This is a genomic window from Nonomuraea sp. NPDC049152 (assembly GCF_040648355.1).
In the GTDB taxonomy this organism is placed as follows: domain Bacteria; phylum Actinomycetota; class Actinomycetes; order Streptosporangiales; family Streptosporangiaceae; genus Nonomuraea.
In genome coordinates this window covers 219550-275474 of sequence record NZ_JBEZDO010000010.1, presented here as the reverse complement: position 1 = coordinate 275474, position 55925 = coordinate 219550, and the positions used below count along the sequence as shown (strand labels likewise).

Below are 55925 nucleotides of genomic sequence, written 5' to 3'. Positions count from 1 at the left end.
GCCGTCTGGAGGAGCTAGGTGAGCCGGCCGACCTGGTCGGCCACGACTGGGGCTGCATCCTCACCGCCCGGGTTGCGTCTCTGCGTCCCGACTTGGTGCGCACCTGGGCCGGAGGCAACGGTCCGATCAGCGCTCGGTACGTGTGGCATCCGCTGGCGGAGATCTGGCAGGACCCGGTGGAAGGTGACCGTTTCATGGCCGAGCTGGAGAAGGACAGCCTCGCCGACGATCTGGCCGCCGGCTTCGAGCTCCCCACCGACCTGGCCATGCAGACGGTGCGCCGCATGGATGCGCTGATGAAGGACAGCATCCTCAAGCTCTACCGCTCCGCGCTGCGGATGGGCAGCGAATGGGAACCCGATCTGGCGAAGATGACCGCACCGAGCCTGGTGTTCTGGGGCTCACACGACGCCGCCTGCCAAGTCGAGTTCGCCGACGAGCTGGCCCGGGCCATCCGCGCGGAAAGGGTGATCAAACTCGACTGCAACCACTGGACGGTGCTGCAGCGGCCCGCGCAGGTCGCCACCGCCCTCGAAGAGCACTGGCGGCGTCACGCCGGCAGCTGATCAGGGGCCTACCACCACACGAACGCCAGCCACGGACAGCCGCCCCGGCCACGCCCACCGCCAGAACGGCAGCCGCACTCTCACTCCGTTGGCCAGCTGCGCGACCACCCGGCCGGGCGTGGCGGCCGGCGACAACACCGTCAGCCGGCGACGGGTGTGCCGGGTCGAGTCGAAGTCGGGGGCCTCGTCCACGCCGCGCGGTGGGTCAGCAGGAGTGGATTGCTGAACGCCGGATGAGGCAGCGGCCGAGCTGCTGTCAGTCGGCCGCCGAGGTCCGGGGCAGGCTCGCTCCGAGCGCCAGCAGATCACGCCCGGTGCGCAGCACTGTGCCGTCGGGGCGGACAAGGATCGCGTGTGCGCGGCCCTTCCTCAGCCATCCGTGGAGTTCGCTGCCCGGCAGGGCAGTGATGAGAACTGCTCCGCGCTCGATTTCGGCTCGTTGCGTGGTGGACGGCTCGGTTGACGTGACGATCGCGAACCGGCCCGCGGCCACGTCGTCGAAACGCCGGCCATCGTCGAGAATCGTGTTCGGGCACAGCCTGCCCGCGAGGGTGCGGCGCAGGCGGGGCCGCACCACCAGGTCTGACCGGCGCAGCGCAGGTGTCTGGCTGTCCGAAGCCTGTTGCTTGAGGCCGGGCACGAGGTGCAGCCGCGGAACCACGACCTGGCGGATGACGTTGCCCAGTTCGCCGCCCGCCGTCATCGCGGTGCCGAGCAGTCTCGCCAGCCCGATCAGGGTGCGGGCGTGTGGCTTTCGTTCGATCTGGTAGGTGTCGAGCACGGTCTCGGGCAGGGTCCCGCCGAGCACGCCGGCGAGTTTCCAGGCGAGGTTCATCGCATCGCGGAGCCCGGCTCCCATGCCCTGGCCAACGAACGGCGGGGTGAGGTGGGCCGCGTCGCCCAAAAGGAACACCCGGCCCTCGCGCCACCGGTCGGCGACCTGCGCGCGAGAGACGTAGCCCGCCGCGCGGACGATTTCCAGCTTCTCGACAGGAATCCCCCTGGTCCACGGCGAGATCAACGGATACAAGCGGGTCATCTCGCAGTAGTCGTCAGCGGCTTCGTCGGGCGCCAACCGGAATTCCCAGCGGTGCCGGGTCTTTCCGAGGCGCATGTAGGTCGAGGGGCGTACCGGGTCGCAGACCTGGTGGGCACCGTTCCATTGGCCGAGGTCGGCCTCGGTCTCCACATCGACGACGACCCAGTGCTGCGTGAACTTCAGGTCCCGCATGACGGCGCCGATCGAGGCCCTGGTCACGCTATTGGCGCCGTCGCAGCCCAGGACGTACGCCGCGCGGACCGACTCCTGGCTGCCCGTTGCACGGTTGGTGAAGTCGACCCGGGCCCCGCTGCCGTCCTGGGCCAGCGCGGTGATCTCGATGCCACCGCGAAGGGTGACGGCCTCGTACTGCTTCAGATTCCGGCGGAGGATCGCCTCCAGCTCCGGCTGGTCGAACATCACCCCCTGGGGGTAACCGTGCCTACCGAGACCGTCGCGATGGAACTCCGCCAGTACCCGCAAGGTCGCATCGACGAGTCGCAGGCCGCGGTGCGGCCAGGCGATCGCGGCGAACTCGTCCCTGACGCCGAGGCGCGCCAGGATCCGGTAGACCTCGTCGTCGAGGGCGACTGCGCGGGGCCCCGGATGGATGGACTCCCATCGCTCGAGCACCAGGCACTCGACGCCGTACTGGCCGAGCAGGGTCGCGGCGGTCAGTCCGGTGGGGCCCGCGCCGATGATGACGACCGCCGGAGCGGAATGCGACTCAGGGTGTTCGCTCATGACGTGCGCTGGAGGTAGCTGGCGCCGTAGACGCGCTCGACGTTGATCTCGAGGATGACGCGGTTCATCGCGGCCAGCTCCGCATCGCTCATCGGCTCGACGCTCTGGCCGCCGATGCGGGACGCGACACGTGCGGTGTCCGGCCCGATGCCGGCGGTCCGGATGGTGGCGGTGCCTTCCAGCGTCACTGATGGGTACGGCGCAGCCGCCCCGATCACGCACAGGGAGGCGCGCCCGGTGCGCTGCACGTCCCTGGCCTTGGCGCGGCCTGGTTCGGTGGAGATGAGCAGACGGTCGCCGTCCAGGGCGAAGTAGACGACCGATTGCCGCACCCCGCCGTCGGGTCGGGTGGTCGCCAGCACGCCCGCCGGATGCCGGGCGAGGAAGTCGCGGACAACAGGGTCGATCATGAGGTCACCAGCCGGTAGTCGATGGGGTATCGGTCGAGCGCGGCGGCCAGCTCCGCATCCGGGGCGATCAGGACGACCGGCCGCCCGTCTTCCAGCACGACCTCGGCCGTGCCGCGGGGGTCGAGGTCGGCGATGACGCGGCGGACGGAGTCGGCGACCAGTTCGGGTTTGTAGAGCTTGCCGACCGTCGTGGTGGGCAGCGATGCGACGATGTGCACGGCTTTGGGGGCGGCGGCCGGCTCGATGGCGTGCGCCCGGGCCCAGGCCAGCAGATCATGCTCGGTGACGGAGCCGGTGACGGTCACGTAGGCGACGGGGACCTCGCCGGAGTGCGGGTCGGGGCGGCCGACCGCCGCGGCGCCGGTCACGTCGGGGTGGGCCAGCAGGGACTCTTCGATCCAGCGGGGGTCGATGTTGTGACCGCCGCGGATGATGAGGTCCTTGGCTCGCCCGGTCAGGTAGACGTAGCCGTCGGCGTCCACGTGGCCGACGTCGCCGGTGATCAGCCAGCCGTCGAAGATCTTGCCGGTGGGATCGGGGCCGTCCGGGCCGAGGTAGCCGGGGAAGACCGCCGGCCCTTTGATGGCCAGCACCCCGGTCCGGCCGGGCGGGCAGTGGCCGGTCGGCCGGTCGTCGGCATCCACCGTGACGGCCTTGATCTGCTGGTACGGCAAGCGCAACCCCACCGAACCCGGACGCGGCGCGAGGGCGGGAGTGCTGGCGCTGGCGCAGGCCGCCTCGGTGAGGCCATACCCCTCCAGCATCGGCACCTTGGCCGCCTCCTCGAACGCGGCGCGCACCCGGCTGGGCAGGGGCGCGGCGCCGACGACCCCGGCCCGGAGGCTGGAGATGTCCACCTCCTCAGGGATCGGTGGCAGGTTCGCGTACACGGTCGGCACAGCGGAGAAGGCGGTGACGCGGTAGCGCTCGATGATGCGCCAGAAGTCGGCCATGAGCGTCTTGTCGCGGTAGCCGAGCGGGCCGAGGCTGGCCACGCTCGCGCCGTGCATGAACGGCGCCAGGCCGGTGACGTGCAGGGCGTTGACGTGGAACAGCGGCAGCCCGGCCAGCGCCACCCCGCCGCCCAAATAGGCGCCCGAGCAGCCGAGCGCCCACGCCATGTAGACCTCCATGGCGTGCGTGTGCGGGGCGATCTTCGGTGTGCCGGTGGTGCCGCCGGTGTGGAAGTAGGCGGCCAGATCCTGCGGCCCGGGCCGATGGTGAGCGATCAGCAGGTCGCCTGGCTGCTCGGCCGTGAGCCGTTCGAAGTCGGCGACGCCACGAGGGACGTAGCCGGCGTCGATGGCGGCGTTGTCGCCCACCACCACCAGCGCGCGCAGGTGCGGCAGTTCCCTGGCCACGCGTAGCGCCTTCTCCCACAGTTCCCGGTTCATGCCCGATCCCGTCACGACGAGGATCTCGGCCTGGGTGAGGGTGAAGATGTCGATGATGTGATTGTCGGACAGCATCGGGTTGACCGGGTTGGCGATGCCGACGGCCTGGGCACCCAGCAGTGCGGCGTAGGTGTGACCGCTGTTCGGGAGCAGCAGCCCTACCGTCCCGCCCGGCTCCAACCCCAGGCTGGTGTAGAGGTTGGCAGCCTGGTGCACGCGGGCCAGCAGTTCGCCGTAGCTCCAGGTCACTTCCGGTCCCTCGCCCAGCAGGTGCAAGGCGGGCGCCTGCGGTGTGGTGGTAGCCGTACGGTGCAGCAGCTCGTAGGTGGAGGCGGGTAGGTCGCGCTCGGCCAGCGGCACCGCCTCCACCAGAGGGAGGTCCTGCGGCGCCAGGACCAGGGGGCGCTCGCCCTGAGTGTGGTGCGTCATCGCGCGTACCTCACCACCGTGCGCTGGGTGCCCAGGTCGATCCCGGCGTCGTCGGTGGCCACGGCGGCCTCGATGACATCGCCGTCCTGCAGGTACTTGGGGTTGCCGGCCTGGCGGTCCAAGAAGAGTTTCCACTTGAGCGCCGGCGGCAGCAGCGAGGCGAGGACCTCGATCGGCTTGGGCGGCGCGCTGAGCGCGGTGCCGGCGGGAGTGCCGGTCAACAGCAGGTCACCGGCGTCCAGGCGCTGAAAGCGGTTCAGTGCCTGCAGTGCCTGGACGGGCTGGTAGATCATGTCGGCGACCGTCGTGTTCTGCCGGAGCTCGCCGTTGACCGACAGGCGCAGCCTCAGGTCAGCGAACCGCTTGAACTCGCCGGGTTCCAGAAGCACCAGGGTGGGGCCGACCGGGGTGAAGGCGGGGTAGGACTTGGACTCGTAGAACTGGGTCTTGAGCAGCTGCAGGTCGCGGGCGGAGATGTCGTTGGTGACGACCAGGCCCGCGACGTAGTCGGTGAGGTTGTCGGCGGTGACCGTGGTGCCGACGGGCATCTGCCGGCCGAAGACGAGCCCGATCTCCACCTCGTAATCCAGCAGCCGCACGTGGGCGGGCCGGATGACCTCGTCGTAGGGGCCGCTGATCGAGCCGGAGGACTTGCGGAAGAAGGTCAGCGGGACGGTGGCGGGGTTCATGCCCACGTCCTTGACATGCGAGGCGAAGTTCGTCATTTGAGCGACAACCCGGCAGGGCGCCGTGACCGGTGACAGCAGGGTGAGGCTGTCGAGGGCCACCGTGTCGGAGTCGGCGGCGGCCGCGGCGATGGCCTGCCGGTCGGCCAGCAGCTGTCCGGTGGTGGTGGCCTGGGTGTCCACCTTGGCGGCGCCGGCAGGGGTGGCAACCCACCAGGCGTCGGCGGTGCGGAGGATGGAGGTGCTCATGAGCTGGCTACTTTCAGCAGACCGCGCAGGCGGTGCAGGTCGAATTCGTTGTCCTCGCGCAGCGCGCGGACGATCCCGCGTAGCTCGCGCAGCGGTTCTCGGCCGGGTGCCAGGCCGAGGAAGTCCTTGGTCGCCGGAGGCCCCCATTGGGCCAGCCCGGAGGCGGTCATGGGCGCCCAGCCGGGTTCGAGCGTGCAGTCGAACAGGTCGCCGTCACTGAAGTGCTCGACCAGGAAGCCGTCAGAGTCGCGCCAGTAGTCGAAGATCTGGCTGCCCTGGATGTGCCGGCCGATGCCCCAGGAACGCCGGTAGCCCAGCTCGAGCAGGTGCTGGCCGCCGGCGGCCAGCGCGTCGAGATCGGCGACTTGATAGGCGGAGTGCACGTAGCGGTTGACCGGGCCGAGGGTCATCGCGAGCGTGTGATGGTCGGTTGGCGCCATGCCGCGGTCGCAGCGGATGAAGCTCATCACCGGCCCGCGTTCGCGCTGCCCCGGGTAGTAGAGGAAGTCGCTGACGATCAGGCCCAGGTGCTGTAGATACCAGTTCAGCGTCTCGATGTACCGAGTGGTCTGCATGACCACGTGCCCGAGCCGTTGCACCTTGGCCGGTGCGCGCGGCGGCCGCTGCACGGCGTTCGTCCGCGCTGCGGCATGCCCGAAGTTGAACGTGAGCGGCACCTGGGCGGGCAGCGCGGCCAGATCGTGCGTGCCCGACACCACCCGCACCCGGTTGCCGCTCGGATCGGGCAGGTCGACGGTGAGCCCGCCCAGGCTCTCCGGCAGCGGCGCGGCCTTCCGTCCGGTGGCCTGCGCCAGCCGGAGCAGGTCGCTTGAGTCGGCCGCCTTGAAAGCCGCACCGATGAACCTCGACCGGGTCCCCTTGCGGATGAGCACGCACGGGCTACCGGCGTCGGTGCCGCGCAGGTGAAGTTCGTCCGCAGTGTGCAGCGCCGTGGTGAATCCGAAGGCGTGCGCGAACGATTCCGCGCGCTGCAGATCCGGCTTGCAGAACTCCAGCCAGGCTAGATCGTGCACCTTGATGATCGGGTTGGCCGCCCTGCCCGGGTGCTCGCCCTTCAAGGAGCCCTGCTCACTGTGCAGGCCGGCGTGCGGGTCATGGTGGTCCATCATGGGCAACCTCCTTCCACAACGCTGACACTATCGTCATTTGTGAGCCTATCGTCAACACTTGCTGATGATTTCGTCACTCCTGACGTGCACCGCCATGGACGAGACCCTCCACCGCCCTGGCGCCCTGCTCGACGAGCTGACCCTCGACCTTGGACGGCCCGGCCGAGACCTTCCGCACAATTTCCGGCTCACCGGACGCCTGCACGATCTGCCCCCGCGGCGCCCGCCCGAAGCTGCGCGCCACCCTCGACATACTCAAGCCGGGCGACACCTCGGCGATCTACAAGCCAGACCGGATTGCCCGGTCAATGAAGGAACTCCTCATCCTGCTGGAGGATGAACCGCACGCCCGGGACATCGACCTGGAGGTCCTCACCGGGATTTGCGCTGCACCGGCCGAACGGGCAGACCATCGCCGACAATGCTGTTCATGGTCGCCGCGATGGCCGTGGAGATGGACGCGCGGGTGACCCAGGCGACATGTCCGTCGGGACGGATGAGTACGGCGTCCGCGCCGAGATCGGAGCCCGTCGCCGAGCAGAGCGGTCATCGTGGCCGGGGTGCCGGGGAACTCGATGCCTGCGAGCCCGCGCACGGTGCTGCGGCCGCCGTCGCAGCCGACGAGGTAGTCCGCCCGGACGCGCGACCCGTCCGCGAGCTCCACCGTGACACCCGTTTCGTCCTGGGTGAACCCCGCCACCTCGGCACCGCGTCGCAGCCGTACCCCGACCTCCGCCGCGCGCTCCTCCAGCAGCCGTTCCACCTCGGACTGCAAGATGACGAGAACGTACGGATGCCGCGTCGTCACATCGGATACGTCGAGCCGGAGGGCGGAGAAGTGCACGCCCTGCCTCCGCCGTCCACGCGCGAGAAACCGGTCGAGGAGGCCTCGCTGATCGAGCGTCTCCATCGTGCGGATGTGTAGACCACCGGCCCGCGATTCCACCGTTCGAGGCTTCGGGTGACGCTCGAGCACGAGCACATCGACCCCGGCGAGCCGCAGCTCGCAGGCGAGCATCAGCCCCGTCGGCCCCGCCCCGGCGATCACTACCTGCGTGTCGGTCATGGTCAACTCCTTGGTCATCGTACGCACATCGGGGGGACACGTTCGGCGATCGCCACCGGATGGCGACTGTTTAGCGTCTTGTGTGGTGCCACCGGCCTGCGGCGATACCTGTCCATCGCGGGTTGGGAACCGGCGAGACCCTTGTGACCTCGAGTCGCCGGCGCCGACCCGCTTGTGACGGACATGCGCGATTGCGACGTACTTCGCTGCGGCTTGCCGACTCCTACTACCGGCTGATCTGCCGCGGAACCGCCACCGCGAGAAGTTTGTCTGGGTTGCGAATGGCGTAGAAAGCTCGCCGCCGCCAGCTCCGGCACACCGAAACCAGCCGTCCAGATGGTCAGTGCGCTCGGACGCACCGCACCGTCGGCAGAACCGTCGGCAAGGACGACCGCATCGGGCCGAACCTCGGTCACCACGCCGGCCTCGAGCACGGCGACACCGTGCCGGGTCAGCCACTTGGCGACGTATCGGCGCCCCGGCGCACTCAGGTAGGGCGCCAGGGTCCGGCCACACACCAGCGTGACCGTGCGTCCTTGTTCGGCCAGTTCGGCGGCCGTCTCGATGCCGGTCAATCCGCCGCCGACCACGGTGACCGGAGCATCGAGGGGCAACTCGTCCAGCCTGGCGCGCAGCCGCTGCGCGGACTCGAATTCCGCGATGGGCAAAGCGAATTCGACCGCGCCAGGCACCGATGAGGGTGTCGCTGCGGTGCTGCCGACCGCGTAGATGACGTAGTCGTAGTCCAGCGCGGTGCCCGACGCCAGCTGCACGGTGCGGGCGGCGGTGTCGATGCGCGTGGCGCTGTCGACGACCAGCTGGATGCCCTCGCCGAGCAGCGTGCCGTAGTCAATCGTGGCGTCGCCGGTACGGGCCACGAACTGGTGCAGCCGGATGCGTTCGACGAACTCCGGGCGCGGATTGACGGCCGAGAGTGATGTCGACGTCGGCGCGCATCCGCAGACGGTTGGCCGCGAGCGTTCCCGCGTAACCGCCACCGATGACCACGACCTTGTGGGGTGTGTTGTGTTCGATCATGCCCTCAGGACACCGCGGATCGCTGAGACGTGACATGACGCGACGTGACACGCGTCACTCCAGTCAAGAGCGCGGGAACACGTGTCCTCGGCCGAACCGCGCCGGCTACGCCGAGACCCTCGCCCGCCTGACCGCCGTCACCCGGCCCAGAGCATCCCGTCGCCACGCTGACCCCCGAGCACTACGTCGCGGTGATGGACCGCTGGAAGACTGCGGCCGCCGCCACCTGGAACCGGCACCTGTCGGCGCTGACCTCCTTCACCACCTGGGCCCGGCGCCAGGAACTCCTGGCCACACCTGGGCGACCTGCAGGCGATCGGACGGCCTGCGACCACGCAGCGTACGGGATGGACCTGCGGGATGACCCGATTCGGGGCCTTCATCCGGCCAGCAGATCTGCGCTTTGTCACCAAAACGGGTTGGCGGGCAGCGCATACTGCGGGGGGTCACGCGACCAGGCGCAGCCAGGCCGCCGCGAGTGCGGCGTGACCGGCCGGCGTCGGGTGCACGCCGTCCGCAGCCCAGTACTCCGGCCCGGCCGTCGCGGCGAGCTCGGCGAACATGCCGTCGGCGGCGAGCAGGTGCGCGCCGTACTTGCGGGCGAGCTCGCGCACGACCTGGATCTTCGGGTCCAGGTCAGCGCGCCACTCCTTCCGGACCTCTTCGCCGAGGTGCACATCACCGACCTCGACAAGGCCGCGAATCGGCAGAAGGAACGGCTCGATGAGGATCAGGTCGGCGCCGGCCTCGGCGAGGGGCGCGAGCAGGCGGTCGTAACCTGCCGCGAAGTCCTCCGCGGGGATCACGTAGCCCTCCGGGTCGTACGTGTGCCAGCCCATGTCATTGCCGCCGACGAGGATCGACACCACGTCCGGGCGCGCGTCGAGCACGTCCGCGTGCCATCGGGCTTCGAGATCCATCACCTTGTCGCCCGCGATCCCGGAGTTCAGCCAGGTCACGGCCCGGTCCGGGTACCGGAGGCCCCACTCGCCCGCGATGCGCAGCGGGTAGCCGAACCCGAGGCCCTGTTCGCTCTCCAGCCGCTGGCAGTCGGTGATCGAATCGCCGGTGAACATCACGGTGGTTCCCGGTCGGAGGGTGATCGTCATGTGTGCTCCTGGAACTCGGGTGAGGAAAGGAAAGGTTCACATCGATTACGTGGCGGCAACGTCGACACTCAGGCGGCTCGTGATCCCGCTTGTCATCTCGGGCGGGGCTTGGGAAGCCGACACCGGCTGCCGCCGACGTCGCGAAAGAGGCAGCATCATGATTCCTCTTCGCGCTCTTGGGGCACCCACAGAAGCGATAAGAGAACGGGGTAGCTGCTTTGGACTCAGATTGACGGACTGCCGAACCACTGGCCGGCGGCCCGCTCGAACGCTTCGCGATCAGGGTCGCGATCACCTGCCCAGGCGACCACGCCGTCAGGTCGGACAAGCGCGGCACCCAATCCGAGGTCGTTTCTCGCCGGCCCGGCTGCATACCGAACCCGACTCTCCCAGCCCATCGCTGAACCGTGCAGGCGTCGGTCGATACTGAAATCGAGCGCGACGCCTCGTCCATCCTGCATCAGGTCGCCGAGGCGAGTGCCGTCCTCAAGACGAAGGTCCGGGGCGTTGCGGCCGACCAGCGGCCGCTCGCTACCAAGATCGTGGCGGATCGACGATCCCGATACCTTGTCGAACACGTAGGTCGTTCCGTCACGGGTTCCGAGCAGGTCGCGGATCACTCCTTGGATCGCCTGGGCATGCGGATCCGGCTTCATGGCAGCCGCCTGGGCGCGCGTCCAGTCGAGCACCCATGCGCCGATCGGATGGCGCTCGCGGGTGTAGGTGTCGACAAGCCCATCCGGCGCGTACCCGTGCACGGTCGCCGCGAGCTTCCATCCCAGGTTCATGGCGTCGCCGATGCCGAGGTTGAGTCCCTGCGCCCCGAGAGGCGAGTGGATGTGAGCGGCGTCGCCCGCGAGCAGGACACGTCCCTGCCGGTAGGTCGTCGTCTGCATCGCCCGATCGGTGAAGCTCGAGGCGAGATGGACGTCGCTCAGCGTGACGTCGGTGCCGGATACACGGCGCAGAACCGCCTGGAGGTGCTCGCGAGTCGGCCGCTGCGAGCGACCGAACGCGCCGCCGTCGAACTCCAGCATGCCGAGGTGCCCTTTCGCGGGCATCCGCAGGTACATGCCCGTCGGCGTCAGATTGAACCCAGGGCTCAGCTTCTCGGGATCGGCGATGGTGGCGAGCACGACGTAGCCGGTGAACTGCGGCTCGGTGCCGAGGAAGCCGAAGCCCGCGAGCTTGCGCACCGCGCTGCGTCCGCCATCGCAGCCGACGACCCAGCGTGCCGCGTACTCGTGCTCGCCGGCTCGCGCGACCACGCTCTCATCGTTCTGCGCGATGGCCGAGACCGTGACGCCGCGCCTGACCTCCACGCCGAGCATGGATGCCCGCTCGGCCAGCACCGTCTCGACCGCTTCGAGGTTCGTCATCACGCCCTCCATTGCCGGGCTGGGAAGCCGGAACGGCAGGGCGGCGACGTCGACCTTGGCCGGATCGAGCATCATGCCGGCGAAGTGGCCCACGCCACGAGGGGGTGCCGGCTCGTCCGCGTCGGGGTTCGCGCCGGGATCGTCGTTGACGCCCGACGCCTTCAGCAGCGGGTACAGCATCCCACGGCGGTAGAACGCCTCGACCGACACGGCGGACAGGCCCCGCATCCCGAGCGGGTCCGCCTTCCACGGGGAGCGGGGCTCCGGCTCCCGCTCGAGCACCAGGACAGAGCAGCCCGCGAGGCCAAGCTCGCAGGCAAGGAACAGACCAACCGGGCCGGCACCCACGATCACTACGTCATGCACGAAAACTTCCCCTTCCGAAGCTCGCTCTTCAGGCATGCAAAGACTGAAGCGGGCCGCTCACACGGGGCACACACGGCGCTGACATGGGGGCACATGGCGCTGACACTCCCGTCCAGCGGTGCCCTTGAGCACGGGGAAAGCCAGAGCCCTGCCGTGATTTGGGGACTCGAAGGTGCGTGCGCGAGGATCGGGAGATGGACGGGGATGCGCGGCTTCGCGTCACGCTGCTCGGCGCCTTTCAGGCGTCTCGCGGTGACGTCGCCCTGCCCGTTCCGGGTGCGCGGTTGCGGGGTCTGGTCGTACGGCTGGCGCTCGCCGGCGGGCGCGCGGTCGACCAGAGCGTCCTGGTCGACGCGATCTGGGCCGAGGACCCGCCGGCCGGCCCCGCCCACGCCCTGCAGGCCCTCGTCTCGCGGCTGCGCCGGACTCTCGGCTCGGCCGGCGACGTCGCGCAGGTCGCGGGCGGCTACCGGCTGGACGTGGACGCGGCCGACGTGGACGCGCTGCGGTTCGAGCAGCTCGCCGCCGTCGGCCGTGACCGCCTGCGCGCCGGCGACCCGCAGGCCGCGGCGGCCGTGCTCGGCGAGGCCGTGGCGCTGTGGGGCGACCGTCCCGGCGCCGAGCCCACGCTCGTCGCCGCGGTGGCGCCCGCCGCCGCGACCCGGCTGGCCCACGCCTCGGTCGAGGCCGTCGCCGAGCTGTCCCTGGGCCGTGCCGACGCGGCCGCCGCCCGCCTGGCGGCCCTGCTCGCCGAGCACCCCGTCCACGAGCGGGCGGCCGCGCTGCTCATGGACGCGCTCGCCGCCCAGGGGCGCCAGGCCGAGGCCCTGGCCCTGTACGAGCGGATCCGCGAAACCCTGGCCGACGTCCTCGGCACCGACCCGGGCGCCGCCCTGCACGAGCGCCACCTGCGCCTGCTGCGCGCCGAGCGGCCCGCCCCGGCCGCCGACGCCACGCAGACCAGGCCGAGTAACCTGCCCGCGCCGCTGACCAGCTTCATCGGGCGCGACGACGACCTCGCCCGGATCGACACGCTGCTCGCCGCCGGGCGCCTGGTCACCGTGCTCGGTCCCGGCGGCGCCGGCAAGACGCGCCTCGCCGTCGAGGCCGCCCGCCGCCACCGCCACGAGTACCGCGACGGCGCCTGGATGATCGACCTCGCCTCGGTCACCGAGCCGGCCAAGGTCGGCGCGGCCGTGCTCGCCGGGATCGGGCTGCGCGGCGGCGCGATGTTCGAGGCCCGGATGCGGGTCGAGGGCGACGAGCTGGACGTACTCGTCGACCAGCTCGGCGGCCGGGAGAGCCTGCTGCTGGTCGACAACTGCGAGCACCTGATCGACGCCGTGGCCCACCTGGTCTCCGCACTGCTGTCCCGCTGCTCCGGGCTGCGCGTGCTGGCCACCAGCCGCGAACCCCTCGCGGTCGACGGCGAGGCGTTGGTGCCGCTCGGCCCGCTCGCGCTGCCCGGGCTGGACGACGGCGTCGAGCAGGCCCGGCGGGCGGCGTCGGTACGCCTGTTCACCGAGCGGGCCGCGGCCGTGCGCCCGGGCTTCGACGTGGACGAGACGACGCTGCCCGAGGTCCGGCGGGTGGTCCGCAGCCTGGACGGGATGCCGCTGGCGCTGGAGCTGGCCGCGGCCCGGCTACGGACGCTGTCGCTGCCCGAGCTGGCCGACGGCCTGTCCGACCGGTTCCGGCTGCTGTCCACCGGCAGCCGCACCGCGCTGCCCCGGCACCGCACGCTGCGCGCGGTCATCGCCTGGAGCTGGGAGCTGCTGAGCGAGCACGAGCGCACGGTCGCCGAACGCGTCTCGATCCTGCCCGGCGGCGTCACGCCGACCTCGGCCACCGCGGTCTGCGCCGGCACCGCCGTACCGGCCGCCGAGCTCCCCGAGCTGCTCGCGAGCCTGGTCGACCGGTCGCTGCTGCAGCTCGCGCCCGACCCGGGCCGCTACCGCGTGCTGGAGACGCTGCGCGAGTACGGCATCGACCGCCTGGCCGAGACGGGCGACCTCGGCACCGTCCGCGACCTGGCCGCCGGCTACTTCGCCGAGCTGATGGCCCGGTACGACCCGCAGCTGCGCGGGCCCGGCCAGCTGGAGGCCATGCGAGTCATCAGCGCCGAGTACGACAACGCGCTGGCCGCCCTGCGCCGGCGGTGCGACACCGGCGACGCCCCCGGCGCGGTCGCACTCGCGCTGAACCTGACCTGGTACTGGCACATGTTCGGCCGGCACGCCGACGCGGCCTACTGGCTGCGCGAGGCACTGGCGGTGCCCGGCGGCGAGCCGACGCCCGACCGCGACTGCGCTCAGGTGATCTCCTTGATCGACCGGGTCGACACCTGGCCGGGGAGGATCGCCGAGAAGGCCGCGGACGACCAGGCGCAGATGCGCGAGCTGGCCGACCGGCTGCTCGCCTACCCGCAGCTGCCGGGCCCCTACGGCGCGCTCACCGCGCCCACGCTCCTGTTTCTACAGGAGGAGGAGACCGCGTTCGCGATCATCGAGCGCCTGGCCGACGGCGACGTCGTCTGGTTGTCCGGACTGGCCCGCATGTTCCGGGCCCAGTTCGCCGAGAACGCGGGCGAGCTCGACACCATGCGTCCCGACGTGGAGGCGGCCCTGGCCTGCTTCCGGCAGGCCGGCGACCGCTGGGGCCAGGCCACCGCGCTGCCGATGCGCGCCCAGCTGCGGCAGTACGACGACGACCTCGACGGCGCGCTGGCCGACCTGCGCGAGGCCCGGTCGCTGGCCGGCGAGTTCGGCTCGCTCAACCTCAGCGACGAGGTGTTCCTCGACCTGCGCTGGATCGACCTGCACCTGCGGCGCGGCGACACCGACCTGACGATCGCAGTGATCGACTCGGCCCGGGAGCGGGCGCTGCGCGCGAACTCGCCGGAGATGCCGGCCCTGGTCGACGCGTGGGAGGCCGTCTTCCGGGTGCGGCTCGGCGACCTGGACCGGGCGCGGGAACTGCTCGACGACGCCGAACGGGGTCTGCACGGCGACACCACGTTCCCCGGTGACCACGCGCGGACGCTGGTCGGCAGCGTACGGGCCTCGCTCTGTCTGGAGACGGGCGACCTGGCCGGTGCCGAAAAGGCGCTGGAGGAGGCGTACGCGGCGGCGCTGGAGGCTCGGGACCTGCCGATCCTGTCGCTGGTGGCGGTGAACGCGGCCGCGCTCGCCGAGGCGTACGGGCGGCATCACGAGTCGGCCGTCCTGCTCGGCGCCGCCTCCCGGCTGCGCGGCGCTCACGACCGCACTGATCGGCAGGTTCGCGAGCTCACCCGCCGAGGGCGGGCCGCGCTGGGCGAGGAAGCCTTCGCCGCGGCGTACGGGAAGGGTTGGGAGCTGGACGGGAAGACGGCCGTGACCGAAGTCGACCCGGCCCGGCTACGCCGGGAACTCAGGACGGCTCACCCAGATCCCGAGTGATCCAGCCGGGCGTGTCGGAGCGCCCGAGCTCCGCTTCAACGATCTTGAAGAGGAGGTCCCAGCTCTTCGCCTCGGTGTTGGTGTGGAAGGCGATGGTGTGCTCGCCGTCGAGGGTGCCCAGCGCGCAGAACATGTGGCATCAGAGGAGACGCCCGCCAGGTGGGAGGGCCTGCCCAGCTGGCTGCTCGGCCAGATCGCCAACCACGCGCACCGCCTGGTGGGCGACGGGTTCTCGTCCGTCGGCGCCCGCGGCTACCACTACCGCCTGCTGGCGACGCTGGAGGAGTTCGGCCCGGCCAGTCAGGCCGCGCTGGGCCGCCGCAGTGGCATCCACGTCAGCGACATGGTCGCGACGGTCAACGAGCTCGCCGATCGCGGACTGGTCGAGCGCGCCCCGGACCCCTCCGACCGGCGGCGCAACATCATCTCGCTGACCTCAGCGGGCAAGCGTCAGCTGCGGCGACTGGAGAAGCGGCTGGCCGAATGCCAGGACGAACTGCTGGCTCCGCTGTCACCCGAGGAGCGACAGGCGTTGACCGAGCTGCTGTCCAGGCTGTTGGATCACCACAACCGGCGAACCGTCACCCCCGAAGAGCCGTGGCGCTGACCGGGCTCCGGGGCCGCCGTCGCGGGGCGGAACTGATGCGGTTCTTCTTCTTGGACGATGCGGACAGAGCGCCCGCCGCTTGCCCTCCACCGGCACAACCGGCTCGAGTTCGCCGTCCAGCTGACCAGCGCACGGTTTTGCGGGTGCTTCCTGCCTGATCCACGGCAGACCCCTGCGCAGGTCGCCGCATACCTGGCCGAGCAGTTGGGGATCGACGACGCGTCGTGTCTGAAGCCGTACGGGAAGCGGGACGGCACAGATCGCACGCACGCCGGGGAGATTCAGCACATCGAGGGCTGGCGGGACTTCGCTGAGGTGGCTGATGAGCTGCGCGAGTGGGTGGACGCGCGTGCGTGGACGACCGGGGACGGGCCGAAGGGATTGTTCGAAGCGGCGGCCGGGTGGTGGGAGAGCGGCGGGTGCTGCTGCCTGGGGTGACGACGCCGGCCCGGCTGATGGCGTCGGTGCGGGAGGCGGCACAGGCCGGCTGCTAGCGTGTGCCCGTGCCGAAAACAGACAAGGTGCGCCGTCGCTGAGAGCGGCGGCGCAAAACCCCAGTTCTCGCCGTCGCTCCTGACCCCTTGGCCAGGAGCGCCTTCGTGGCGCTCGGATTTCCCTTGTTCCGGAGCGCACCCATGTTCGCCTTGTCTTCTCGTCAACGTCGGCGTGTCCTTTTCGCTGCCCTCGTCTCTGATGCGGTGTTCCCACTCGCCATCACCGGTGCTACAGCAGCTGTCCCTGATGTGACCGCGCAGCTGCCCGGTGCGTCGGCGCTGGGTCCGTGGATCGTCCTCGCGTACAACGGGCTGTTCGCCGCAGCCCTCCTGCTCGCGGGGGTGACAGCGGATCGCATGGCCCGTACCCGCTTTTTCGCCGTCGGCAATGTCGTTGTCGCGGCCACCGGGCTCTTGTCCGTCCTCGCTCCCAACCTGTTGTCTCTGGTGGCACTTCGCGCGGTCGCCGGCGTCGGGGCGGCGATGGGCGCCGCCGGTGGATCGTCGATGGTCTTGGCCGTGTACCCGCCGGAGGAGCGGCGTCGGGTGTACGGCTACGCGGGCGCCGTGCTGGGCAGCAGCCTGGCGCTGGGACCGATCGTCGCCCAGGCCCTCATGGCCATCGGAGGTTGGCCACTCGTCTTCGTCGCGCCGGGGGCTGTCGCCGCCATCGCGGCCTTGGCCACGCTCGGGCTTCCGGGCCTTCGCAGCCCCGACGTGTCCGATGACTTCGACCTTGCCGGCGCTGTCCTCTTCGGGGTGACCGTCGCCGCCGTGGTGACCGCTCTCGGGATGGGCTTCGGGACCGGGGTCCCGTGGTGGGGGCCTGGTGGACTGATCCTCGTCGCTGCAGCCAGCGCCACCGGCCTCATCCGCGTGGAACGGCGCGCAGCTGGCACGGCAGCTGGTCACAACCGCCCTGTTCGCCTGCGCAGTCACCGCCGTCATCCTCCAGGTGACCAACCATCCTGCCGCCCTTCTCGTCGCGGCCGGGGTTATCGGGCTCTGTCTTGGGCTGACCGAAGGCGTCCCGGACGGGCAAGCGCTCCACTACGTGCCCTCCCAGCGCGGAGGGGCGGGCGCCGCGCTGTTCAGCACGACGCGGATGAGCCTTGAAACTGTCACTCTGGCCGCTGCCACCGGGGTGATGGCAGCTCTCGGTCCCTCATCCGGAATGGCGGTCGCTGGAGCCATGTGCCTCGCCGCCGCCCTCATCGTCCAGCAAGCCGTCCCCTCCCGCGATGCATAGACGACCATCCCACGCAGTCAGCGGCGGGATCACCCTCTACCGCTGGTTCTCCTTCCAACCCCCCGAGGCCCTGGCGAGCGCGAGGAGATCCACCGTCGGCGCATCAGCGTGCCGTAGAACCGTCGACTTGCGAACCCAGGTGCGACAGCCGTACCGCCGGTGCCTCCATGGCAGGAGGACATGCGCCGATCGGTGCGTCATCTGGGCGGGATGCCCGACGGTTGGCGCATGATCTCGGGAGCGGTAACCGGGAGGATGGCCGACATGGATCCCGGACTGGAAGCGTTCATCCCGTTTCTCCCGCAAACCGACCTGACCGACCCGGTCACCGACGCACGCAAGAACGTCGCCGAGCGTGCCGCCGCGAGGCCGGCATCGGACACGACGGGAGTGGAGATCGAGGACCGGACGGTGCCCGCCGATCCTGATGTAGCGGTGCGGATCTATCGCCCGCACCAGGCACAAGGCGCCGTCGTCTGGCTGCACGGCGGCGGAATGGTCTTCGGCGACCTGGACACCGAACACCCGCGGGCCGCTCGGATCGCCGACGGCTCCGGCGCGGTGGTGATCTCGGTGGATTACCGCCTGGCGCCGCCGATCCGCTTCCAATTGCTCAGCGAGCCTGGGATCGACGACCGGCAGCAGACGTGGTCGCAGCGGCACTTCACCGATACGCCCCACGGCATCTTCCTGCAAGACTCCTGTACAGCCGCGGTGATCAACGCGATGATGGCACGCATGCTGCTCAGCTGGCTGAGCGCCTTGGATGTGGCCCGCATCGCGCGCGATCGCGGGCGGATGGCGCTGGTGGCGCGGGTCGGTGGGCACTTCGCCTCCACCGACCTGCCGGCCCGCCACGGCATGGGCCACGTCACCGTCGAGCGCGCGAGCGAGCCGCCGCAGCAGAGCACCGGCGGCACATACTGTGCCGTCATCCCCGCCGCGCCCACCTCCAGGTCCGCGGTCGCCGCCCCATGACGATCCGCACGACGCCGACCGGGTGGCAGGGGACGACCACGCTGCAGCCGGGCTGGCTCGCCTTCACCGGCGCCGTCGGGGTCACCGAGCCGCACGCGCACGCCGCCCTCCAGGTCCTCATCGTGGCCGCCGGGACGGTGGAGCTGGCCGACGCCCACCGCACCCGCCGCCAGGTGCAGGCGGCGATCATCCCGCCCCGGGCCAGTCACACCGTGTGCGGCAGCCCCGGCGCGCGGGTCGGCATGCTCTATCTCGATCCGGGCAGCGGCGCGGGCCGCCACCTGCTCACCGCTCTGACCGGGCCGCACCGCGACCGGGTGGACGGCTGGGTGGCCGCCGCCCACGCCCTGCTGCCCGCCGCTCGCGGCACGGCGGGCACGGTCTTGGACCCGGCCGCCATGGACCCGGCCGCGCTCTTGCGCCGCTGGACCGCCCCCGCCGCAGGCCCGCACCATCCGGCGCTGCGGCAGGCCCTGGAGTTCCTGCCGGCGTTGCTGGCCGGACCGGTCCGGCTCACCGATCTGGCCGGCATGGTGAGCCTGTCGGCCAGCCGCCTGGGTCACCTGTTCGCCGCCGAGCTCGCCTTGCCCTTCCCGGCTTACCTCCGCTGGGCGCGGCTGCGGCGCGCCGCCGAGCTGGCCCGCGACGGCGCGAGTCTCACCCAGGCGGCGCATGGCGCCGGCTTCGCCGACAGCTCCCACCTGACCCGCGTCTGCCACGAGATGTTCGGCCTGGCTCCTTCGCACCTGCTCCCCACCGTGCGGGAACCCTCCGGTCACACCTGACCTCGCCTGAGGAAGGTCAGCGGATCCATCCAAGCCTCAGACCCGGCCCGGCCGCGACGCTGATGAGCATGCTGAAATCAGTTGTCCGCTACGGCTACGTGCCGTTCATGCTGCTGGGCGTCAACGGCGCCGCCATCACCCTGGCCGCCGCTGGCGCCTCCAAGCTGTGGCTGGTCGCCCTGCTGCTGGCAGCGATCGGCTGCTCGTTCGCCGCCGAGCACGCTCTGCCGTATGAGCGGGAGTGGAACAGCCCGGCCGGTGACGGCGGCCGTGACGTCGCCCATGCCGGCGTCAACGAACTGCTGCTGCTCGTCAGCGTGGGGATCATCCCGCTGCTGGCCGCCGCCGTCACCGTCGCCGACCTGTGGCCGCACTCCTGGCCCTTCGCGGTGCAGGTCCTGGCCGCCATCTTGATCGCCGACCTCGGCACCACGCTGACCCACTACGCCAGCCACAAGGTCGGCGTGTTGTGGCGCTTCCACGCCGTCCACCACTCCATCAAGCGCTTCTACGGCTTCAACGGCCTGATGAAGCATCCCCTGCACCAAACTCTGGAGATGAGCGCCGGCGTCGCCCCGCTCATCCTCATCGGACTGCCCCTCGACGTCGCTTCCGCCCTGGCCGTCACCGTCGCCGTCCAGCTGCTGCTACAGCACTCCAACGCCGACTACCGCATCGGCGCCCTCAAGTACGTGCTCGCCCTCAACGAGGGTCACCGCTTCCACCACTTGAAGTGGGCCGGCATCGGCGACGTCAACTTCGGCCTGTTCACACTGATCTGGGACCACCTGCTCGGCACCTTCTCCTACGACCCCACCCGCCGTTTCTCCTCCGACCAGCTCGGCATGGCAGCCAAGCCGAACTACCCCACCGGCTACCTGGCCCAGCTCGCTGAACCCTTCCGAGCCTCCGGCGCCTGCCACATCACCGACGCCACCACCGACGACGACGCCACCCTGAACACTGCCCGCAGCTGACGCCCGGAGCCTCACCTGCGGCGCCGCGCGGCCGGATCCCGGCCTTCCTGCCGGCGCGCCAGCGCCTCCGGGTATAACGGACCAGCAACGCCACCGAGGTGTGGCCGGAGTAGGCCAGCAGCGTGGAGGTGTTCGCGCCGTCCTCGGCGGCATGGGTGAGGGCGCTGTGGCGCAGCTGATGCAACGTCCACGGCTCACTGCCAAGCCCGGCGGTCGCGGCCTCGAACACCTCGGCCGAGCGGCGATACGACAGCCGCGCCCGCCTGGAGTCCGGATCGAGGTCGCCGGGCGGCAGCTCGATACGGGCGCGGCGATCGGTGAGAAAGGCGGGCCGGTGCGGCGGCCGTCCAGCAGACGGGGCAAGAGCCGAGTGGTGGCCGTGCGTCAGACGATGACGTCGACCGCGCCGCCCTTACGCCGCACCTTCGCCCGGCGCTTACGCAGATCAAGCTCGTCCACATCCAGGCTTCTTGGGGTGCGACCGGGGTACGGCGGAAACGGGCCGCAGGGTGGGATAGCTGCTGATCACCGTGGTGGGAGTGCCGGCTGCTTGTCCGCTGTCGCGGCACCGCACTACCTTGCCGATGTGGATCTCTTCTCTCGCTCTTGGACGGCGTTGCGCGCGGCGGTCGCCGAACTCCCGGACGAGGACTTCGCCCAGCCGTCCGGCTGTAACGGCTGGCTCGTGCGGGACCTGGTGTGTCATCTGGTCATCGATGCTCAGGACGTGCTGATCACCCTCGTGACCCCCGCCGAAACGGAACCGACCCGGGACGCGGTGACCTACTGGGACGTCGCCGAAACGCCGCCGACCGGAGACGACCCGCTCGACGCGCTGATCGTCCGGCTGGCCGCCGCTTACCGGGAGCCTCGGCTGCTCAAGTTCCACCTCGACGACGTCGGCTCCGCCGCCGGCCGCGCCGCCGGACTCGCCGACCCGGGCCTGCGGGTCAGCACCCGCGACGAGGTCCTCACCGCGGGCGTGCCCCGACCGACGCGGAGAAGGCCGCACTGGGCGAGCTGGCCGCGAAACTCCCGCTCGTCCTCGGCTGATCGTCCGGCTGACCCGGTCATCAGTCACGGGCGTGGTGGCAGACGGCCTCCAGCATGATCCCGAAGGGGTCGAGCCAGAACGTGGCGTAGTAGGGCGGCGGGTACTGCGGGAACTCCTGGGGCTCATGCAGCACCGGCGCGCCCAGCTCGACGGCCAGCGCGTGCGCGGCGCGAACGGCGGTACGCGTCTTGACCATGAAGGCCAGGTGCTGCAGGCCGCTACGGTGCCGGGAGTAGCCACCCTCCTCCCGGGCGGGATAGAAGAACAGGAAAGTGCCGGGTTTGCCGTTGGCCGGCCGGTAGGCGAACTCGTCCGCCGCGCTGAAGAACTCCTCCATGCCCAGCAGCGGCATGACCCGGTCGTAGTACGCCTTGGCCGCGCGCAGATCGGGAACGTTGATCCCGATGTGACCCATCATGATCGGATTAGAGCACGGCGTTCCATCCCGTGGCGAGGATCCCGACCCCGGACGGCACACCGGCCTCGATCCCGGCGGGTGATCAGCGCGCTGGTCGCGGAACAGCCGTCAGGCGCTATGGCGTCTCCAGATAGGTGTCGAGCGCGGCCGCGCCCGCCAGCATCGCCAGACCCCGAGCCGTCAGCCGGTCGCGCCACTCCCGCAGCGTCGCCTGCAGCGGCTCCGGTCCGCCCGCCGCCCGCACCCGCTCCAGCACCCGCGCGATCTGCTCCAGCCCGTGCCCGCCCCGCCGCAGCTGGTGGGCCAGCAGCACGTCGCGCACGTCGGCGGAGGTGTAGACGCGGTAGCCGGTGCGCGGGTCGCGCCGGGGCACGATCAGCCCGGCCCGCTCCCATTTGCGCAACGTCGCCGGCCGGATGCCGAGCCTGCGCGCCAGCGGACCGATGAACGTCACACCCGGCTCCAGCTCACGCGGCGGCGCCAGGTCGCGCAGCGCCCGTTCCACGGCCTCCAGCGTGCGCCGGTCGCCGGCCAGCTGCGCGTGGCTCTCGTCGATCAGCCGCAGCGCCTCCTCGACCGCGCCGCCGTTCACGGCCCGCATGATCGCCCCCGCGGTCGCGTGGCCGTGCGCGGGGATCAACGCCAGGAACGTCCGCAACGCCGCCGCGTGGCGCGGAGCGTAGACGCGGTAGCCGTGCGGCGAGCGCTCGGCCGGCGGCAGGAATCCCGCCTCCTCGTAGTTGCGCACCGCCTGCGTGGACAGGCCGTGCTCGCGGGCCAGATCGATGGGCCGCAACCGCATTTTGAAGGTACGTCCTCGTCAGTAATCGGGAATGACGTCAAAGTTTACACGAAGGGTCCAACGATACCGTTGAAGGTATGACGGCCTTGATCCGGGACGCCGCCCGTCCCTTCACCGGCGACGCCCTCACCGCGCTCCTGTCCCCCGCCACCCGCCTACTCGGCCTCGGCGAGCCCACCCACGGCGTCGAAGCCTTCCTCGAGCTCCGCAACGAGCTCTGCCGCCATCTCGTCGAGCACGAGGGCTACCGCTCGATCACCATGGAGAGCGACTGCCTGTCGGCCCTGGCCGCCGACGCGTACGTCACCGACGGCATCGGAACTCTCGACGACGCGATGAGCCGCGGCTTCAGCCACGGCTTCGGCGCCTCATCCGGCAACCGCGAGCTCCTGCGCTGGATGCGCGCCTACAACGAGGGGCGTCCCCCGCACGATCGGCTCCACTTCCACGGATTCGACGGCCCACTGGAGATCACCGGCGCCGCCAGCCCCCGCCCCGCCCTGACCGCACTGCACGACTACCTCGCCGCCCACCTCGACCTGGCCTCGAGTCGCGAGACCCTCGACGAGCTGATCGGCCCCGACGCGCGCTGGACCAACCCGGCCACCATCATGGATGCCACCCAGTCCGTCGGCCGCACCCCAGAGGCCAAGGAACTGCGCCTGATCGCCGACGACCTGCGCGCGCTGCTCACCGCCCACGCCCCCCACCTGACGGCGGCCACCTCCCCCGACGACTGGTGGCGCGCCGACCTGTACGGCCGCACCGCCGCCGGGCTCCTGCGCTACCACGCCGGCATGGCCGACCCCGCAGCCACCCGCGTCGGCGCGCTGATGTGCCTGCGCGATGTGATGATGGCCGACAACCTCGACGCCGTCGTCCGCCGCGAGGCCCGTCGCGGCCCCACTCTCGCCTTCGCCCACAACCGCCACCTGCAGCGCGACAAGAGTCACCTGCAGTTCGCCGGCCTGCCGCTCCAGTGGTGGAGCGCGGGCGCCATCATCGGCACCCGCCTCGGCGACCAGTACGGCTTCGCCGCCACCACTTTCGGCGCCCGCGGCTCCGACGTCCCCCCATCCCGACACCCTCGAAGGGCTCCTGTCCACCCTCCCCCACGCCCGCGTCGTCATCGATCCCGGACGCCTCGCCGCGGCCCTCGACCGGAAGCTGACGCCCCGCGTCCCGGCCGACCACACGTACTTGCCCCTCGATCCGGCCACCACCGACCAGATCGACGCCATCGTCTTCATCAAGGAAATCTGAGCCACCCATGCTGGCGACGCGGGCAGCGAGAGGTCAGCGGCGGTGCTGATCCGGGCCGGGTTCTGTGGCTGGTCCTCGGCGGGCCCGGCCGGTGACCCCGCAGGCGGCCGATGAGGCCGAGCACGCGCTCGAAAGGATCCGAAGTGATCGGCTCGGCGTTCGTAGCGGCGGTGGCCAGCCAGCCAGGAAACCGTCCGCTCGACGACCCGGCGCGTCTGCCGCCACCTGCCTGCGGCCGAACCGGAGACGCGGGCACTACCCGCTGGAACAACTCCCCCAGCTCGTCCGGGACCAGCCGATCCATGAACGCTTCCACGATCCATGCAATGAAAGATCGCCAATCAAGACATGGCCTTACATCATGACCTCACGCAGTGGAGGAGAAAGAGAGTTGCTCGCTGCGGGTGCGCAGGAATCCGGTCATCGCGTCGACGCCGAGACCGATGGCGCTCTCGTCCACCGCGAAGTCGGGAGTGTGCGGTGTCCCCTGCTCACCCACTCCGAAGAAGAACATCGCTCCCGGCGCCCGCTCCAGGAACAGCGCGAAGTCCTCCCCGTTGAAGGGATAGGGCGCGTGGAGGAGCGTGGCGTTCAGGTGACGCGCGCCGGCCAGCGCGTGTTCCGGTGAGTTGATCGTGGCCGGGAAGCGTTCGATGAACCGCACGCGTGGCCCGGCCTGCGAGTGGAGCAGCGACCGGATCTCCTCGTAGCGGCTGTCGGGCCAGGCCCGTACCCAGCCCTGCACCGCGTCCCCCTCGCGGTGGACCTGGGCGTAGACGAAGCTTGTCAGCGGGCCGCCGGGGGTCTGCATGTCCTCCACCAGTCGGGCGAGTTCGTCACGGCTGGTCGGCGGGATCACCGTCGACAGGCCCGCGATCAGGCTCTCGAACCGCCGCGCCTCCTCGGGCGACAGACCCTCGATCCGGAAAATGTCCTGGCCCGGATGCCCGAACTCCGGCGCGACCGCGAACGTCCCGGCGGGCAACGGCGCGCTGTGCAGCGCGTAGACCTCCCGCGGCGGGACCGGATCCAGGGCCCCGTCGCCGATCATGGCGCGGGCGCCCTCACAGGTCTCCTCGGCGGGCTGGAAGAAGAAGACCGTCCGGCCTGAGGTCTGCTCGCTCGCGAGGGCCCGCGCGACGCCCACGCCGATCGCGGTGTGCACGTCGTGCCCGCACAGGTGAGCCGCCCCACCTGGTACGGCGACCGCGTCCATGTCGGCCCGGTAGCCGATCGCCGGCCCGTCCCCGGTGTCCAGGATCGCCACCACGCCGTGCCCGCCCACGCCCGTACGGACATGCAGGCCCGCCTCACGCAGGGCATCCGCGACCAGGGCCGCGGTACGTCGCTCCGCTCCGGCCAGCTCGGGGTGCCGGTGGATCTCGCGCCGTAATTCGATCAGTTCGTCATGCTCCATGGCGGAATGCTGTCACAGGAAGCCGTCGGCTTCCTCCGGCCTGCCCTCACTCACCAGCCCGCCCGGCGCACCGCCCGCTGGTCATCAAGACGAGCGACTTCGTTGGCGGGTGGACGCCAAGTTCTGCCCCAGCCGCTGCAGGACGGCGGCGTGGCGGGAGCGGCGGGCGATCCCCCGGCGTGGTTGATCGTCTTGCGGGCTCGGGCTCCGCGTTCGGTCTAGCCGTTCGCCCACAAAGTAGAGCGTTGCAGGCCACAGCCAGTGACCATTGCCCGCCGCCAGGTCGGGATTCGGTCCGGGCGTTCGGGGGTGAGTCACGTGCTTGCCGCTCCGATGACCCGAACAAGGGGTGTTCGCCCTGGTCGCGACGTTCGGGCGCGGGTACACCTGCTGAAGGAGCCGATCCTGCTGCCGGGCACACGTGTTGGTTCGTGGTCTGCGCGTCCGGTCCCGTCACTCGGCCGCACGTGCCGCGATTACTTCACACGCCATCAGCACGTGTGATCACAGACGCACTCGGATACTCAGCTACCCAGGGGGAGACCGACCGATGGTTGCCAGCGACCTTGTTCTCATCGCGGGGGCCGGTGGCGTGGGCCGCGCAGTCCTCGACCTACTGCGCGCGCAGGACGTGCCGGTGCGCGCGATGGTCCGCCGCGACGATGATCGTGCGGCTGAGTTGCGTGCACTCGGGGCTGAGGTGGTCGTCGGCGATCTCACCCGACCCGAGAGCGTCGCGGCCGCGCTGGAGGGCGTCGGGCGGATGTATTTCGCGATGCCCGTCTCGCCGGACCATCTGCTGGCGGCGACCGTGGTGGCAACCGTGGCGCGGGAGCACGGGGAACTGGCCGGCTTGGTCGGCATGTCACAGATGACGGTGTCGCAGATGACCGCCACCAGCACCGCGGAGTCGCACCAGCAGCGGCTGCACTGGCTGGCCGAGCAGGTACTCGACTGGTCGAGCCTGCCGGTGGTGCACATCCGGCCGACGTCGTTCCTGGACAATCCGCTGTTCACCACGCTGGCGGCGCAGTCGATCCGGGAGAACGGCACGATCGCGCTGCCGTTCGGCACCGGGCGCACATCACCGGTCGCCATGGACGACGTCGCCCGGGTGGTCGCCATCGTGCTCCGCGACCCGGCTCCGCATGTTGGGCACGTCTACGAACTGACCGGGCCACGCACGGTCGACATGACGGAGATGGCCGAGGAGTTCTCACGGGCGTTGGGGCGTCCGGTGTCGTACGTGGACGTGCCGCTGGACCGGTGGCGGGCCGAGGTGCTCGCGAAGGCGGGCCTGCCTCCGCACACCGAACAGCACATCGCCACCATGGCCCGACTGCACCGCGAGAACCGTTACGACCGCGCGTCCGACGACGTCGAACGCGTGACGGGCGTACCTGCTCAAACGATCGAGGCGTTCGTGGCCGCTCGCAGGGACTTCTACCTGGGCTGAGCCGCTCCAGTCTGGGCCAGAAAGCTGAACGACCGCCGCAGGAAGGGGCGGGCGCCGGCGGATATGGCCTGATCGGCATGCGCGAGCGCGTCGCCCTGCACGGCGGCACCCTTACCGCCGGCCCGCAGGCCGACGGGGGTTCGCCGTGGTGGCGAGTGCCTGGGCCGCGGCACGGTCAGGGTGCCGTCGAATCGAGTACCAAGGACGGCGGTGAGCGCCGCCACCGGGTGGCAGCACCGGCGGCGGCAGTCAGCGGAGCCGTATCCGGATCGGGACAGGCCCAGGACCAAGGTCCTGGTCTTGGGCCGGGGGAAGGATCCAGGGCCCCGGTCCGGATCATCCGCTGCCAGGAGGTTTGCCGCCTCTCGGGGTGATGGTCTGGATATCGGGCGGGAGCCCCCGGCAGACGTTCGTATTCAAGTCCGTCCGCCGGAGGACATCATGATCCGCGCCCTGACCGGATACTCCACCAGACACCCATGGTGGGCAGCATCGAATCTGCCGGGAGGCAAAGAATGATTATGAAGAGTGTGGGCTGGTGTCGTTTCCATGCGGTCGTGACGTCAGCGGCCGTGGCCGCGTCCGTCGGTGCGCTGGCGGTGGGTCCGGCTCACGCATCGTCGTCCGGATACGATCGGGCGGCCTTGCAGGCGGATCTGGATGCGATCCGCGCCGCCGGCACGCTGGGAGTACAGGCGCGGGTGGTCTCACCCGGCGGTGACCTGGCCGCGGCGAGCGGTACGGCGGTGCGGGGCCGCAACGTGCCGATCCCGCTCGACGGGCACTTCCGGATGGGCAGCAACACCAAGACCTTCGTCGCTACTGTGATCTTGCAGTTGGAGGCGGAGGGCCGCCTGTCCCTTGACGACAGCGTCGAACGGTGGCTTCCCGGGCTGGTGCGCGGCAACGGCAACGACGGGCGCGCGATCACCATCAGACACCTGCTCCAGCACACCAGCGGCCTGTATGACTCCGTGGGCGACATCGAGAAGAAGATGCGCACGGAGCGGGGCTACCGCACCTACCGGTTCCTGCGCATGAACCCGCGGCGGCTGGTGGCTCTCAGCGTCGGCCACCGCCCGCTCTTCGCCCCCGGCTCCCGCTGGAGCTATTCGAACATCAACTACCTCTTGGCCGGGCTGGTCATCGAGCGGGCCACCGGGAACTCCTGGCGCAAGGAGGTGGAGCGCCGGATCATCACGCCGCTGCGGCTGCGGAACACGACGTTGCCCGGCGACTCCCCGCTCCTGCCCAAGCCGCACGTACAGAGCTACACCCAGGACGCCAAGACCTCCCGGCCGTTCCGCGCCACCCTGCTCAGTCTCGGCTGGGCCGGCGCGGCGGGCGAGGCCGTCACCACCACCGGCGACCTGAGCAGGTTCTGGCGTGCGCTGCTGGGCGGGAAGCTACTGCCGCCGCAACAGCTGAAGAAGATGACGACCACGGTTCCCATCGGCGCGCCCGGCAGGGAGTTCGGCCTGGGCATGGCCAAGCAGCAACTGAGCTGCGGGGTCACGGCCTGGTCGCACCCCGGCGGCACACCCGGGTTCATCACCGACAACGCCGTCACCCAGGACGGCCGCACCAGCGTGATCGTCTCACGCACCACCTACCCCGGCACGCGAGAGCAGGGCCAAGCCACTGCCCGCCTGATCGACAACGCACTCTGCGGCATCTCACCGACCGACTGATCATCCCGTGGAGGACCGGTAGCGTCTGGACGAGTCGGCGGATGGTCGCGGTGCGGGCGTGGAGCAGCGAGTGACATCCCCGGCCACCGGACGCGCACCGGTGCTACCGAGGACGGCCGCGCGGTCACCGCCGACGGCGCACCCGCCAAGCAGAGCCCTCGATGTCCTGGCCCTTCTCGACACCACCCTGTGCGGGAAGTGAGCGCACCGGTCCCCGCTATCCGGTGTGCCCGTCGCCGGGCGGGTCCCCGGCTGCCACGCGGGCAGTGACCAGGCCCGATTCGTAGGCCACGATGACCGCCTGGGCGCGGTCGCGGACGGAAAGCTTGTCGAAGATGCTGGTGATGTAGTTCTTGACGGTGGAGAGGCTGATGTCGAGGACACGGGAGATCTCAGTGTTGTCGAGGCCGGTGGCCATCAGACGCCACACCTCGACCTCGCGGGGCGTGAGTTCACCCAGGCCTGTGGGGGTCGGCCGCGTACCGTGAGGTGCCCGTACGTAGGTGGAGATCAGCCGGGTGAGCAGGCGCGGGGCGACGGCGGCCTCGCCGGCGTGGACGGTGCGGATCGCCGCGCTCAGGTCCTCCGGGGAGCTGTCCTTGGGCAGGAACCCGTAGGCTCCGGCGCGCAGGGCGCCCACGACGTACTCGTCCATGTCGAAGGTGCTGAGGGCCAGGACCCGGGAGCCGGGCACGGTGGCGGCGAGTTCCTTGGTCGCGCCGACCCCGTCGAGGACGGGCATCCGGATGTCCATCACCACGACGTCGGGGCGCAGCCGGCGGGCGAGAGTGACGGCCTGCGCGCCGTTCTCGGCCTCTCCCACCACCTCGAAGGACGGGTCGGGGGAGAGAATCAGCGACAGTCCGCGCCGTACCAGCAGCTGGTCGTCCACGATCAGCACCCTGATCGGCGGCGTCGGCCCGGTCCCGGTCATCGGCGCGCCCCCTCGTGCTGAACGGCTGCCTCGTCCGCCTCGTCCGTGGTCAGCGGCAGGTCGGCCACCACGGCGAACCCCCCGCCGGCCTGCGGGCCGGCGGTGAGGGTGCCGCCGTGCAGGGCGACGCGCTCGCGCATGCCGATCAGGCCGTATCCGCCGGCGCCCACCGTCGGCGCCCCTTCCTGCGGCGGCGTGCCCCCGCCGTCGTCCCGCACCTCGACGGTGACCCGATCCTGACCGTACGTCAGCTGTACGGACGCGCGGGCGGGCCCCGCGTGCTTGCGGGCGTTGGTGAGCGCCTCTTGGGCGATCCTGAACACCGTGAGGCCGACGGTCGGCGGCAATGGGCGCCGCGGCCCGTGGACGCTGAACTCGGTCGGCAGCCCGGCAAGGCGGGACTCGGCCACCAGGCGGCCGAGGTCGTCGGCGCCTGGCTGGGGCTGCGACGGGACGGCCTCCGGTTCGTCGCCGTCCCGCAGTACGTCGAGGAGCTGGCGCATCTCGCGCAGCGCGAGCCGCCCGGAGGCCTCCAGAGTGACCAGGGCGTCCCGGACCACCTCAGGTTCGGCGATGTTGGCCCGCGCTCCGCCGGCCATCAGCTGCATGGTGGTGATGTGGTGGGCCACGATGTCGTGCAACTCCCGTGCGATGCGGCGGCGTTCGTCGGCCACCGCACGGTCGGCAAGGAGCCTGCGGTTGGCCGCCACCTCCCGCTGCCAGCGGTTGACCGCCATGGCGGTGCCGACGACGATCAGGGTGGTGAGGGGCGGGAGAACGGCGTCCTGCCAGGGCGGAATGCGGCCGTTGCTCTGGCTCAGCAGCGTCAGCGACACCGTCGCGGCGGCCGCGACTGCCGTCACCCGGCCGGGGCAGGCCCTGGCGACCGAGTACAGCGCGACCACCAGGACGGCACCGAAGTGCGTGGGCAGCGGCACGGTCAGGGTGGCCGTCGCATCGAGTACCAGGATGGCCGCGAGCGCCGCCACCGGGTGGCGGCGCCGGGCGAGCAGCGGCAGGGCTGCCAGTGCGACGAAGAGGAACCCTGCCACGCTCACGGCGTGCCGGCCGTCGGGGGCGTTGAAGAACGCGTAGCTGAGCAGGTTCATCACGCACGCCCCGCCGGTCACGAGCGCGTCGTTACGAGTCCACGGCGGCTCGGCGCTGTCGATGTGCGGCAGCTCCCGGGCATCGCCAGGCCCGACGTGTCGGCTCCTGGGCATGTCTGTTCCCCCTGTATCCGGCCTTTTGACCCCCGGACCAGGGTTGCACAGCAGCCGCAGTGGCAGCACCGGCGGCGGCGGTCGGCGAACCCGTATCCGGATCGGGACCAGGACCAGGACCAGGACCAGGGTCCTGGTCGCGGGCCGGGGGGAGGATCCAGGCCCCCGGTCCGGATCATCCGCTGCCAGGAGGTTTGCCGCCTCTCGGACTGATGGTCTGGATACCGGCCGGGAGCCCCCGGCAGACGTCCGCATTCAAGTCCGTCCGCCGGAGGACATCGTGATCCGCGCCCTGACCGGATACTCCACCAGACGCCCGTGGAAGGTCATCGCCCTCTGGGCGGTGCTGGGTGTCGTGCTGAGCGCCCTGACCCCGACGCTGTTCGACCGCGTCACCCAGAACCAGGCCGGGGACTTCCTGCCCCGGAGCTACGACTCGGCCGCCGCGCTGCACATCGCCAAGGAGCGGTTCGGGGTCAACCCCGACGCCACCACGGTGACGGTGCTCGTCGCGCGGTCCGACGGCAAGGCTCTCAGCGCCGCCGACCAGAAGCGGGTCGAGGCCGAGGCGGCGACGTTGGGCAAGCGCCGGGTGATCATGCCCAGGGAAGACGACGGCCCGCAGCAGTTCCTGATCCCGGACCGCTCCCAGACGCCCCGGATCGCCCCGGCGATGACGGCGCCCGACCGGAGTTTCGAACTGCTCTCCGTCGAGCTGATCGGGAATCGTGCGGACAAGGGGGTCCAGGGCGTCTACCGGACCTTCCGGGAGGCCGCCCGGACGCAGTTCTCCCAGGCGGGGATGCGTACCGGTTTCACCGGTGCTCTCGCCGACACCGTCGACACCGTCGATTCCCGCAAGACCGCCACGACGGTCGGGAGCGGCCTCATCATGGGGCTCATCATCCTGCTCAACGTGCTGGTGTTTCGTAGCGTGCTGGCGGCCCTGCTGCCGCTGCTCTCGGTCGCCATGATCGGCTTCGTGGCGGCGGGAGCCGTCGCGGGTGCCGCGATGCTCACCGGGCTCAAGCTCGACGCGAGTACCCCGGGGCTGATCAACGTGGTTCTGTTCGGCATCGGCATCGACTACCTGCTGTTCCTGCTGTTCCGCTTCCGCGAGCAGCTGCGGGCCAGGCCCGAGCAGTCCGCCCGCGAGGTGGCCGCGCAGGTCTCCGGCCGGGTGGGCACCGCGATCACCTCGGCGGCGCTGACCATCGTGGCCGCGTTCGCCACACTGGGCGTGGCGACCTTCGGGCAGTTCCGCTCGATGGGCCCCGCGATCGCTGTCGCGGTCCTGGTGATGCTGCTCGGCAGCCTCACCCTGCTGCCGGCGCTGCTCGCGGCCGCCGGGCGCAAGATGTTCTGGCCCTCCCGGGCGGCCTTGCACGGCGAGCCGCGCGAGGGTCGTGCCGCCCGCCTGGGCGCCCTGGTCACGCGACGACCGCTGATGATGCTGACCGCCTCCGTCGCCCTGCTTGCCGCGCTGGCCGCCGGGTTGATCGGCATCCGCATGGACTACGGGCAGGGCGGCTCCGGTGCCCAGACCCCCGCCGCGGCCACCGCGGCCGAGATCTCCCGCACGCTGCCGGCCGGCGTGTCGGACCCGACGAGCGTCTTCGTCACCGCCACCAACGGCGGCACCCTCACAGCCGACCGGCTCGACGGTCTCTCCCGTGCGCTCACCCAGGTCAAGGGCGTGGGCCAGGTCGCACGGACCGTCCTGAACAAGGACCACCGTGCTGCCCGGATCGATCTCTACCCGACCGCGGACCCGCAGAGCCAGCAGGCCCGCGACCTGGCCTCAGGACCGATCCGGGCAGCGGTCGCCCAGCACACGCCTGCCGGGACGTCGGCACACGTGGGCGGGACGCCGGCGATCATCGCCGACATGTCGGCCGCCGTCGATCACGACCTCACGATCGTGTTCCCGGTCGCGGCCGCGCTGATCGCGCTGATCCTCCTGCTGCTCCTGCGCAGCCTGCTCGCACCGGTGATCCTGATGCTCTCCGTCGGGCTCGGCTTCGCCGCCACCCTCGGTGCCGCCACCCTGCTGTTCCAGCACGTTCTCGGCAAGCCGGGCGTCAGCTTCGCCCTCCCGCTGGTGCTGTTCCTGTTCGTCGTGGCGCTGGGCACCGACTACAACATCCTGATCACCGACCGGATCCGGGAGGAGATGCGGCGACCGGGTACGGCTCGCGCCGCCGTGGCCCGCGCCTTACAGCACACGACACCGGCCATCGCGACGGCCGGCGTGGTACTGGCCGCCTCCTTCGCCAGCCTCATCACGTCCCCGGGCAACGAGCAGCTGGCCTTCGCGATGACGCTCGGCATCATGCTCTCCGCGCTCGTCGTGTCGCTGGTGCTGGTCCCCGCCCTTGCCGCACTCCTCGGCCGGGCCATGTGGTGGCCGATCCGCCCGCGGCCCACCGCAGGCGGCCACAGGCAGGACCGTGCGACCGAACCTGTCCCGGAACCCGACCGGGCCACGGCCTACTGAGGCGCGGTCCGCTTCGCGCTTGCCGGTCCGCACCCCTGCGCATCAGTCCAGAGAGGAAAGCAGTGATCGCAGCTCTTGCGTGCCACTCGGTAGCCGTGTGACCAGGAAGCATCCTTCTTCTGATGCCATGCGTCACGGACCTCCACCCGCGGCAAGATCACGATCTACGACTGCCGTATCAGGGTGGCTGGTTCCGGGGATGATCAGGCCGGTCTCGTACGCGATATCAACGGCTTGGGCGCGGCTGGACAGGCGGAGTTTGGTCATGACGCGGCCCAGGTGTGATTTGACGGTGGCCTGGGCGATGTTCAGGCGGGTGGCGATCTGCTGGTTGGTGAGGCCCTGGCCGACCAGGCGGAGCACGGTGGTCTCCTGGCTGGTGAGCTGGGCGAGCTCGGCGGGCCGGCGCCGGTGGGGTTCGGGTGTGGTGGCGAAGTGGTGGACCAGGCGGCGGGTGACGCTGGGCGCCAGCGATCATCGGTGCCGAGGGCGACCCGGTGACCCCCTACCCAGGCCAGCAGGCCATGCATCGTGCGCTGACCGGCTCTCGCATGATCACGCTGACCGGCGCCTACCGTCACACTGTCTACATCGCAGCGGAAAACACCTGCGTCAACACCAAGGTTGACCGCCACCTGGCCGACGGTGTCCTGCCTGACCAAGACGTCACCTGCACCCGCACGGCTGCCTAACAGGGTTCACGCTGGACCGCTCGCGGGTCCGGCACGCGAGCGCGCTATCACTGGTCGGTGACGCCCTCGCGGACTCTTCGCGGACTCCGGGACGCCTGCGGTCGTGCGCGGTCGGTATCGGCGTCCTCGTCCCGAGTTGCGGCCCCGGCCCCGAAACAGCGGTCTGGGCCGTCAGCCAGACGACCCGGTCCAGGCATCAGGCTCTGACAGCGCGCCCGGGCAGGGCGGTCGGCAACAGATACTCGTCGCGGACCACGAACTGGCCGCCGACAAGGACGTGGACGAAACCGGAGGAATGCCTGACCGTCTCGGTGTAGGTGGCACGGTCGCTGACGGTCTCGGGGTCGAAGACGGTAAGGTCGGCGTCGCAGCCCGCCTGAACACGGCCCTTGCGCCGCATCGCCGGGACACCCGAGCCCACCACGTCGGCGGGGATGAGCGTGCACCGGCGCACAGCCTCGGGCAGCGACAGGACGCCGTTCTGCCGGACGAGCCTGCGCAGCGTCCGGCCGTAGGTGCCGGCCGTACGGGGGTGGGTGACGGCGTCGGGCCCGAGCGGCCAAGAGAACGGGTCGGGCGCCCCCGAGCGCCACAGGAGGGGTACGGCGTCGGTGGCGACAGCGGCGTCGGTGAAGGTGAGGGCCCGCTGGATGTAGTCGAACTGGGCGGGGTCATCCTCGTCGAGCAGGTGGACGAAAGCCGCCGAGCCGGGTTCGCTCTCGCGGACCCGACGCAGGGTGTCGGCGTCGGGGATACGGCCCTCGGCACCGAGCAGGCCGATGGAGTGCGGGGTCAGCCCGCGCCGGTGGAGGAGTTCCGGGGCGAGGAAGGCCGCACCGACGCCGGTCATGCCCGCGCCGTAGGGGTAGGCCTCGGTGGTGACGCGCGAGCCTTCGGCACGAACCTTCTCCACCAGGCCGAGCACGCGGTCGACATGGCGGATGGAGGTGCTGTTGACGTGGCAGTAGTGCATGTGCGCGCCGGTCTCGGCGGCAGCGCGGACGATCTCCTCGGCGCCGTCGACGGGAGTGGTGGGGTCCATCTCGACAAGTTCGCGGGCGTGGGTAAAGGTGGGCAGCCCGACGCGGGCGGCGAGGGCGGCCACGGCGAGGTACTCGGAGGGATCGACGCGGGGCGCGTAGCCGACGAGGATGCCGATGCCGAGCGCGCCGTCGCCGAGGTCGCGCTCCAGCATGCCGACGATGCGGTCGACGACATTTCGTGGAGCGGCGCGCTGCCATTCCTCGCGGCCGATGTTGGCGAGGAAGTCATTCCTCAGGTCGCCGCTGGCGTCGAGGCCGAGGAGGACGGCCATACGGGCCACGGCCCAAGAGGTGGCGAAGCCGTAGTTGAGGGGCCTGCCCTCGATCTCGGCCCTGCGGTAGGCGGCGGCGACCGGGTAGGCGCCGGCCTCGAGTTCCAGGACGGTAGTGACGCCGTCGAGCGCCTGCAGGCGGTGGCCGGCGACGTCCATGCTGTGGCTGTGCAGGTCGATGAAGCCCGGACTGACGACGAGGCCGGTCGCGTCGACGGTGGTGACGCCGTCGAGCGACTGGTCGGAGACGGCCTGGATGACCCCGCCGTTGACGCCGACGTCGCGTACGGCGTCCAGACCGGTCTCGGGGTCGATGACCCGGCCGCGGGCGAGGACCAGATCGTATGTCGTCACGCGAGTTCCTTCGTTCCGAGGCTGAACTGCTCAGGGCGCTGGGGCACGATCAACGCGATCAGCGCGCCGAGGACGGTGGTGGCGATGAGCAGGCCGAAAGCAGCGGTGTAGGAGAACTTGTCGACCAGGAAGCCCATGAGGACGGGGGCGAGGACGCCGGCGATCTGACCGCCGACGTTGACGACGCTCATGCCGGATCCGATGACTGCGGGCGGCAGGGCGCGCACGGGCATGCCGAGGATGCCCATCGAGGAAAGGCCCGCCACGCCCATGGCGAGGGTCTGGTAGACGGTGAACCCGACAGCGGAGTCGGCCATCAGCATGAGCACCAGGAGCACGGCGGTGACCAGGAGCAGGGGGATGACGTAGAGCCGGGCTCTGTCGTGGAAGAAGCGGTCGAACAGCCAGCCGCCGAGGAAGACGGTCGCGCACGCGACCAGGCCGGGGATGGCGGACATGACGCCGGTGTTGATAAGGGAGATGCCGCGCTCCTCCAGCAGGTAGCTGGGCACCCAAGTGATCAAGCCGTAGCCGAGCATGTTGGTGGTGCAGAAGAGGGCGGCGAACTTCCAGACCGATGGCGAGCGCATGACGGAGCCGAGGCTGGTCCCCTTGTCCCGAACGACGTCGGAGCCGTTGAGGTGGGCGGGCAGCGCCTTGGGCAGCAGCTTCCAGAGCAGAACGCCGATGGCGACGCCGGCGGCGGCGGTGACCCAGAAGGTGTGGCGCCAGCCGAGGGCGAGGATGAGCGGCGCGACGATGAGCGGGGCCACGCCGGCACCGAGCTGGTTGGAGGCGAGCATGGCACCGGCGGCGGTGGCGCGGACGGCGGGGGTGGTGCGTTCCGCGATGGCCTTGAAGGATGCGCCGGGAAAGAGGCCCTGGCCGACGCCGAAGAGAGCACGGATGACGAGGAGGGATGCCAGACCCCAGGCGATACCGGTGAGGGCGGTGAAGACCGACCAGAGCAACAGAGAGACCATGAGTTGGCGGCGGGCGCCGAACTTGTCGGCGAGGATGCCACCCGGCACCTGGCACAGCAGATAGACCAGGGAGAAGGCGGTGATCAGCCAGCCTTGCTCGGTCTTGGTGAGCGCGAATTCCTCGCCGATGAACGGCAACGCGACGGCCATCATCACCCGATCGACGTAGTCGATCACCCAGACGCCCATGAGCAGGCCGACGGTGACGGTCGCCGTTTTACGTATTTGTGCGGGCGCCAGGGTGGAGGTGCCTTCGGCGAGTCCCATTCACAGGCCTCCGGAGCTTTCGAATCAATGTTCCGGCAACCCTCCATCACGTCACCCGGGAGTGCTTCGTGCAGGAACATGAAGTCAGGGGCCGCCGGTGGTGCGATTGCACCAAGATCTGTCCGCCGGTGGTGAAGCGCCTCGGCGGCCACCGTGGTCCCTTCGGCCTGATCCACGTCGACTTCGCCGCAGGAGAGCGCACCCCGATGAGGTCCTACCAGCGGATCTCCATGGGGCGACCTACGGGAACCGCTCAGCTTTAGCGCGCGGCCGCGGAGAATGCCGGGGCGAAAGGAGCAGCGAGCGGTTCGCGGGATACTGCCCGGGTCCTGAGCGTTGTCAGCGGACTTTCGCCAGGAGGGTCTGCCCGGGACGGGAACCGTGTCCGGCCCGGGCAGACCGCATGATCAGACGCCGAACGGCGCCGGGTAGACGATGGTGCCGCTCGGCACGGGCAGGGCGTCATCGAACACGAGCGCCATCATCGCCTCGTCGGGCACCTCGAAGGACGGGCGGATCCCGTAGCCGGAGGCCGGCGTGAAGCCGAACCGCGGGTAGTACTCGGGGTGGCCGAGCACGAGGACGAGGTTCTCCCCCATGGCGCGGGCGGCCTCGAGGCCGGCGCGGATCGCGGCTGAGCCCGCACCCTGCTTCTGGTAGCGCGGCGAGACGGCGCAGGGGCCGAGGGCCAGGGCGGGGACGTCATCCACGTGGCAGCGGGTGAGCAGGGCGTATCCGGCGATGGTGCCATCGGCGTCCGCTGCCACGATGGACAGGCCGGACAGCCACGCCGGATCGACGCGCAGCGCCTCGACGAGGTCGGCCTCCAGAGGGGTGGGGAAGGCGGCGAGGTTGACCTCGCGGATCGCGGGGATGTCCTGCGCGGTTTCGGGCCGAGCGTGCCAGGTGTGGGACATGGTGGTGGGTATTCCTTCGGTGGTCGTGAAGATGGCTGTGGTGTGGTGAAGCGCAGGCCGGGAAGCAGCACACTCCGCGGCCGGTTCGCTCACGTCCGTCCCTGACGCTCGCGGAAGGCGTAGGTCTCACGCAGGAATCGGGTGATGGCCTTCTTGTGATCCTCGCGTTGGGCGCGTAGCCGTGCGTCGCTTCGGGAGGTCGCCCACGCGTTCTCGCGCTGGAGCTTGCGGTAGCTGTCCAGGCGGCGCTCGCTCAGCTCGCCTGAGGCGATCGCTGCCTGAACCGAGCAGCCGGGTTCGGAGTCGTGGCCGCAGTCGCTGAAACGGCACTCCTGGGCGAACTGCTCGATGTCGGCGAAGACCTGCTGGAGGCCGTCGTCGGCGTCGAACAGGCCGATCCCGCGAAGGCCTGGGGTGTCGATGAGGACGCCGCCGTTCGGCAGCGGAATCAGCTCGCGGCGGACCGTTGTGTGGCGTCCTTTGCCGTCTTGGGCTCGCACGGCGCCGGTCTCCAATACGCCGGAGCCCAGCAGTGCGTTGCCCAGGGTCGACTTGCCCGCTCCGGACGGGCCGAGCAGGACCATCGTGCCGACGAGTACGGCCATGACCGCATCCAGCCCCTGACCGGTGGTGGCGCTGGCGACGATGACCTCCACTCCGGGAGCCAGTTGAGCCACCTCGGCCACGGCATGGCCGGGATCGGCCGACTGGTCGGCCTTGGTCAGCACGATCACTGGGTACGCGCCGCTCTCCCAGACCAGGGCCAGCAGCCGCTCGATGCGACTCGGGTTCAGCGGGGTCCCGAGAGAGACGACCAGGGCGGCCGTGTCGACGTTGGCGGCCAGCGCCTGGCCGTACGAGGAACGCGATGCCGACGAGCGGACGATGACGCTGCGGCGCGGCAGCAGCGCCGTCAGCTCGGGGTCGCGGCCCGTGCGCAGGACGGCCCAGTCTCCGGTACACGGAGACGACACCGGATCCGATGCGCCTACCAGCGAGGTGCCGGCCCGTAGCGGGCCGGACTCGGTGATGACATCACATTCACCGCCGCGGTGGACGCCGATGACGCGTGCGGGGACGAGACCCGCGGCGTGGTGGGATGCGAAGGACTTCTCGAACGTTTCGTCCCAGCCGTAGGCGGACAAACCGCCGCCGGGAGAAGAGTTGGAATACAACAGTGTGGAACCCTTTGTTGTGGGGCCCCGGCGAAGACGGCGGCACATTACGCCCGCGTTGAGCGGGCTGCCGCAGAGAAGGTCAGCCGAGGGCCCGGGACGTGAGGATGAACCGGGTGCCGCGGACAGCAGCCATCTTCACGACGGTCATCAACCTCACCTCCCTCAGAGTTCCCACTGCCGAATCCGAAGATCTTGCGATCTTTACTCTAACACAGCTAGATCCTGGAGTCCGGTTCTCACCTCATGGGCCCGATCGGGTCTGGGGCGCGCCCTGGCGTCGACGCGTGGGAAGACCACCGCTGTCCGCTCTCCACAGACGCCTCGGTCGGGAGGCGACCGTGACCGCGATCAGCGTGGGTCGCTGCAGACAGGGCTCCTGGTGGTTGCGCCACCCTCTGCCGGCAGGTCCGCAGCGGGGTTCACCAGGTGCTCGACAGCGGATGCACGAGGGCCACGACCCGCTCAAGACTGCTTTCGCTGTCTCAGTGCTCCCGGTAGAAGTCGGCGAGGGCGGCGAACGCGGCCTTGGGTTCCCATGGCATGTCGGGGTAGGTGGCGCCGAGGCGGCCCTCGTAGACCTTGACGATGCCGTAGCTGGCCAGGTCCAGGTCCTCGCGGGGGTCGCCGTCGGGGCGGTGCAGGTGGTCGTACAGCGCGAAGGTGAACACGAAGGTGCTGTCGATGCCGCCGGCCTCGAACGCCTCCAGCAGCTCGCGCAGATACGCGGCCTGACCGGCCTCGTCACGGGCGTACTCGCCCTTCAACCGAACAGGCGCACGGGTGTCCCTGTCGTACTCGACGATCTCCAGACCGTGCGCGCCCCGCTCACCGGCCCCCTGGTAACCGGCCGCGCCGAACTCGGTGATCGCGACCGGCTTTCCCTGCGCGACGAGGTGACGGACGCCGTCGGTGAAGCGGTCGGCGATCTCGGCCGACCGGTAGAGATCCACGGACACGATGTCGAAGGGTGTCCAGTCGACACGCTCCAGCGGTACGGAGGCGTAGGTCACCTTGCCGCCGAAGTGCTCACGGACGACTGCCACGGCCCTGCCGAGAAAGTCGTTGACACGTGCGCTGATCTCGCCGATCTGCTCGCGCACGCGATCTGGTCGGCTCAGCGACTCGACCCGCTCGTCGAGGCTGTCGCCGGGCAGGAATCCCTTGTTCATCAGGCAGTGCTCGGCGCCGGTGACGAACACGATCTCGGCTCCCCGCCGCCTGAGCCTTTCAGCGCGCGCGGCGCAGTCGGCGAACAGCGACAGCATCTCGTCGGTGGTCAGTTCCAGAGGGTAGGGAGAGAACCAGACCTCGAGGCCGAGGTCGGCGGCGTGGGCCGCCGCGAGCTCCAACCGTTCCGGATCGCCACCCATGACGCGGACGGCAGTGCAGTGCAGGTCATCACGGATGATGCGCAGCTCGCGCTTGACCAGCTCCGAGTCGAAGAGCTTGTGGCCGATCGCTCCGTTGTAGACGAAGCCGGTGTCGTAGCTGATGCCTTTGGCTCGCATGTCGCGCCTTCTTCCAGGAGGGAAACTACGGTACTTGCCGTACCTTAATTGCCGAAACGCAGGTGTGACAACCAGAATGTGAGGGTACGATCGGTACCGCTTGCGGGAAGGGCCATGACAGAGGACCCGATGAGGCAGCCAGGTGCTGGGCAGACGCGGCGACGCGGAGCCGTCCTGGAGGAGGCGATCCTGCGCGCCGCGGTGGACGAAATCACCGAATCCGGATACGCCGGGTTGACCATGGACAAGGTCGCCACCCGTGCCGGCACCAACAAGAACGCCATCTACCGCCGCTGGCCAAACCGCCTCATGCTCGGCATCGCCGCCTATCGGCAACTGGCCACGGCATTCCAACCGCCCGACACCGGCAATCTGCGCGACGACGTCCTCGAGGTGCTACGCCAGGCGAACCGCCACTGGAGCTCCCCCCTCGGCGCGATCCTGCGCGAACTACTCTCCGCGGCCGGCGGCGCGTCGGAACTCCTGGCGCAGCTGCAAGAACAGTCGAGCGACGCCGCAGCCGCCTCCTGGTTGACCGTCCTGGGGCGCGCGGTCGCACGCGGTGAAGCTTCCCCCGAAGCACTTCATCCACGGGTCGCCACCGTGGCCATGGTTCTGCTGCGCAACGAGTTCGTCGTGCGCGGGGCCCCTAGCGCACCCGACGACGTCCTCGTCGAGATCGTCGACGAGGTGTACCTACCACTGGTGCGGCGACGCGGTCCGACCCCAAGCTGATCTTTCGCAGGCCGGCATCCTGGCGATCACCTGTCAATGTCCGATCAGCGTGACGATCGTCGCGATGCTCAGAACTGATCTTTTCCGAGAATCGGACGGAGCATCCGCCGCAGCTGTCGATTCCTCGGCCTACTGAACGCCGCATCCTTGTGTCGGAACGGAATCGTGCGCCGGCGGATCTCGGTCACTACGGCTTGCCCACAGCGGCTTCTCGGTTCCTCCAAACTCCGAGGGCCGAGGGAACCGCGCACTGATCCTCGAGATGGGCACCAGGCGCATGCGCGAAAGGGTGGAACTGCCCGAGCTCGACGAAGACACCTGGCGCGGCCTCATGAACGAGGCCGCCGCATACGTGGAGACGCTCACCTGACCTGCGGTGGCCGCTACCGGATCACGCGGTACCTCAGATGGGTGACGAGACCGGTGCCCGACACCTCGCCGAGTGGTTCGAGGGTGGTGTCCCCCACGCCGTCGAACAGCCGCTCGCCCCTGCCGAGGATCACCGGCGCGACATGCAGGCGCAGCTCGTCGATGAGCCCTGCCGCCAGGTACTGGTTCACCGTCCGCGCGCCGCCCGCGATGGCGACGTCGCGGTCGCCGGCGGCCTCACGTGCCTGGGCCAGTGCCGCCTCGATCCCGTCGGTGACGAAGGTGAACGTCGTGCCGCCCTTCATGGTCAACTGCTCGCGCGAGTGGTGGGTGAGGACGAAGACCGGCGCGTGGTACGGCGGCTCGTCGCCCCACCAGCCATTCCAGTCCATGTCCCAGGCGTCTCGGCTGGGGCCGAACATGTTACGGCCCATGATGAAGGCACCCGCCGCCGCGATGCCCTCGATCACCGCGGCGTGCACCTCGGGCTCGTCGAACATCCACCGGTGCAGACGCTCCCCCACGCCCTTGCCGAACGGGTTCTCCAGGCTCTGGTTCGGTCCCGCCACAAAGCCGTCGAGGGACATCGCCATGTCACAGGTGACCTTGCTCATCTGACTGCCTCCTACGTTTCCGGCGCTCGTCTGGCGCCGCTCACGGGGAAGTCGGAGCCGCCTACCTGTTCTCTACATGTCGACCGGATTTCTTTGGCGGCCTCCTCTTCCAATTCGTCCTCGATCCGCCTCACCACAGCCAGCGCGCGGCAGAACCCTGTCATGCTCAGGCGGCTCCTGGCGTCGCTCACGTGCGAGGCGGTGGCTCCACTGCTCTGATCAGTCGAGCACGTCGGCGCCGAGTTGCGGGAAGACCTTGGCGACTTTGGACAGCAGGTACTCGCCGTAGGGGCCGGTGAAGGCGCGCAGGTCCTGGCCGTCCCATCGGGCGCGCCCGCCTTCCGTGTACGGCAGCGGCGGCACCTCGCTGTCCCAGCCGGGATCGAAGAAGAACGGGAAGCTGAGCCGCTCGTTCCCGCTGAGGTTGCGCACCCGGTGCGGTGTCGACCGGTAGAGGCCGCCGGTGAGCTTGTCCAGCATGTCGCCGATGTTGCAGACGAACGTGCCGGGGACGGGCGGCGCGTCGGTCCAGCCGCGCGGCGTGTGCACCTGGAGGCCGCCGTTGGAGTCCTGGAGGAGCAGGGTGAGCAGGCCGTAGTCGGTGTGCTCGCCGACGCCCCATTCGCCCGGGTCGGGCTTGGCCGGTGGATAGTGAAAGATCCGGAAGAGGATGGTGGGGTCGGCGGTGTAGCCGCTGTGGAAGTAGTCCTCGGCGAGGTCCAGGCTCAGGGCGATGCCGCCCATCACCGCCTGGGCTACTGCGGTCATCGTGTCGAGATATTCCAGTACGGCGGCGCGGAGGCCGGGCACCTGGACGGGAAACAGGTTCGGCCCGTGCAGCGGCAGGTCGGACGGCGGGCGTTCGGCACCGAAGTACACGCCTTCCTTGAGGTCGGGTCGGCCGGAGGTGAGCTCGCCGCCCACCGGGAAGAAGCCGCGCCAGGCCCGCCCGCCCTTGTCCATCGAGATCTCGTTCTTGAGCTCAAGCGGCAGCTCGAAGAACGCCCTGGCGGCGGTGTCGAGCCGGGCGATCAGCTCGGGCGGAACGCCGTGTCCGCTGATGTAGAAGAAGCCGCTGTCCTGGCAGGCCGCGCCGATCTCTGCGGCCACGTCCGCCTTGCTCGCCGTACTCTCATCACCCTCGTCGCCCGGGCCCGCCGTACCGCGTCCGAGGAGTGGCGCTATGTCAATCACCGGCAATTCGCTCACAGGGCCATTCTCTGGAATTTACGGCGAATAGCATCGAATTCCGAGGGGACACACTGGAGGCGCCAGTCTTCGTAACGTTGGCCCTGCCACGCTCAAGGCCAGACCCCGGAAGACACTCGATTGGAAGACGCTCGCCGAGGCACTCCAGGAGCCGCCACCGTCTCAATCACCGGACCAGCGGCCGCGATCTCCATGCTTGCCCGGACGAACGCGGCCACCGCCCGCGACCGCGTCCGCTCGGGCCAGGCAAGCAGGATCGAGCTCCTCGGCGCGTCGAGCAGCGGCACACACCACGCCCGATCGCGTGTGGCGCCGCACCGATTCCGGGACCACGGCGACCATCTGGCCCAGGGCGACCAGTTGCATCAGTTGCCCTGGGCCGCGCACCTCCGGGCCGCTCGCCCTTCCGGACCGGCCTAGCGGGCTAGCGGATCGCCGTCGAGGCCGGCCGGCACCAGGGTGGCGCGGCCGGCCAGTCGGTGGTGGCGGGGCAGCACCGCCACGTGGTCCTGGTCAGCAGTTCGGTGTCGAACCCACCGAGGTCGCCGTGATGCTCAACGATGACAGGACTTCTCATGGGCAGCGAGCGCGTGATCATTGATGCGGCAGGTCCTCATCCGCACTGGTTTGTGGACAGCCGGCTCCTGCTTGCGGTCAATCCGTGGGCCGGCGAGCCTGGTTCGTCTCGCGGAGGACCGCCCAGGCGTCCGCCACAGGACCAACGTGCGCGAGCTTGTCGGGGTTGATCACCGCGCGGATCGTCTGGATCTGCCCGCCGAGGATGTCGAACGTCAAGGTGTTGGCGACCTTGCCGTCCCGGTCGCGGAAGATCGCGCCCGGCTGGCCGTTCACCTCGTGCGGCTCCACGACGCCGCCGATCCGGACGAACGGTGGGACGATCGCGGCCAGCACCCGGGCCACGTTCTCGGCGCCGAAGACGCCCTTGCCCCATAGCGGGGCCTTGCCGCCGCTGTCGCCGACCATCTGAACGTCAGCGGCGAGGAGCTCTCGCAGTCCGGCGACGTCGCCTTCCCGGAAGGCGTCGAAGAATCGCTCGGCGAGTTCTTCTCGCTCCCGGCGGTCGGTCTCGTACCGAGCGCGTCCCGCGTCCATGTGGCGGCGGGCCCGCACCGCGAGCTGGCGGCACGCCGCCTCCGACCGCCCCACCGCCGACGCGACCTCACCAAAGCCGAACCCGAACACCTCCCGCAGCACGAAGACCGCGCGTTCGAGCGGGCTGAGCCGTTCGAGCAGCAACAGGGCCGCCATCGACACCGAGTCGGCCAGCTCCGCCGACCGCGCCGGGTCCTCATAGGGGTCGGCCAGCAGCGGCTCGGGGAACCACGGTCCGACGTATTCCTCCCGCCGGACACGGGCCGAGCGCAGCACATCGATCGAGATCCGGCTCACCGTGGCCGACAGGAACGCCTTGGTCGAGGCGGGTTGTGTCGGGGAGGCCTCGTAGCGCAGCCAGGTCTCCTGGACCGCGTCCTCGGCCTCGCTCACACTGCCCAGGATCCGGTAGGCGATCGAGAACAGCAGCGGCCGTAGCTCCTGGAACTCCTCGACCCGCCTCACGCCAGCTCCTCCTTGAAGCCCTGCCGCCAGGAGGGGTAGCGCAGCTCCCAGCCGAGCTCCCGCTTGGCCTTGGCGTTGGAGAAGCCCCGCCCCTCGGTCATCATCATCACCGCCACTTCCCCGGCCAGCGGCCGGGCCAGCCACGTGGCGATCCGCATCGGCCGCTTCGCTCCCGCGCACGCGGCCAGGTAGGGCAGCCACTCGCCGGCCGGGGCCGGTTCGTCGTCGACGATGTTGAACACGCCCCTCGCCTGCTGCTCCACAGCCAGCACGGTAGCGCTCGCCGCGTCGTCCAGATGCACCCACGAGCAGTAGCCGGCGCCGTCCCCGACGACAGGGAACTGCCGCTTGCGCACGGGCTCGACCAGGTCGTCGGTGGCGCCCGGCCCGTAGAACCAGCCGTACCGCAGGACCGCGCCGCCGGCCTTGACGACCACCTCCTCGACGTGGCGGATCGCCGTCATCCCAGGCTCCGCCGGCGTCCCCGTCATCGGGTCCACCGGGTTCTGCTCGGTCTTCACCCAGCCGCCCTGGCGGATGCCGTTCCAGGCGGCGTAGCTCTGTGCGACGAAATGGGGGACGCCGGTCGCCTCGGCGGCGGCCAGCAGGTGGTCCGTCCCCTCGGTGCGCAGCCGGTTGGTGCCGGCGAACCACCGATCCATGTGCTTCATATCGGGCTTACCGGCGTGTGCCACGGAAATCGCGGTCATCTGGTGCACGATCACGTCCGGCCGGGCGGCCGCCACCGCCTCACCGACCGCCACCGCATCCAGCCCATCCATCACGACGCTCTCTGCTCCCAGCTGCTCCAGCAGACCCAGCTTGGCCGCGCTCGTCGTCGTCGCCGTCACCTCGTGGCCACGCTCCACCAGTTGCGGCACCAGCCGCCGCCCCAGGACCCCGGTCCCACCTGCCACGAACACCCGCATGACCATCACCTTCCTGATCAGAGTCTGTCTCTGAGACCCGAGACGAGACAGCCCGGCCATCTGTGACATGCGGGCAGGAAGGTGGGCGAAGGTCCGTGGTGCCGCCCGAGCGAGGCCCGAGACGAATTCGCCACTCGCTGGCCCAACGCCGGGCCTCTGATGGTCGTCCCGGAATCGAGTGTTTCAGGGACGGCCCATGAGCGACCTGGTCTTGGGCCGGCGGGCGGCCGGATTTGTCCCGGGTTTGTCCGCCAACGATCCCAGTCATTCTTTCTGTCCACATGTCACAGGTGGCCGGGCTGTCTCGTCTCGGGTTCCGAAGACAGGCTCTTCGAAGAACACACCATCCCATAGCAAGGAGCTGGGCATGAGCGAGCACACCACACCCCAGAAGATCGCGCTGATTACCGGGGCGAACAAGGGGATCGGCCGGGCGGCTGCCGAGCAACTCGCTGCGCTGGGCATGACGGTCCTGATCGGCGCCAGAGACCTGCGGCGTGGCGAGGAGGCCGCTGCGGCGCTACGCGCGGCAGGCGGCGACGCGCACGCGGTCACTCTGGACGTCACCGACCAGGCCTCCGCCCGGGCGGCCGCGAAGCAGGTAGAGGAGCGCTTCGGCCACCTCGACGTGCTGATCAACAACGCCGGCATCACCGGCTCCGGACAGGTCTCGCCCGAAGACGCCCACGATCAAGTCCCCAGCTCCGTCGACCTGGACATGGTCCGGGCGGTGTTCGAAACCAACGTCTTCGGGGTGATCGCGGTGACCAATGCCATGCTCCCGCTGCTGCGGCGGTCGCCGGCGCCGCGCATCGTCAACGTCAGCAGCGCCGCCGGGTCGCTGACCATCGCCAGCGACCCGGACGGCCCGCTGGCCGGTCTGCTGGCGTCGGCCGCGTACACGCCCTCCAAGACCGCGCTGAACGCGCTGACCGTGCAGTACGCCAATGAGCTGCGAAAGGACGGCATCCTCATCAACGCCGCCGACCCCGGCTACGTCGACACGGAGATCAACAACCACAGCGGATACCTTACGGTCGCGCAGGGCGCCGCGATCTTGGTGCGCCTGGCCACGCTCGGCGCGGACGGGCCGACCGGTGGCTTCTTCAGCGAGGCCGGCTCGGTGCCCTGGTGATGGTGACCCTGGACAGCGGCAGACGGACGGTGTAGACGGCCTCTGCTGATAACACACCGTCAACACACCGAAGATCACATCTTTTCGATATCGGGTGGACGTCGCTCACGCCGAGCTGATCGCATCCTGGTGCGGCGGGGCGGCGAGCTGGCCGCCTGGCAGGTCAGCGCACACGCGGCAGGGCGGGCCTGACCGGCCGCGCGCAGGTGGTGTGCCGTCCTGCTCCTGCGGCGCGGTCAGGCCCGCTACTGGCCTAGCCCTCTGCTGGGGCGGTGGTGCGGGGTCAGCCGAGGTTCCAGACGGAGGAGATGCGGTCATTCCAGCCGCTGGGGACGAGGGTGGGGATGTCGGAGAAGGGCGTGACGAACAGGGAGCTGCCGCCGAAGTTAGGTCAGCGGACGGCCGTCGAACCGCGACAGGTCGCGGGGGTCGTGCTCGACGCCGTCCACGACCACCGCCATGGCGGGCGCCGGATGGGTGACGGGCTGCGTGGAGGCGGCGGGCATCCCCCAGGGTTGGGGATGGCGTTCAGGTGGTGAAGGCGGCCATGAGCTCGTCCCTGCCGGCCGCGCCGGTCTTGCGGAACACCGCCTTCAGGTGGTCGTTCACCGTGTGTGCGGACAGGTCGAGCAGCCGCGCGATCTGCTTCGGCGCGGCTCCCCGGCAGAGCAGTTCCAGCACGCGGCGTTCGCGCGGCGTGATCGCGTACCAGTCGCAGAATGAGGGCAGCATCAGCCCGCCCGTGGCCGACTGGATGACCACGGCCACGTCGCCCGTGCCGTCCTCGTCGAGGGCTTGGCCCTCGACGGCGAGCCAGCGACCGTAGCGGGCCGCGGGGGCGCAGATGAGCGGCCTGGCGCCGTCCGCGCTGCGGACGTGCTCGCCGGCGTCGATCGCCAGGGCCGTCACGAACGTGTCCGCCAGCCAGGCATGCGCGCCGTGGCGATCGGGGCAACGTAGCCGGTCGAGCCACGCTTGTGCCTGCGGCGTCACGGTTCGGATCGAGTGGTCTGGGCCGACGACGATCACCCCAGCGGGCAGCGCGGGCATGGTGGGTGCCAGCGGGCCCGCGGTGACGTACCGGCGCAAGGCGGTCACCAGCGCCGGGCCGAGTAGCGTCGCCTTGTGCAGGTCGTCGCCGGTGAAGGGGCGGGCGTCGCAGGCGCGTACCAGCCCGAGCAGTCCCCACACGCCGCGGCTGTCGCGCAGGAGCAGCCGCAGCTCGCAGGAGGCGCCGCAGGCCGCGAACGCCTGCCGCGCCCCCTCGTCGGTGCCTGCCACCGCGACCGGTACCTGCCGCCGCGCCAGGGACGAAGGGCGGCAGGGATCGCCGTGGGTATGGCGGTGCGCGAGCAGGGTCGCGGCGAGCTCGCGTTCGTACTGGTGCCAGAAGCTGAACGAGCCCTGCCCGAGCCCCGTCGCCGGGCTGGTGCCGACCAGGCGCAGCGCGTCGTGACGCACCCAGGGCGTGATGACCGCGGAAATCGCGGCGCCGAGGTGCTCGGCGGCGATGCCCTGATCCATCAGCGTGCGCAGCTCGTGAACCACCCGGTCCTGACATGAGGTCACGCCCCCACGTCAGCACAGCGCGGAGTGCACATGCAAGCACACGGTAATGTTTTTACTACTCTAAGTGAATGCAGCCTTTACGGTGCCGTTGATGTCATTCCCGTCTACGCGGGGAACTGGTCGATGACGCCGTCGTAGGTTTCAGGTACGGCCGGCGTGGCCGGAGTGGGGCTGGATGAGGGCGTCGTCGATGCCATCGGACTTCAGCCAGGTGAACTCATCAGAGGGCATCACTATCGCTTCATGTCCTCTGGTCAGGCTCACCTGAAGGATCTAGCGCTCGGAACGCTCGATCAGGGCCATCACCTCCGGCGCCGTCGCTTCAGGACTTGAAGGTCCTAACAGAAAGATCAGCGGACGAGGTGTCGCCAGCAGATGATAGCGGCCACGAGGGCCATGAAGGCTTCATGGATGTCGTCACGGATCTCCCAGCGGATGCGCAGGCGGCGGAGCCGGTGCAGCAGGGCGCTCGTCCGCTCCACGACCCCGCCTTTCTCGAGTCGCTCCAATTGTTCCGTGTGTCGGCAGCTGAAAGCGTCGGCTCGATGGCGTCCATGCCTGTGGTGATCCTCACACCGCTGGCGCGGACATCGCCCGCCAACTGCAGACGGGCCTGACCCTTGATCGCCATCGAGATGCCGTCGAGGCTCGGAGCCACGAAGTACCCATCGACCCCGGAGAGAACGGCGCGGCTGACCGGCCCGCTGAAATGGATCCCAAGCTCGTCATCGTCGAACTCGGCGCCCTCCGGGACAGCGGCACCGCTGTGACCACCACGACCGCGTCGACGCCCGCGATGCCTGCTGAGTCGCTCACCGCGCACTCCCCGGGTCTGCTCCGTTCATGCGTTGCCGACCAGGCGAGTAAGTCCGAAGTGCGGGAGCCGTGTTGTCCGGTCTCGATGGAGTTGGCGTGATGGCAACACTCTGATCTGCGGCGCGCCAACTTGAATGAGACGTCGGGCACGGTGGTGTCTCATGGATCATGGCGTACCTGGGGGAATGTCTCATCGGGCCTGTCGCATGATCATGGTTGCGCGCTGTGACTGCTGGTTGACGCTCTTGAACTGCTGAGAGCCCGGTTAGTCCCGGTTCAAAGAGTCGGTCACAGTTGGTCCTGACGAGGACTGATACTCACGCCATTCCAGGGTGATGCGCTCAGCGCGAGGGGCTGAGTCTGCGAAGGCCGATGTCTCGGCGCCACTGGTCGGCCTGGCCGAGGACACGCATGCCCACCGCCTCGTAAACACCCAAGGCGTTGGTCTCGTTCGCGCTGTCGACATCGACGCCAACCATGGGGTAGCCGCGTTCTTGCAGCTCGGCGAACGCGGTGAGGAGGAGGAAGCGGCCCAGACCTCGGCCGCGGAAACGCTGCTCGATGCCGAGCCAGGCGATCCAACCCCGGTCGAGTTGGGCGCGTGCGATGAGCGAGGCTACCGGGGTTCCGTCGATCTCGGCGATCCACCACAGAGCAGGATCGTGGCCGCCCCGCTGCTGCTGGTCGGTCCAGAACTCATCGAACGTCCGACGGCGATGGTTCCAGTGTCCGGCCAGCGCGTCTTCAAGCACCATGTGGAGGCGACGCCGGTCACCGTCGGAGGTGGCGACCCGGACCTGAGTTCCGGACGGTGGGTGCTGCTGCGCCCAGTTCTCAATCTGCCGCAGCAGCGTGTCAGCCAAGGCTTCGGGGGCGGTCGGCGACACTCCCAAGTGCGCGCGGAGCTGGCCGACATGCGGTGCGGCGTGGAGCGCGGCGAAGCCGAGGAGCTGACCATCGTGCTCGTGCACGCAGCTGTATCGGCCGAGGTCGAGTCCTGGTGCCGTCAGAATTTGCCGCATGTCGGCCTCATCGGTCTCCACTCGCCCGATCTCGGCACGATTGATCGCCTGAAACAACGCCGCCAGAGGTGCTAGATCGCTCAGCGTCGCCGCGCGCTTCTGCATGCCGAGACTGTCCCAGCAGGTGAAGCAGGGCCGCAACATCATTTCCACAGATCGATGGATGCGCCACCCCGAGCTGTCCTGTCTAGCTGACGCGCCAACTTGCTGAGACTGGTGAACAAGATGCGCGGGCTGAGGCTATGGCTCCGGGGTCTTCGAAATGGCCGTCCTGGCACTTGCCGAGCACGCCGACCGGGGAAACCCGTCGCACAGCGTTGTCGCGTCGCGAACGCCGGACTCGCCCCACCGTCCCGACAGAGACCCGCGAGCTGCGCCCCGATCATCTGCTGTGACCCGGGACGACACCGACGTGCTGGATGGCTGCCTCATCGGCACCGGCCTCGTCTCCGCCGCCCTGACGACATCACGCATCCGAGCTCCATGACTTGGCGTACCACCAGGTCAAGGTGGGAGGCGCACGCCATGATCAACGACACGGGTCAAGAGGCCAGTCGAATAATCCAGGCAAGGCGTCCACGGCTGCTGCTCTCCGCACTCGCGCCGCTGGCCCTGCATGTCGAGCACATCGGAAGCACAGCGATCCCCGGCATGGCCGCCAAACCGGTCTTCGATCTGCAGCCGGCGTCATGGATCTCCAGGAGGCCGAGGACAGCTTCGACCAGCCCTTGACTGAGCGGGGATTCCAGCGATCCGTCCATCGGCATGACCACGTCCCGGCCGGATGCGACGATGTCCCGGAGCGCTGGAGGAAGAGACTGTAGACACGGCGTGAGCACGCGGACGGGGACATCAACCTGCATGTCCGCATCCACGGCGCTCCCAACGAGCGACTCGCCCTGCTATTCCACGACTGGTTCCGAGCACACCCCGAGTCAGTCCCCGCCTACGCCCGCTTCAAAAGGGTGCTCGCAGGCACCGTCAGTGAGACCGGCACCTACGCTGACGTCAAGGACCCCGTGGTCGACCTCGTCATCACGATCGCCGAATCCTGGGCCACCGCGACGAACTGGATGCCGCACCACCCGCCAGAGGGCCATTCCATGATCAAACGCCGGATTCGCTGAGACGACGGTCGTCCGGCGTCTCACCGAAGTTGGCGTCTCCCAGGTCAGGGGGCCATGCCGCGCCACCTTCAACGAGATAGGACACGTGTTTCGCCAAGCGTCGACCCGTAGATCAGCCACCGTGGATGACATTGAATTCACTTCGGGTGATCGCCAGGACTCGCACCGGCTGCCCGTGGGCCGGGACTACCGTCTCCCGCTCCTGGCGCATGCCCAGCTTCGTCATGACGCGGGCGGACGCGTGGTGATCGACGTGGCAGATGCTAATGATCCGATCCAGGCCCGCCTCGGCGAATCCGAAGCGCAGCGCCTGTCCGGCTGCCTCAGTGGCAATACCCCGGCCCCAGAAATTCCGTCCCAGCCGCCAACCGATCTCCACAGCCGGCAGCACCTCGGGCAGGAAGCCGGGGACCGTCAGCCCAACCCAACCGGCCAGCTCCCCGGTCTCGCGCAGCTCCACGGCGAATATCCCGAAGCCACGCTCGTCCCACCCCCGCTCCATGGACGCGAGCGCGGCCGCGGTCTGCTCTCTGGTGCGGACCGAGCCATCACCGATGAAGCGCATGACCTCCGGATCTCCGTCGATCACGGACAGCGGTTCCAGATCCTCCTCACGCCAGCGACGCAGCACCAGCCGCTCAGTTCCCAACCCCGTCACCGATCAATATCCCCTCAGTCGGGCTGCCTTCAGGAATACGGCCCCGCAGGATCCGTTCGTGGCGACAGACCTGGACACCCTCTTGATCGCACTATATGTGGAGATCGGCGATTAGATCGGAGGAAGGCGGCGGATGGGCAGGCCGCCGCTACTCAGCGACTTCGAGCTGGTCTGCCTGGTGGTGGCCCCGGCGCTGCTCGGCTGCCATTCCGAGGCCCGTCGGCTGAGGCGCCTGGCCACCTCAGAGGAGGCGATTCGGGGTGCGGTTAAGGGTCGACGCACCAGGGGCCCGTTTCCAGGAGATCAGGTCGCGCAGGCCCTTGGCCGCCGTGGTGCGCTGACGGCCAATACTCGGGCAGGGGCTCCCGAAGCAGGCGCATCACCGTGCAAGCACCGTAGCCGCTGACGTCGGAGGGAGTAGGGCTCCTGCTCAGGTTCGGCTGGGGGCGTGTCGTCTGGCGGTGAGGTTCGCCGCGATGAGCAGCCCGGCGGGGATGGCCGCGCCGAGGAATCCACTCGGTCCGATCAGGCTGACGGCCAGCGCTCCCCAGGCCAGGAGCAACCAGCCGACATACCCGGGAACGTGTTGTCCCTGCTTCCCCGCCCGCGCGACCAGGAGTCCCAGCAGCGCCAGTACCACGACGAACCCACCTGGCAGTGCCCAGAACGTCGCCACCGAGTCGCTGTCCGCGACACGGTTGCGGAGATCCCCGGCCAGCCAGCTGGCCCAGGGGGCGACGCGGGCGAACATAGCGGTGTGCGCCACAGCGATCAGGATCATGGTTCGGCCGGCCCAGATCGTGAGCCGGCTCGGGCGCGCGGACGATGTAGGCGGGCCGGCTGCGGATGCGGTGCTCATGGCTACCATCGTCTTTGGGCTACGGCCCCCTGCGACTCCCCCGTGGGAGGGATGCCACTCCCCCACTGCGGGGAGTGGAGCACAGGGCCGTGCCGCCCACGGTCGTAGCCATGGTGGCGGCAGCGAGCCGCCGGGGATCTTCGCAGCGTGGAGTACTCCCACGCCAGCGATCTGCTCGCTCGCCCGGTCCTGGCGGGGCCGCCGTCCTCGCCGATCGCCAGATGCTCGACCCTGGCTACCACCGCCCAGGTCCCGGCTCATGACCTGGTTCGATCTCCTCGACGTCGATCTGGACCGGCATCGACGCGGGAGACCCGCGGTGATGGCGAACGGGATCGTCTTGCCGTCCTGCCAGATATCGGGCTCCTCCTCGTACCCGTCTACCTGCCCAAGGTCGCCCTTCGTCTGGCATTCGGCGCCGTTTCGGGTGCGTCCGGTCAGGCGCTCGCCGTAGTGGGAATGGCCGCTGCAGCATTCCTGGCTTACCGCCACTCCCGGACTGACGCCGTCGCAAACGTCAGACGGTGCTGATCAGGCCTCCGTCGATGACGAAGTCCGAGCCTGTCACGTTCCCCGCCCTGCTGCTGGACAGGAGGAGCACGAGGTCGGCGACCTCCTCGGGGCGGGTGAACTGACCGGTCACCGACTGGCTCGCGACTCCCTTCATCACGTCCGAGGGCTCGCCGCCCCTCGTGCGGGCGACGGTCGCCGCCATGCCGTCCTCGCTGAGCCAGAGGGCCGTGGCCACCGGTCCTGGACTGACGGTGTTGACGCGGATGCCGCGCGGGCCGAGCTCCTTGGACAGACACTTGCTGAAGTTCCCCAGCGCCGCCTTCGCGGCGCTGTAGTCCATGACCAGGGGGTCGGGCAGCACAGCGTTTACCGAGCTGACGGTCACGATCGCCCCCTCGCCCCCGTCGAGCAGGTACGGCAGCGCCGCGCGGGTGACCCGCACCGCGCTGAGGAAGTTGACCGTCAGGGTGGAGAGCCATTCGTCGTCGGTGATCGATTGGAACCCGTCGGTGCGCGGGGTGACCGCGCCGACATTGTTGACCAGGACGTCGATGCCGCCGAAGGCGGAGACGGCGGCCTCGACCAGCCGTGCAGGCCCGTCCGCTGTCGCGAGGTCCACCTCGACGGGGTGGACCAGGCCCTCGTCGGCGAGCTGCGACAGCTCGTCGGTGACGTGCCGGCTGCCGGCCGCCACGTTGACGCCCTCAGCGGCCAGCGCCTGGGTTATCGCCAGGCCGATGCCCTTCCCCGCCCCCGTGACGACGGCCTTCCTGCCCGACAGATGCAGTTCCATGGCCGCCCCCTCCAGCGCGACTGCTTCTTCCACCAGGCTAGATCCGCCTCGGCGATCTCTGCCCACCCGGTGCCGGTGAGCGGGCGCGCCCTGTCGGGGAACTCCATGAGGTCGGTGACCGCCGCGGAGTGGTGGTACTGCAGTTTGGCGGTAATGAGAAGAAGCCGGGTCGACCCTGGCCATCGACGGATGCTTCCTCTGGTTGACGCTCGGCGCCAGGGGGCGCTGCGGGGCTTGGCGAACCGCCCGGCGCTCCAGTTCGGTGTCGACGTGACTCGGGAGCTTGTCGAACCTCATGGTCGGAAGGGTGAGCTCGCTGCCCGTGTACTCCTGTCGTACGGATTGCTGGTCGGCCAGCTGGCGGATGAACAGAGCGTAGGCGTTGTAGCCGAGCCCGGCGGAATGTGCCGCGTACTGCGGGGCGGTTCGCCCCGCACGCCCTTCAGCAGCTGCACGGCCAGACCGCGGGTGACTGAAACCGACGGCCCGATGGTTCGACCCACGACGTGGAGCACGAGGTCTACGTGGCGGCTCGCTGGGGCAGCAGCGCCTCGGCCAGCTGCCGCCATTGCGGCATGGCCGATTGGCCGGGTTCGATTCCGAGAACCTGGATGCCGACGTGGTCGGCGCCGGCGTCGAGATGGTCGTGCAGCTTGCCGACGACCGTGTCGAGGTCGCCCCAGAACACGAGGTCGTCGACGAGCCGGTCGCTGCCCCGGCCGCCGTCGATGTCCGCTTCTGTGTAGCCCAGGCGAAGGAACTTGGCGATGTTGTACTTCGTGGTGAAGTACCCGTGCAGATGTTCGCGCGCGATCTCGCGCGCCTTGTCCGGGTCGCTCTCGAAGAGCACTGCGTGCTCGACGCCGAGGAACGGCTTGTCGCCCAGCACCTCCCGCGCCTGCGCCGTGTGCCTCACCGTCACGTGGTAGGTGTGAGCGCCTTCGGACCGGTCGCGGGCCAGCTCGAGCATCTTCGGTCCGTACGCTGCCAGCAGGCGTCGCATCGGCGCCTGCGGCGCAGGATTGGCGTTCGTCACCGCGTCCATGTCATCCAGGTACTGGCTCATTGCCTGCAGCGGCTTGGCCCCTGGGCGCTCACCCCCGAAACCGAGACCGAGCAGATGGCGATCCGGGTAGGCGTCGGCCAGGAGCAATGCCGCACCTTGGGTCCACCTCGGCTCGCGGGACCAGATCCGAGCGATGCCGTTGATGACGCTGATGCGCTCGGTGCAGGACAGCAGGAACCCGGCGTGCGTCATCGCCTCACGTCCGTCCCGCTCAGGGATCCAGAATGCCTGCCAGCCGAGCTCTTCGAGTTCCTGGATGGAATCTCGCATCATGCTCGCAGGCTGGTCCTCGAAGTCGAACGTCCAGACCCCGAAGCGCCCCAGATCCATCCCATCGATCACGCCCATGTCTCCCCCTTGTCGACGGCGCGAAACCGTCCCTCACCATCCAGCTACGGATCGAAGTATCGCAGAAAGTCGATATGAGGACAAAGTCCGGTTCGCTGCGGGACCGAGCTGCGGCCGGTCGTCGCATCCGCGGTGGTCGGGTACGGCAGGCAGGTATGCGAGGGCGACGGGGCCCAGTCGTGGAAGCTCCTCGCCGTCGAGCGGGGCAAGAACGGCGTGCCGTTCCTCGACCATCGCCGCACACTCTGAACCTGGCCGTCCCCAAGCCGTCGTCGTCGCCGCCTACCGACGGCCGTGCGGATCATCTTCCAGGAAGTCGGGGTGGCATACTGCGCCGCGGGCGCCCGGCGAGCCGCTAGAGCGAGCGTCCGAGCACGTCGACGAGCTCGGCGATCCGCTCCTCGTCGCGCCGGTAGTGCGTCCACTTCCCGACGCGGGTGGAGCGGACCAGCCCGGCACGCTGCAGCGATGCCATGTACGC

At 69.8% G+C, this 55925-nt stretch carries 54 protein-coding genes and 4 pseudogenes (2 of these 58 only partly in view); 20 read left to right on the top strand and 38 right to left on the bottom strand.

Going from position 1 to position 55925, the window contains the following annotated elements:
• On the top strand, nt 1-566 hold the 3' portion of the coding sequence (locus AB0B45_RS20905; RefSeq protein ID WP_358132710.1) for an alpha/beta hydrolase. The gene continues 169 nt to the left of window position 1, outside the view; only the last 566 of its 735 coding nucleotides appear in the window; its start codon lies beyond the left edge, outside the window; the stop codon is at nt 564-566.
• Here the strand turns inward: AB0B45_RS20905 and AB0B45_RS20900 are convergent, their stop codons facing one another.
• The 7 genes from AB0B45_RS20900 to AB0B45_RS20870 all read right to left on the bottom strand — a co-directional run bounded on the left by AB0B45_RS20900 (nt 567) and on the right by AB0B45_RS20870 (nt 6906).
• The gene (locus AB0B45_RS20900) at nt 567-758 is read right to left on the bottom strand and encodes a hypothetical protein (protein ID WP_358132708.1); all 192 of its coding nucleotides are present in this window, start codon (nt 756-758) and stop codon (nt 567-569) included. It lies immediately after the preceding gene.
• A 64-nt stretch (nt 759-822) separates the two neighbouring features.
• Nucleotides 823-2349 carry a bifunctional 3-(3-hydroxy-phenyl)propionate/3-hydroxycinnamic acid hydroxylase gene (locus AB0B45_RS20895; protein WP_358132707.1) on the bottom strand — a complete coding sequence of 509 codons (1527 nt, stop codon included), beginning with the start codon at nt 2347-2349 and terminating at the stop codon, nt 823-825.
• Nucleotides 2346-2759: a PPOX class F420-dependent oxidoreductase gene (locus AB0B45_RS20890; protein WP_358132705.1), complete on the bottom strand. Its 414-nt coding sequence runs from the start codon at nt 2757-2759 to the stop codon at nt 2346-2348. Before AB0B45_RS20890 ends, AB0B45_RS20895 begins: the two co-directional genes overlap by 4 nt.
• Complete coding sequence (locus tag AB0B45_RS20885) at nt 2756-4582, bottom strand: acyl-CoA synthetase (protein ID WP_358132704.1); 1827 nt, start codon at nt 4580-4582, stop codon at nt 2756-2758. The genes AB0B45_RS20890 and AB0B45_RS20885 overlap by 4 nt, the downstream gene beginning before the upstream one ends.
• Complete coding sequence (locus AB0B45_RS20880) at nt 4579-5517, bottom strand: fumarylacetoacetate hydrolase family protein (protein WP_358132702.1); 939 nt, start codon at nt 5515-5517, stop codon at nt 4579-4581. The genes AB0B45_RS20885 and AB0B45_RS20880 overlap by 4 nt, the downstream gene beginning before the upstream one ends.
• Nucleotides 5514-6647, bottom strand: a complete 1134-nt coding sequence (locus tag AB0B45_RS20875) for a 2,3-dihydroxybiphenyl 1,2-dioxygenase (protein WP_358132700.1) — start codon at nt 6645-6647, stop codon at nt 5514-5516. Before AB0B45_RS20875 ends, AB0B45_RS20880 begins: the two co-directional genes overlap by 4 nt.
• Before the next feature lie 73 nt (nt 6648-6720).
• The gene (locus AB0B45_RS20870; protein ID WP_358132737.1) at nt 6721-6906 is read right to left on the bottom strand and encodes a hypothetical protein; all 186 of its coding nucleotides are present in this window, start codon (nt 6904-6906) and stop codon (nt 6721-6723) included.
• Here AB0B45_RS20870 and AB0B45_RS20865 point away from each other — a divergent pair.
• Nucleotides 6827-7117 carry a recombinase family protein gene (locus tag AB0B45_RS20865; RefSeq protein ID WP_358132734.1) on the top strand — a complete coding sequence of 97 codons (291 nt, stop codon included), beginning with the start codon at nt 6827-6829 and terminating at the stop codon, nt 7115-7117. The genes AB0B45_RS20870 and AB0B45_RS20865 overlap by 80 nt on opposite strands.
• Before the next feature lie 80 nt (nt 7118-7197).
• Here the strand turns inward: AB0B45_RS20865 and AB0B45_RS20860 are convergent.
• The 4 genes and pseudogenes from AB0B45_RS20860 to AB0B45_RS20845 form a co-directional block, all read right to left on the bottom strand.
• Nucleotides 7198-7713, bottom strand: a pseudogene (locus AB0B45_RS20860) (FAD-dependent oxidoreductase); the annotation flags it as partial.
• A gap of 14 nt (nt 7714-7727) precedes the next feature.
• Nucleotides 7728-8711: an FAD-dependent oxidoreductase gene (locus AB0B45_RS20855; RefSeq protein WP_358132698.1), complete on the bottom strand. Its 984-nt coding sequence runs from the start codon at nt 8709-8711 to the stop codon at nt 7728-7730.
• 486 nt (nt 8712-9197) lie between these two features.
• On the bottom strand, nt 9198-9860 hold the full coding sequence (locus AB0B45_RS20850) for an SGNH/GDSL hydrolase family protein (RefSeq protein WP_358132696.1): 663 nt from the start codon (nt 9858-9860) through the stop codon (nt 9198-9200).
• Between the two features lie 224 nt (nt 9861-10084).
• Nucleotides 10085-11605 (bottom strand): FAD-dependent monooxygenase, encoded by a 1521-nt coding sequence (locus AB0B45_RS20845; protein WP_358132694.1) that lies wholly within the window; start codon nt 11603-11605, stop codon nt 10085-10087.
• A 194-nt stretch (nt 11606-11799) separates the two neighbouring features.
• Here AB0B45_RS20845 and AB0B45_RS20840 point away from each other — a divergent pair, with 194 nt between their 5' ends.
• Complete coding sequence (locus AB0B45_RS20840) at nt 11800-15045, top strand: BTAD domain-containing putative transcriptional regulator (RefSeq protein WP_358132693.1); 3246 nt, start codon at nt 11800-11802, stop codon at nt 15043-15045.
• On the opposite strand, the gene AB0B45_RS20835 is transcribed toward AB0B45_RS20840, so the two are convergent.
• On the bottom strand, nt 15017-15178 hold the full coding sequence (locus AB0B45_RS20835) for a hypothetical protein (RefSeq protein ID WP_358132691.1): 162 nt from the start codon (nt 15176-15178) through the stop codon (nt 15017-15019). The genes AB0B45_RS20840 and AB0B45_RS20835 overlap by 29 nt on opposite strands.
• Here AB0B45_RS20835 and AB0B45_RS20830 point away from each other — a divergent pair, their 5' ends adjacent.
• The 6 genes from AB0B45_RS20830 to AB0B45_RS20805 all read left to right on the top strand — a co-directional run bounded on the left by AB0B45_RS20830 (nt 15179) and on the right by AB0B45_RS20805 (nt 20135).
• Nucleotides 15179-15652, top strand: coding sequence for a MarR family transcriptional regulator (locus AB0B45_RS20830; protein WP_358132689.1), 474 nt, complete (start codon nt 15179-15181; stop codon nt 15650-15652).
• A gap of 57 nt (nt 15653-15709) precedes the next feature.
• The gene (locus AB0B45_RS20825) at nt 15710-16090 is read left to right on the top strand and encodes a DUF4158 domain-containing protein (protein ID WP_358132688.1); all 381 of its coding nucleotides are present in this window, start codon (nt 15710-15712) and stop codon (nt 16088-16090) included.
• A gap of 305 nt (nt 16091-16395) precedes the next feature.
• A complete protein-coding gene (locus AB0B45_RS20820; RefSeq protein WP_358132686.1) occupies nt 16396-17262 on the top strand; it encodes an MFS transporter in 867 nt (288 codons plus the stop codon).
• Nucleotides 17263-17659: 397 nt separating this feature from the next.
• Nucleotides 17660-18373, top strand: coding sequence for an alpha/beta hydrolase fold domain-containing protein (locus tag AB0B45_RS20815; protein WP_358132684.1), 714 nt, complete (start codon nt 17660-17662; stop codon nt 18371-18373).
• Nucleotides 18370-19158: an AraC family transcriptional regulator gene (locus AB0B45_RS20810; protein WP_358132682.1), complete on the top strand. Its 789-nt coding sequence runs from the start codon at nt 18370-18372 to the stop codon at nt 19156-19158. Before AB0B45_RS20815 ends, AB0B45_RS20810 begins: the two co-directional genes overlap by 4 nt.
• A gap of 68 nt (nt 19159-19226) precedes the next feature.
• Nucleotides 19227-20135, top strand: coding sequence for a sterol desaturase family protein (locus AB0B45_RS20805; protein WP_358132680.1), 909 nt, complete (start codon nt 19227-19229; stop codon nt 20133-20135).
• On the opposite strand, the gene AB0B45_RS20800 is transcribed toward AB0B45_RS20805, so the two are convergent.
• The gene (locus AB0B45_RS20800; RefSeq protein WP_358132733.1) at nt 20083-20388 is read right to left on the bottom strand and encodes a tyrosine-type recombinase/integrase; all 306 of its coding nucleotides are present in this window, start codon (nt 20386-20388) and stop codon (nt 20083-20085) included. The two genes, AB0B45_RS20805 and AB0B45_RS20800, sit on opposite strands and share 53 nt — an antisense overlap.
• A gap of 333 nt (nt 20389-20721) precedes the next feature.
• Between AB0B45_RS20800 and AB0B45_RS20795 the strand changes: the two genes are divergently transcribed.
• On the top strand, nt 20722-21246 hold the full coding sequence (locus AB0B45_RS20795) for a maleylpyruvate isomerase N-terminal domain-containing protein (RefSeq protein WP_358132678.1): 525 nt from the start codon (nt 20722-20724) through the stop codon (nt 21244-21246).
• Here the strand turns inward: AB0B45_RS20795 and AB0B45_RS20790 are convergent.
• Together AB0B45_RS20790 and AB0B45_RS20785 are read right to left on the bottom strand one after the other, a co-directional pair.
• Nucleotides 21209-21607 carry a VOC family protein gene (locus AB0B45_RS20790; protein ID WP_358132676.1) on the bottom strand — a complete coding sequence of 133 codons (399 nt, stop codon included), beginning with the start codon at nt 21605-21607 and terminating at the stop codon, nt 21209-21211. The genes AB0B45_RS20795 and AB0B45_RS20790 overlap by 38 nt on opposite strands.
• Nucleotides 21608-21722: 115 nt before the next feature.
• Nucleotides 21723-22409 (bottom strand): MerR family DNA-binding transcriptional regulator, encoded by a 687-nt coding sequence (locus AB0B45_RS20785; RefSeq protein WP_358132674.1) that lies wholly within the window; start codon nt 22407-22409, stop codon nt 21723-21725.
• Nucleotides 22410-22486: 77 nt separating this feature from the next.
• Here AB0B45_RS20785 and AB0B45_RS20780 point away from each other — a divergent pair, with 77 nt between their 5' ends.
• The gene (locus AB0B45_RS20780; protein ID WP_358132672.1) at nt 22487-23767 is read left to right on the top strand and encodes an erythromycin esterase family protein; all 1281 of its coding nucleotides are present in this window, start codon (nt 22487-22489) and stop codon (nt 23765-23767) included.
• 110 nt (nt 23768-23877) lie between these two features.
• On the opposite strand, the pseudogene AB0B45_RS20775 reads toward AB0B45_RS20780, so the two are convergent.
• Both AB0B45_RS20775 and AB0B45_RS20770 read right to left on the bottom strand, forming a co-directional pair.
• Nucleotides 23878-23976: pseudogene (locus AB0B45_RS20775) on the bottom strand (IS5/IS1182 family transposase); the annotation flags it as partial.
• Nucleotides 23977-24039: 63 nt separating this feature from the next.
• Nucleotides 24040-25089, bottom strand: a complete 1050-nt coding sequence (locus tag AB0B45_RS20770; RefSeq protein ID WP_358132670.1) for a M20/M25/M40 family metallo-hydrolase — start codon at nt 25087-25089, stop codon at nt 24040-24042.
• Nucleotides 25090-25639: 550 nt separating this feature from the next.
• On the opposite strand from AB0B45_RS20770, the gene AB0B45_RS20765 reads away from it, so the two are divergent.
• The 3 genes and pseudogenes from AB0B45_RS20765 to AB0B45_RS20755 all read left to right on the top strand — a co-directional run bounded on the left by AB0B45_RS20765 (nt 25640) and on the right by AB0B45_RS20755 (nt 28236).
• On the top strand, nt 25640-26545 hold the full coding sequence (locus tag AB0B45_RS20765; RefSeq protein ID WP_358132669.1) for an NmrA family NAD(P)-binding protein: 906 nt from the start codon (nt 25640-25642) through the stop codon (nt 26543-26545).
• A 53-nt stretch (nt 26546-26598) separates the two neighbouring features.
• Nucleotides 26599-26919: pseudogene (locus tag AB0B45_RS20760) on the top strand (hypothetical protein); the annotation flags it as partial.
• Between the two features lie 270 nt (nt 26920-27189).
• Nucleotides 27190-28236 (top strand): serine hydrolase domain-containing protein, encoded by a 1047-nt coding sequence (locus AB0B45_RS20755; protein ID WP_358132667.1) that lies wholly within the window; start codon nt 27190-27192, stop codon nt 28234-28236.
• 217 nt (nt 28237-28453) lie between these two features.
• Here AB0B45_RS20755 and AB0B45_RS20750 read toward each other — a convergent pair whose 3' ends face one another.
• Complete coding sequence (locus tag AB0B45_RS20750; protein WP_358132665.1) at nt 28454-29170, bottom strand: response regulator transcription factor; 717 nt, start codon at nt 29168-29170, stop codon at nt 28454-28456.
• Nucleotides 29167-30393, bottom strand: a complete 1227-nt coding sequence (locus AB0B45_RS20745; RefSeq protein WP_358132663.1) for a sensor histidine kinase — start codon at nt 30391-30393, stop codon at nt 29167-29169. The genes AB0B45_RS20750 and AB0B45_RS20745 overlap by 4 nt, the downstream gene beginning before the upstream one ends.
• A gap of 280 nt (nt 30394-30673) precedes the next feature.
• On the opposite strand from AB0B45_RS20745, the gene AB0B45_RS20740 reads away from it, so the two are divergent.
• A complete protein-coding gene (locus AB0B45_RS20740; RefSeq protein ID WP_358132662.1) occupies nt 30674-32890 on the top strand; it encodes an MMPL family transporter in 2217 nt (738 codons plus the stop codon).
• A gap of 132 nt (nt 32891-33022) precedes the next feature.
• Here AB0B45_RS20740 and AB0B45_RS20735 read toward each other — a convergent pair whose 3' ends face one another.
• Nucleotides 33023-33337: a LuxR C-terminal-related transcriptional regulator gene (locus tag AB0B45_RS20735; protein WP_358132731.1), complete on the bottom strand. Its 315-nt coding sequence runs from the start codon at nt 33335-33337 to the stop codon at nt 33023-33025.
• 26 nt (nt 33338-33363) lie between these two features.
• Here AB0B45_RS20735 and AB0B45_RS20730 point away from each other — a divergent pair, with 26 nt between their 5' ends.
• On the top strand, nt 33364-33582 hold the full coding sequence (locus tag AB0B45_RS20730) for an alpha/beta hydrolase (RefSeq protein WP_358132729.1): 219 nt from the start codon (nt 33364-33366) through the stop codon (nt 33580-33582).
• 196 nt (nt 33583-33778) lie between these two features.
• Here AB0B45_RS20730 and AB0B45_RS20725 read toward each other — a convergent pair whose 3' ends face one another.
• The 5 genes from AB0B45_RS20725 to AB0B45_RS20705 form a co-directional block, all read right to left on the bottom strand.
• A complete protein-coding gene (locus tag AB0B45_RS20725; protein ID WP_358132660.1) occupies nt 33779-35251 on the bottom strand; it encodes an amidohydrolase family protein in 1473 nt (490 codons plus the stop codon).
• Nucleotides 35248-36501: an MFS transporter gene (locus AB0B45_RS20720; RefSeq protein WP_358132658.1), complete on the bottom strand. Its 1254-nt coding sequence runs from the start codon at nt 36499-36501 to the stop codon at nt 35248-35250. The genes AB0B45_RS20725 and AB0B45_RS20720 overlap by 4 nt, the downstream gene beginning before the upstream one ends.
• A 407-nt stretch (nt 36502-36908) precedes the next feature.
• Entirely contained in the window at nt 36909-37418 is a 510-nt protein-coding gene (locus AB0B45_RS20715; protein WP_358132656.1) for an N-acetyltransferase, read from the bottom strand.
• 89 nt (nt 37419-37507) lie between these two features.
• Nucleotides 37508-38593 (bottom strand): ribosome small subunit-dependent GTPase A, encoded by a 1086-nt coding sequence (rsgA, locus tag AB0B45_RS20710; RefSeq protein ID WP_358132654.1) that lies wholly within the window; start codon nt 38591-38593, stop codon nt 37508-37510.
• Nucleotides 38594-39078: 485 nt separating this feature from the next.
• Nucleotides 39079-40104 (bottom strand): hypothetical protein, encoded by a 1026-nt coding sequence (locus tag AB0B45_RS20705; protein WP_358132652.1) that lies wholly within the window; start codon nt 40102-40104, stop codon nt 39079-39081.
• 114 nt (nt 40105-40218) lie between these two features.
• On the opposite strand from AB0B45_RS20705, the gene AB0B45_RS20700 reads away from it, so the two are divergent.
• A complete protein-coding gene (locus AB0B45_RS20700; protein WP_358132650.1) occupies nt 40219-40839 on the top strand; it encodes a TetR/AcrR family transcriptional regulator in 621 nt (206 codons plus the stop codon).
• A 383-nt stretch (nt 40840-41222) separates the two neighbouring features.
• Here the strand turns inward: AB0B45_RS20700 and AB0B45_RS20695 are convergent, their stop codons facing one another.
• The 5 genes from AB0B45_RS20695 to AB0B45_RS20675 form a co-directional block, all read right to left on the bottom strand.
• Nucleotides 41223-41822 carry a dihydrofolate reductase family protein gene (locus tag AB0B45_RS20695; protein WP_358132649.1) on the bottom strand — a complete coding sequence of 200 codons (600 nt, stop codon included), beginning with the start codon at nt 41820-41822 and terminating at the stop codon, nt 41223-41225.
• A 219-nt stretch (nt 41823-42041) separates the two neighbouring features.
• Nucleotides 42042-43031, bottom strand: coding sequence for a 2-oxoglutarate and iron-dependent oxygenase domain-containing protein (locus AB0B45_RS20690; RefSeq protein WP_358132647.1), 990 nt, complete (start codon nt 43029-43031; stop codon nt 42042-42044).
• A 424-nt stretch (nt 43032-43455) separates the two neighbouring features.
• A complete protein-coding gene (locus AB0B45_RS20685; protein WP_358132645.1) occupies nt 43456-43608 on the bottom strand; it encodes a hypothetical protein in 153 nt (50 codons plus the stop codon).
• A 77-nt stretch (nt 43609-43685) separates the two neighbouring features.
• A complete protein-coding gene (locus AB0B45_RS20680; protein WP_358132643.1) occupies nt 43686-44609 on the bottom strand; it encodes an RNA polymerase sigma-70 factor in 924 nt (307 codons plus the stop codon).
• Nucleotides 44606-45538, bottom strand: a complete 933-nt coding sequence (locus AB0B45_RS20675; RefSeq protein WP_358132641.1) for an NAD(P)-dependent oxidoreductase — start codon at nt 45536-45538, stop codon at nt 44606-44608. Before AB0B45_RS20675 ends, AB0B45_RS20680 begins: the two co-directional genes overlap by 4 nt.
• A 367-nt stretch (nt 45539-45905) precedes the next feature.
• Between AB0B45_RS20675 and AB0B45_RS20670 the strand changes: the two genes are divergently transcribed.
• Nucleotides 45906-46673, top strand: coding sequence for an SDR family oxidoreductase (locus AB0B45_RS20670; protein WP_358132639.1), 768 nt, complete (start codon nt 45906-45908; stop codon nt 46671-46673).
• A 528-nt stretch (nt 46674-47201) separates the two neighbouring features.
• On the opposite strand, the gene AB0B45_RS20665 is transcribed toward AB0B45_RS20670, so the two are convergent.
• From AB0B45_RS20665 to AB0B45_RS20655, 3 genes and pseudogenes are all read right to left on the bottom strand, one after another.
• Nucleotides 47202-48242: a helix-turn-helix transcriptional regulator gene (locus AB0B45_RS20665; protein WP_358132638.1), complete on the bottom strand. Its 1041-nt coding sequence runs from the start codon at nt 48240-48242 to the stop codon at nt 47202-47204.
• 350 nt (nt 48243-48592) lie between these two features.
• Nucleotides 48593-48727, bottom strand: a pseudogene (locus AB0B45_RS20660) (IS5/IS1182 family transposase); the annotation flags it as partial.
• Between the two features lie 672 nt (nt 48728-49399).
• Entirely contained in the window at nt 49400-50185 is a 786-nt protein-coding gene (locus AB0B45_RS20655; protein ID WP_358132636.1) for a GNAT family N-acetyltransferase, read from the bottom strand.
• A gap of 420 nt (nt 50186-50605) precedes the next feature.
• Here AB0B45_RS20655 and AB0B45_RS20650 point away from each other — a divergent pair, with 420 nt between their 5' ends.
• Together AB0B45_RS20650 and AB0B45_RS20645 are read left to right on the top strand one after the other, a co-directional pair.
• Nucleotides 50606-50812, top strand: a complete 207-nt coding sequence (locus AB0B45_RS20650) for a GrpB family protein (RefSeq protein ID WP_358132634.1) — start codon at nt 50606-50608, stop codon at nt 50810-50812.
• 119 nt (nt 50813-50931) lie between these two features.
• Nucleotides 50932-51207, top strand: a complete 276-nt coding sequence (locus AB0B45_RS20645) for a GrpB family protein (RefSeq protein ID WP_358132727.1) — start codon at nt 50932-50934, stop codon at nt 51205-51207.
• A 112-nt stretch (nt 51208-51319) separates the two neighbouring features.
• Here AB0B45_RS20645 and AB0B45_RS20640 read toward each other — a convergent pair whose 3' ends face one another.
• The 5 genes from AB0B45_RS20640 to AB0B45_RS20620 all read right to left on the bottom strand — a co-directional run.
• Nucleotides 51320-51838, bottom strand: a complete 519-nt coding sequence (locus tag AB0B45_RS20640; RefSeq protein WP_358132632.1) for a GNAT family N-acetyltransferase — start codon at nt 51836-51838, stop codon at nt 51320-51322.
• Between the two features lie 457 nt (nt 51839-52295).
• Complete coding sequence (locus tag AB0B45_RS20635) at nt 52296-52724, bottom strand: DUF6463 family protein (protein WP_358132630.1); 429 nt, start codon at nt 52722-52724, stop codon at nt 52296-52298.
• A 517-nt stretch (nt 52725-53241) separates the two neighbouring features.
• Nucleotides 53242-54063, bottom strand: a complete 822-nt coding sequence (locus tag AB0B45_RS20630; protein WP_358132628.1) for an oxidoreductase — start codon at nt 54061-54063, stop codon at nt 53242-53244.
• 487 nt (nt 54064-54550) lie between these two features.
• Nucleotides 54551-55444 (bottom strand): TIGR03620 family F420-dependent LLM class oxidoreductase, encoded by an 894-nt coding sequence (locus AB0B45_RS20625; protein ID WP_358132626.1) that lies wholly within the window; start codon nt 55442-55444, stop codon nt 54551-54553.
• 355 nt (nt 55445-55799) lie between these two features.
• Nucleotides 55800-55925, bottom strand: the final stretch of a protein-coding gene (locus AB0B45_RS20620) for a metalloregulator ArsR/SmtB family transcription factor (protein ID WP_358132624.1). 216 nt of this gene lie beyond the right edge of the window; only the last 126 of its 342 coding nucleotides appear in the window; the start codon falls outside the window, past its right edge; the stop codon is at nt 55800-55802.

What these genes read in the sequence shown, in the direction of transcription:
- AB0B45_RS20895 (WP_358132707.1), bottom strand. Translation starts at nt 2,349, where the DNA reads ATGAGCGAACACCCTGAGTCGCATTCCGCTCCGGCGGTCGTCATCATC.
- AB0B45_RS20890 (WP_358132705.1), bottom strand. Translation starts at nt 2,759, where the DNA reads ATGATCGACCCTGTTGTCCGCGACTTCCTCGCCCGGCATCCGGCGGGC.
- AB0B45_RS20885 (WP_358132704.1), bottom strand. Translation starts at nt 4,582, where the DNA reads ATGACGCACCACACTCAGGGCGAGCGCCCCCTGGTCCTGGCGCCGCAG.
- AB0B45_RS20880 (WP_358132702.1), bottom strand. Translation starts at nt 5,517, where the DNA reads ATGAGCACCTCCATCCTCCGCACCGCCGACGCCTGGTGGGTTGCCACC.
- AB0B45_RS20875 (WP_358132700.1), bottom strand. Translation starts at nt 6,647, where the DNA reads ATGATGGACCACCATGACCCGCACGCCGGCCTGCACAGTGAGCAGGGC.
- AB0B45_RS20850 (WP_358132696.1), bottom strand. Translation starts at nt 9,860, where the DNA reads ATGACGATCACCCTCCGACCGGGAACCACCGTGATGTTCACCGGCGAT.
- AB0B45_RS20840 (WP_358132693.1), top strand. Translation starts at nt 11,800, where the DNA reads ATGGACGGGGATGCGCGGCTTCGCGTCACGCTGCTCGGCGCCTTTCAG.
- AB0B45_RS20835 (WP_358132691.1), bottom strand. Translation starts at nt 15,178, where the DNA reads ATGTTCTGCGCGCTGGGCACCCTCGACGGCGAGCACACCATCGCCTTC.
- AB0B45_RS20825 (WP_358132688.1), top strand. Translation starts at nt 15,710, where the DNA reads ATGCGGACAGAGCGCCCGCCGCTTGCCCTCCACCGGCACAACCGGCTC.
- AB0B45_RS20815 (WP_358132684.1), top strand. Translation starts at nt 17,660, where the DNA reads ATGGATCCCGGACTGGAAGCGTTCATCCCGTTTCTCCCGCAAACCGAC.
- AB0B45_RS20810 (WP_358132682.1), top strand. Translation starts at nt 18,370, where the DNA reads ATGACGATCCGCACGACGCCGACCGGGTGGCAGGGGACGACCACGCTG.
- AB0B45_RS20805 (WP_358132680.1), top strand. Translation starts at nt 19,227, where the DNA reads ATGCTGAAATCAGTTGTCCGCTACGGCTACGTGCCGTTCATGCTGCTG.
- AB0B45_RS20790 (WP_358132676.1), bottom strand. Translation starts at nt 21,607, where the DNA reads ATGATGGGTCACATCGGGATCAACGTTCCCGATCTGCGCGCGGCCAAG.
- AB0B45_RS20785 (WP_358132674.1), bottom strand. Translation starts at nt 22,409, where the DNA reads ATGCGGTTGCGGCCCATCGATCTGGCCCGCGAGCACGGCCTGTCCACG.
- AB0B45_RS20780 (WP_358132672.1), top strand. Translation starts at nt 22,487, where the DNA reads ATGACGGCCTTGATCCGGGACGCCGCCCGTCCCTTCACCGGCGACGCC.
- AB0B45_RS20770 (WP_358132670.1), bottom strand. Translation starts at nt 25,089, where the DNA reads ATGGAGCATGACGAACTGATCGAATTACGGCGCGAGATCCACCGGCAC.
- AB0B45_RS20765 (WP_358132669.1), top strand. Translation starts at nt 25,640, where the DNA reads ATGGTTGCCAGCGACCTTGTTCTCATCGCGGGGGCCGGTGGCGTGGGC.
- AB0B45_RS20750 (WP_358132665.1), bottom strand. Translation starts at nt 29,170, where the DNA reads ATGACCGGGACCGGGCCGACGCCGCCGATCAGGGTGCTGATCGTGGAC.
- AB0B45_RS20745 (WP_358132663.1), bottom strand. Translation starts at nt 30,393, where the DNA reads ATGCCCAGGAGCCGACACGTCGGGCCTGGCGATGCCCGGGAGCTGCCG.
- AB0B45_RS20720 (WP_358132658.1), bottom strand. Translation starts at nt 36,501, where the DNA reads ATGGGACTCGCCGAAGGCACCTCCACCCTGGCGCCCGCACAAATACGT.
- AB0B45_RS20715 (WP_358132656.1), bottom strand. Translation starts at nt 37,418, where the DNA reads ATGTCCCACACCTGGCACGCTCGGCCCGAAACCGCGCAGGACATCCCC.
- AB0B45_RS20705 (WP_358132652.1), bottom strand. Translation starts at nt 40,104, where the DNA reads ATGCGAGCCAAAGGCATCAGCTACGACACCGGCTTCGTCTACAACGGA.
- AB0B45_RS20700 (WP_358132650.1), top strand. Translation starts at nt 40,219, where the DNA reads ATGACAGAGGACCCGATGAGGCAGCCAGGTGCTGGGCAGACGCGGCGA.
- AB0B45_RS20695 (WP_358132649.1), bottom strand. Translation starts at nt 41,822, where the DNA reads ATGAGCAAGGTCACCTGTGACATGGCGATGTCCCTCGACGGCTTTGTG.
- AB0B45_RS20685 (WP_358132645.1), bottom strand. Translation starts at nt 43,608, where the DNA reads ATGAGAAGTCCTGTCATCGTTGAGCATCACGGCGACCTCGGTGGGTTC.
- AB0B45_RS20675 (WP_358132641.1), bottom strand. Translation starts at nt 45,538, where the DNA reads ATGCGGGTGTTCGTGGCAGGTGGGACCGGGGTCCTGGGGCGGCGGCTG.
- AB0B45_RS20670 (WP_358132639.1), top strand. Translation starts at nt 45,906, where the DNA reads ATGAGCGAGCACACCACACCCCAGAAGATCGCGCTGATTACCGGGGCG.
- AB0B45_RS20655 (WP_358132636.1), bottom strand. Translation starts at nt 50,185, where the DNA reads ATGCAGAAGCGCGCGGCGACGCTGAGCGATCTAGCACCTCTGGCGGCG.
- AB0B45_RS20650 (WP_358132634.1), top strand. Translation starts at nt 50,606, where the DNA reads ATGATCAACGACACGGGTCAAGAGGCCAGTCGAATAATCCAGGCAAGG.
- AB0B45_RS20635 (WP_358132630.1), bottom strand. Translation starts at nt 52,724, where the DNA reads ATGAGCACCGCATCCGCAGCCGGCCCGCCTACATCGTCCGCGCGCCCG.
- AB0B45_RS20625 (WP_358132626.1), bottom strand. Translation starts at nt 55,444, where the DNA reads ATGGGCGTGATCGATGGGATGGATCTGGGGCGCTTCGGGGTCTGGACG.